Origin of the sequence: Planococcus halocryophilus (assembly GCF_022489025.1) — a bacterium.
In the GTDB taxonomy this organism is placed as follows: domain Bacteria; phylum Bacillota; class Bacilli; order Bacillales_A; family Planococcaceae; genus Planococcus; species Planococcus halocryophilus_A.
On record NZ_JAKVTG010000007.1, the window covers coordinates 1 to 57671 of the forward strand.

Annotated in this window: 53 protein-coding genes, 1 tRNA gene, 1 pseudogene and 2 riboswitches (1 of these 57 running past the window's edge); of the genes and pseudogenes, 45 read left to right on the top strand and 10 right to left on the bottom strand. The window is 39.9% G+C overall.

Annotated features, from left to right (window positions below; genetic code table 11):
* Nucleotides 1-63 precede the first annotated feature (63 nt).
* The 5 genes from MLE13_RS09805 (at nt 64) to tsaD (ending at nt 2891) form a co-directional block, all read left to right on the top strand.
* A tRNA-Asp gene (locus MLE13_RS09805) sits at nt 64-136 on the top strand.
* Between the two features lie 146 nt (nt 137-282).
* Nucleotides 283-735, top strand: coding sequence for a tRNA (adenosine(37)-N6)-threonylcarbamoyltransferase complex ATPase subunit type 1 TsaE (gene tsaE, locus MLE13_RS09810; protein ID WP_240749535.1), 453 nt, complete (start codon nt 283-285; stop codon nt 733-735).
* Entirely contained in the window at nt 732-1427 is a 696-nt protein-coding gene (tsaB, locus tag MLE13_RS09815; RefSeq protein WP_240749536.1) for a tRNA (adenosine(37)-N6)-threonylcarbamoyltransferase complex dimerization subunit type 1 TsaB, read from the top strand. Before tsaE ends, tsaB begins: the two co-directional genes overlap by 4 nt.
* Entirely contained in the window at nt 1424-1879 is a 456-nt protein-coding gene (gene rimI, locus MLE13_RS09820) for a ribosomal protein S18-alanine N-acetyltransferase (RefSeq protein WP_240749537.1), read from the top strand. The genes tsaB and rimI overlap by 4 nt, the downstream gene beginning before the upstream one ends.
* On the top strand, nt 1872-2891 hold the full coding sequence (gene tsaD / locus MLE13_RS09825; RefSeq protein ID WP_240749538.1) for a tRNA (adenosine(37)-N6)-threonylcarbamoyltransferase complex transferase subunit TsaD: 1020 nt from the start codon (nt 1872-1874) through the stop codon (nt 2889-2891). Before rimI ends, tsaD begins: the two co-directional genes overlap by 8 nt.
* Nucleotides 2892-3269: 378 nt before the next feature.
* Here tsaD and MLE13_RS09830 read toward each other — a convergent pair whose 3' ends face one another.
* Entirely contained in the window at nt 3270-5204 is a 1935-nt protein-coding gene (locus tag MLE13_RS09830; RefSeq protein WP_240749539.1) for an ABC-F family ATP-binding cassette domain-containing protein, read from the bottom strand.
* Between the two features lie 132 nt (nt 5205-5336).
* Between MLE13_RS09830 and MLE13_RS09835 the strand changes: the two genes are divergently transcribed.
* The 3 genes from MLE13_RS09835 (at nt 5337) to tatC (ending at nt 7037) form a co-directional block, all read left to right on the top strand.
* Nucleotides 5337-5969, top strand: coding sequence for a redox-sensing transcriptional repressor Rex (locus MLE13_RS09835; protein WP_240749540.1), 633 nt, complete (start codon nt 5337-5339; stop codon nt 5967-5969).
* 90 nt (nt 5970-6059) lie between these two features.
* The gene (locus tag MLE13_RS09840; RefSeq protein ID WP_240749541.1) at nt 6060-6254 is read left to right on the top strand and encodes a twin-arginine translocase TatA/TatE family subunit; all 195 of its coding nucleotides are present in this window, start codon (nt 6060-6062) and stop codon (nt 6252-6254) included.
* A gap of 12 nt (nt 6255-6266) precedes the next feature.
* Complete coding sequence (tatC, locus tag MLE13_RS09845) at nt 6267-7037, top strand: twin-arginine translocase subunit TatC (RefSeq protein ID WP_240749542.1); 771 nt, start codon at nt 6267-6269, stop codon at nt 7035-7037.
* Between the two features lie 17 nt (nt 7038-7054).
* On the opposite strand, the gene MLE13_RS09850 is transcribed toward tatC, so the two are convergent.
* Nucleotides 7055-7867 carry a CPBP family intramembrane glutamic endopeptidase gene (locus MLE13_RS09850; protein WP_240749543.1) on the bottom strand — a complete coding sequence of 271 codons (813 nt, stop codon included), beginning with the start codon at nt 7865-7867 and terminating at the stop codon, nt 7055-7057.
* 192 nt (nt 7868-8059) lie between these two features.
* On the opposite strand from MLE13_RS09850, the gene groES reads away from it, so the two are divergent.
* From groES to MLE13_RS09870, 5 genes are all read left to right on the top strand, one after another.
* Entirely contained in the window at nt 8060-8344 is a 285-nt protein-coding gene (gene groES, locus MLE13_RS09855; protein ID WP_008429894.1) for a co-chaperone GroES, read from the top strand.
* A 31-nt stretch (nt 8345-8375) separates the two neighbouring features.
* The gene (gene groL, locus MLE13_RS09860; RefSeq protein WP_240749544.1) at nt 8376-10007 is read left to right on the top strand and encodes a chaperonin GroEL; all 1632 of its coding nucleotides are present in this window, start codon (nt 8376-8378) and stop codon (nt 10005-10007) included.
* A gap of 96 nt (nt 10008-10103) precedes the next feature.
* Entirely contained in the window at nt 10104-11015 is a 912-nt protein-coding gene (locus tag MLE13_RS09865; RefSeq protein WP_240749545.1) for a tyrosine-type recombinase/integrase, read from the top strand.
* A gap of 901 nt (nt 11016-11916) precedes the next feature.
* Nucleotides 11917-12198 carry a hypothetical protein gene (locus MLE13_RS18060; protein WP_430905210.1) on the top strand — a complete coding sequence of 94 codons (282 nt, stop codon included), beginning with the start codon at nt 11917-11919 and terminating at the stop codon, nt 12196-12198.
* A gap of 338 nt (nt 12199-12536) precedes the next feature.
* Nucleotides 12537-13301, top strand: coding sequence for a hypothetical protein (locus MLE13_RS09870; RefSeq protein ID WP_240749546.1), 765 nt, complete (start codon nt 12537-12539; stop codon nt 13299-13301).
* Nucleotides 13302-13529: 228 nt separating this feature from the next.
* Here the strand turns inward: MLE13_RS09870 and MLE13_RS09875 are convergent, their stop codons facing one another.
* Both MLE13_RS09875 and MLE13_RS09880 read right to left on the bottom strand, forming a co-directional pair.
* Complete coding sequence (locus MLE13_RS09875; protein WP_240749547.1) at nt 13530-13724, bottom strand: hypothetical protein; 195 nt, start codon at nt 13722-13724, stop codon at nt 13530-13532.
* Between the two features lies 1 nt (nt 13725).
* On the bottom strand, nt 13726-14097 hold the full coding sequence (locus MLE13_RS09880; RefSeq protein WP_240749548.1) for a DUF1413 domain-containing protein: 372 nt from the start codon (nt 14095-14097) through the stop codon (nt 13726-13728).
* 367 nt (nt 14098-14464) lie between these two features.
* Between MLE13_RS09880 and MLE13_RS09885 the strand changes: the two genes are divergently transcribed.
* From MLE13_RS09885 to MLE13_RS09895, 3 genes are all read left to right on the top strand, one after another.
* Nucleotides 14465-14803, top strand: coding sequence for a hypothetical protein (locus tag MLE13_RS09885; protein WP_240749549.1), 339 nt, complete (start codon nt 14465-14467; stop codon nt 14801-14803).
* A 137-nt stretch (nt 14804-14940) separates the two neighbouring features.
* Nucleotides 14941-15537, top strand: a complete 597-nt coding sequence (locus MLE13_RS09890; RefSeq protein ID WP_240749550.1) for a recombinase family protein — start codon at nt 14941-14943, stop codon at nt 15535-15537.
* Nucleotides 15538-16579: 1042 nt separating this feature from the next.
* Nucleotides 16580-17521, top strand: a complete 942-nt coding sequence (locus tag MLE13_RS09895) for a hypothetical protein (protein WP_240749551.1) — start codon at nt 16580-16582, stop codon at nt 17519-17521.
* A 40-nt stretch (nt 17522-17561) separates the two neighbouring features.
* Here the strand turns inward: MLE13_RS09895 and MLE13_RS09900 are convergent, their stop codons facing one another.
* Nucleotides 17562-18899 carry a DNA cytosine methyltransferase gene (locus MLE13_RS09900; RefSeq protein ID WP_240749552.1) on the bottom strand — a complete coding sequence of 446 codons (1338 nt, stop codon included), beginning with the start codon at nt 18897-18899 and terminating at the stop codon, nt 17562-17564.
* 283 nt (nt 18900-19182) lie between these two features.
* Between MLE13_RS09900 and MLE13_RS09905 the strand changes: the two genes are divergently transcribed.
* Both MLE13_RS09905 and MLE13_RS09910 read left to right on the top strand, forming a co-directional pair.
* On the top strand, nt 19183-19944 hold the full coding sequence (locus tag MLE13_RS09905) for an HNH endonuclease (RefSeq protein WP_240749553.1): 762 nt from the start codon (nt 19183-19185) through the stop codon (nt 19942-19944).
* Nucleotides 19945-20138: 194 nt separating this feature from the next.
* A pseudogene (locus MLE13_RS09910) lies at nt 20139-20279 on the top strand (hypothetical protein); the annotation flags it as partial.
* A 111-nt stretch (nt 20280-20390) separates the two neighbouring features.
* On the opposite strand, the gene MLE13_RS09915 reads toward MLE13_RS09910, so the two are convergent.
* Nucleotides 20391-21710: an LLM class flavin-dependent oxidoreductase gene (locus MLE13_RS09915; protein ID WP_240749668.1), complete on the bottom strand. Its 1320-nt coding sequence runs from the start codon at nt 21708-21710 to the stop codon at nt 20391-20393.
* 221 nt (nt 21711-21931) lie between these two features.
* On the opposite strand from MLE13_RS09915, the gene MLE13_RS09920 reads away from it, so the two are divergent.
* Nucleotides 21932-22366, top strand: a complete 435-nt coding sequence (locus tag MLE13_RS09920) for a DUF6526 family protein (RefSeq protein WP_240749554.1) — start codon at nt 21932-21934, stop codon at nt 22364-22366.
* 62 nt (nt 22367-22428) lie between these two features.
* On the opposite strand, the gene MLE13_RS09925 is transcribed toward MLE13_RS09920, so the two are convergent.
* Nucleotides 22429-23844, bottom strand: coding sequence for a DHA2 family efflux MFS transporter permease subunit (locus tag MLE13_RS09925; RefSeq protein ID WP_240749555.1), 1416 nt, complete (start codon nt 23842-23844; stop codon nt 22429-22431).
* 464 nt (nt 23845-24308) lie between these two features.
* Between MLE13_RS09925 and MLE13_RS09930 the strand changes: the two genes are divergently transcribed.
* Together MLE13_RS09930 and MLE13_RS09935 are read left to right on the top strand one after the other, a co-directional pair.
* A complete protein-coding gene (locus MLE13_RS09930; protein WP_240749556.1) occupies nt 24309-25886 on the top strand; it encodes a BCCT family transporter in 1578 nt (525 codons plus the stop codon).
* 238 nt (nt 25887-26124) lie between these two features.
* On the top strand, nt 26125-26970 hold the full coding sequence (locus tag MLE13_RS09935; RefSeq protein ID WP_240749557.1) for a DegV family protein: 846 nt from the start codon (nt 26125-26127) through the stop codon (nt 26968-26970).
* Between the two features lie 59 nt (nt 26971-27029).
* Here MLE13_RS09935 and MLE13_RS09940 read toward each other — a convergent pair whose 3' ends face one another.
* Nucleotides 27030-27377 (bottom strand): thiol reductase thioredoxin, encoded by a 348-nt coding sequence (locus MLE13_RS09940; protein ID WP_240749558.1) that lies wholly within the window; start codon nt 27375-27377, stop codon nt 27030-27032.
* Between the two features lie 231 nt (nt 27378-27608).
* On the opposite strand from MLE13_RS09940, the gene MLE13_RS09945 reads away from it, so the two are divergent.
* From MLE13_RS09945 to MLE13_RS09955, 3 genes are all read left to right on the top strand, one after another.
* Entirely contained in the window at nt 27609-28568 is a 960-nt protein-coding gene (locus MLE13_RS09945) for a sensor domain-containing diguanylate cyclase (protein WP_240749559.1), read from the top strand.
* Between the two features lie 281 nt (nt 28569-28849).
* A complete protein-coding gene (locus MLE13_RS09950; protein WP_240749560.1) occupies nt 28850-29845 on the top strand; it encodes a tRNA dihydrouridine synthase in 996 nt (331 codons plus the stop codon).
* Nucleotides 29846-30001: 156 nt separating this feature from the next.
* The gene (locus tag MLE13_RS09955) at nt 30002-30436 is read left to right on the top strand and encodes a MarR family winged helix-turn-helix transcriptional regulator (RefSeq protein ID WP_240749561.1); all 435 of its coding nucleotides are present in this window, start codon (nt 30002-30004) and stop codon (nt 30434-30436) included.
* Between the two features lie 70 nt (nt 30437-30506).
* Here MLE13_RS09955 and MLE13_RS09960 read toward each other — a convergent pair whose 3' ends face one another.
* Nucleotides 30507-31016 (bottom strand): CarD family transcriptional regulator, encoded by a 510-nt coding sequence (locus tag MLE13_RS09960; RefSeq protein WP_240749562.1) that lies wholly within the window; start codon nt 31014-31016, stop codon nt 30507-30509.
* 190 nt (nt 31017-31206) lie between these two features.
* Between MLE13_RS09960 and MLE13_RS09965 the strand changes: the two genes are divergently transcribed.
* From MLE13_RS09965 to xylF, 9 genes are all read left to right on the top strand, one after another.
* On the top strand, nt 31207-31419 hold the full coding sequence (locus MLE13_RS09965; RefSeq protein WP_240749563.1) for a hypothetical protein: 213 nt from the start codon (nt 31207-31209) through the stop codon (nt 31417-31419).
* Between the two features lie 115 nt (nt 31420-31534).
* Nucleotides 31535-32056 (top strand): DUF1456 family protein, encoded by a 522-nt coding sequence (locus MLE13_RS09970; RefSeq protein ID WP_240749564.1) that lies wholly within the window; start codon nt 31535-31537, stop codon nt 32054-32056.
* A 182-nt stretch (nt 32057-32238) separates the two neighbouring features.
* Nucleotides 32239-33360, top strand: a complete 1122-nt coding sequence (locus MLE13_RS09975; protein ID WP_240749565.1) for a sugar ABC transporter substrate-binding protein — start codon at nt 32239-32241, stop codon at nt 33358-33360.
* Between the two features lie 90 nt (nt 33361-33450).
* Nucleotides 33451-34971 (top strand): sugar ABC transporter ATP-binding protein, encoded by a 1521-nt coding sequence (locus MLE13_RS09980; RefSeq protein ID WP_240749566.1) that lies wholly within the window; start codon nt 33451-33453, stop codon nt 34969-34971.
* Nucleotides 34972-34983: 12 nt separating this feature from the next.
* Complete coding sequence (locus MLE13_RS09985; RefSeq protein ID WP_240749567.1) at nt 34984-36159, top strand: sugar ABC transporter permease; 1176 nt, start codon at nt 34984-34986, stop codon at nt 36157-36159.
* A gap of 137 nt (nt 36160-36296) precedes the next feature.
* A complete protein-coding gene (locus MLE13_RS09990) occupies nt 36297-37277 on the top strand; it encodes a sugar ABC transporter substrate-binding protein (protein ID WP_240749568.1) in 981 nt (326 codons plus the stop codon).
* Nucleotides 37274-38722: a sensor histidine kinase gene (locus MLE13_RS09995; protein ID WP_240749569.1), complete on the top strand. Its 1449-nt coding sequence runs from the start codon at nt 37274-37276 to the stop codon at nt 38720-38722. Before MLE13_RS09990 ends, MLE13_RS09995 begins: the two co-directional genes overlap by 4 nt.
* Nucleotides 38715-40265, top strand: coding sequence for a response regulator (locus MLE13_RS10000; RefSeq protein WP_240749570.1), 1551 nt, complete (start codon nt 38715-38717; stop codon nt 40263-40265). Before MLE13_RS09995 ends, MLE13_RS10000 begins: the two co-directional genes overlap by 8 nt.
* Nucleotides 40262-41329, top strand: coding sequence for a D-xylose ABC transporter substrate-binding protein (xylF, locus tag MLE13_RS10005; RefSeq protein WP_240749571.1), 1068 nt, complete (start codon nt 40262-40264; stop codon nt 41327-41329). The genes MLE13_RS10000 and xylF overlap by 4 nt, the downstream gene beginning before the upstream one ends.
* A 39-nt stretch (nt 41330-41368) precedes the next feature.
* On the opposite strand, the gene MLE13_RS10010 is transcribed toward xylF, so the two are convergent.
* Nucleotides 41369-42004, bottom strand: a complete 636-nt coding sequence (locus MLE13_RS10010) for an NAD(P)-binding protein (RefSeq protein ID WP_240749572.1) — start codon at nt 42002-42004, stop codon at nt 41369-41371.
* Nucleotides 42005-42263: 259 nt separating this feature from the next.
* Nucleotides 42264-42370: riboswitch (SAM riboswitch) on the top strand.
* A 134-nt stretch (nt 42371-42504) separates the two neighbouring features.
* Between MLE13_RS10010 and sat the strand changes: the two genes are divergently transcribed.
* From sat to metH, 12 genes are all read left to right on the top strand, one after another.
* Complete coding sequence (sat, locus tag MLE13_RS10015; protein ID WP_240749573.1) at nt 42505-43668, top strand: sulfate adenylyltransferase; 1164 nt, start codon at nt 42505-42507, stop codon at nt 43666-43668.
* 17 nt (nt 43669-43685) lie between these two features.
* Nucleotides 43686-45464, top strand: a complete 1779-nt coding sequence (locus tag MLE13_RS10020; protein WP_240749574.1) for an SLC13 family permease — start codon at nt 43686-43688, stop codon at nt 45462-45464.
* Nucleotides 45465-45476: 12 nt separating this feature from the next.
* Entirely contained in the window at nt 45477-46079 is a 603-nt protein-coding gene (gene cysC / locus MLE13_RS10025) for an adenylyl-sulfate kinase (RefSeq protein ID WP_240749575.1), read from the top strand.
* A 28-nt stretch (nt 46080-46107) separates the two neighbouring features.
* Nucleotides 46108-46821 carry a phosphoadenylyl-sulfate reductase gene (locus tag MLE13_RS10030; RefSeq protein WP_240749576.1) on the top strand — a complete coding sequence of 238 codons (714 nt, stop codon included), beginning with the start codon at nt 46108-46110 and terminating at the stop codon, nt 46819-46821.
* A gap of 86 nt (nt 46822-46907) precedes the next feature.
* Complete coding sequence (gene cobA, locus MLE13_RS10035) at nt 46908-47684, top strand: uroporphyrinogen-III C-methyltransferase (protein WP_065527232.1); 777 nt, start codon at nt 46908-46910, stop codon at nt 47682-47684.
* A gap of 13 nt (nt 47685-47697) precedes the next feature.
* Complete coding sequence (locus MLE13_RS10040; RefSeq protein ID WP_240749577.1) at nt 47698-48450, top strand: sirohydrochlorin chelatase; 753 nt, start codon at nt 47698-47700, stop codon at nt 48448-48450.
* A gap of 22 nt (nt 48451-48472) precedes the next feature.
* Nucleotides 48473-49285 (top strand): uroporphyrinogen-III synthase, encoded by an 813-nt coding sequence (locus tag MLE13_RS10045; protein ID WP_240749578.1) that lies wholly within the window; start codon nt 48473-48475, stop codon nt 49283-49285.
* Nucleotides 49286-49354: 69 nt separating this feature from the next.
* Nucleotides 49355-51190, top strand: coding sequence for an assimilatory sulfite reductase (NADPH) flavoprotein subunit (locus MLE13_RS10050; protein ID WP_240749579.1), 1836 nt, complete (start codon nt 49355-49357; stop codon nt 51188-51190).
* 70 nt (nt 51191-51260) lie between these two features.
* Nucleotides 51261-52976: an assimilatory sulfite reductase (NADPH) hemoprotein subunit gene (gene cysI / locus MLE13_RS10055; protein ID WP_240749580.1), complete on the top strand. Its 1716-nt coding sequence runs from the start codon at nt 51261-51263 to the stop codon at nt 52974-52976.
* Between the two features lie 543 nt (nt 52977-53519).
* Nucleotides 53520-54107 (top strand): hypothetical protein, encoded by a 588-nt coding sequence (locus MLE13_RS10060; protein ID WP_240749581.1) that lies wholly within the window; start codon nt 53520-53522, stop codon nt 54105-54107.
* A gap of 178 nt (nt 54108-54285) precedes the next feature.
* Nucleotides 54286-54390, top strand: a riboswitch (SAM riboswitch).
* A gap of 73 nt (nt 54391-54463) precedes the next feature.
* Nucleotides 54464-56323 carry a bifunctional homocysteine S-methyltransferase/methylenetetrahydrofolate reductase gene (locus MLE13_RS10065; RefSeq protein WP_240749582.1) on the top strand — a complete coding sequence of 620 codons (1860 nt, stop codon included), beginning with the start codon at nt 54464-54466 and terminating at the stop codon, nt 56321-56323.
* A protein-coding gene (gene metH, locus MLE13_RS10070) for a methionine synthase (RefSeq protein WP_240749583.1) crosses the window boundary here: on the top strand, nt 56304-57671 show its beginning. The gene runs 2070 nt beyond the window's last position; the window shows 1368 of its 3438 coding nt (coding positions 1-1368); its start codon is at nt 56304-56306; its stop codon lies beyond the right edge, outside the window. The genes MLE13_RS10065 and metH overlap by 20 nt, the downstream gene beginning before the upstream one ends.

The window sequence follows — 57671 nt, forward strand, 5'->3', positions numbered from 1 at the left end:
TGATGGTAGTTGGGGGTTTCCCCCTGTGAGAGTAAGACGTCGCTGGTCTGTTTTATTTTTTTTGGTCCCGTGGTGTAGCGGTTAACATGCCTGCCTGTCACGCAGGAGATCGCCGGTTCGATCCCGGTCGGGACCGTAATTTTGATGATGAACACAGCGATCATGCTGTGTTCATTTTTTTTGTTGAAAAGACATTAACTCTTATGGGAAAAACGATATATTTTGATTTACGACAGCTATTTCGCTAAACTATGTAAAGACTCAATAGAGGTGACATGATCAATGACATATACAAAAAAGCTGAATTCGCCAGAAGAAACCGAAAGTTTTGCAATTGATCTTGCAGAACGATTAGAACCCGGAGATCTGCTAACGCTTGAAGGAGATTTGGGTGCTGGAAAAACTACTTTCACAAAAGGCCTAGCTAAGGGTCTTGGGATTCAACGTATGGTAAACAGTCCAACTTTTACAATCTTAAAACAATACTCAGGGCGTTTAGACTTAAATCATTTTGACGTCTATCGTCTTGAAAACAGCGACGAAGATATCGGCTTTGATGAATTTTTCAATAGCGAAGCGGTATCAGTTGTAGAATGGGCAAGATTCGTTGAAGAATATTTGCCAAAAGAACGCTTGGAAATCACCATCAACCGACAGTCTGAACAGGGACGAAAGATGACCTTAAATCCAATAGGCATACGGTATGAAAATCTTTGTAAGGAGCTAAACTTATGATCTATCTTGGAATTGATACCTCAAATTCTCCTTTGTCTCTCGCGTTAATCGAAGATGGAAGAGTTTTAATAGAAGAAACATCTAATTTAAAAATCAACCACTCGTTAACAGCTATGCCTGCAATTGAAGAAATGATGAAAAAGGCAAAAATCACACCTGCTGAATTGACGCATATTGCAGTAGCTGAAGGACCGGGTTCTTACACGGGTGTACGTATTGGCTTAACCATTGCAAAAACATTGGCTTGGTCATTAAAAATCCCTCTTCATCTTGTTTCTAGTTTAAAGGTGCTTGCAGCAAATGAGCAGGGGTTTGAAGGACTAGTTTGTCCCATAATGGATGCTCGCCGTGGGACAGCTTTTATCGGCTTGTATGAAGGCATTGGCTTAGCATCCGTTCTTGCTGATCAGCATAGCGACGTAAAAGAATTCTTGCTCAAAATTAAAGAACTCAATCGACCTGTGCTGTTTACCGGAGTAGATGTTAAATTGCACGAAGAACTTATTACAGAAGTGCTTGGTGTACAGGCACAATGGAGCGGAGTTTCAAACAGGTTGCCACGCGCATCAAATCTAATTATGTTGGCTCAAAAATCTGAGGAAAGCGCAGTTCACCATGCGGTTCCTGAGTATCGTCGCATCACAGAAGCAGAAGCGAATTACAATAAAGCTCAAGAAGGCAAAAGTTTATGAGTGAAATAGTGAATTATAGAAAAATGACTGTCGAAGACATAGATGTGGTTTATGAAATTGAAAAATTGTCTTTTACATTGCCTTGGACTAAAGATGCTTTTTATAATGAAATGAATATTAATGAGCATGCGTATTATGTGATTGCTGAAACGGATGAAGGCATTGTCGGGTATTGTGGAATGTGGCTCGTAATGGATGAAGCACATGTTACCAATATCGCTATTCACCCTGACCATCGTGGCAAAAAACTAGGCGGCGGTTTGATGGAAGCGGCAATTGAGACAGCGAAAGCACAAGGTGCCGTGTTAATGACATTAGAAGCACGAGTCAGCAATACAGTAGCTCAAAATCTTTACCGGAAATTAGGATTTAAAAATGGTGGCATTCGTAAGCGATATTATACGGATAATTACGAAGATGCCATAGTTATGTGGGTGAGATTCGATGAATAAAGACATTTATATATTGGGAATTGAAACAAGTTGTGATGAAACAGCGGCTTCTGTTGTTAAAAATGGAACGGAGATCATTTCAAATGTTGTAGCTTCTCAAATCGAGAGCCATAAACGTTTTGGCGGTGTTGTACCTGAGATCGCTTCAAGACATCATGTTGAACAAATCACTTTGGTCATTGAAGAAGCATTGCGATTGGCCCAACTAGAACCGCATCAATTAACTGCAGTTGCGGTAACAGAAGGACCCGGATTAGTGGGTGCTTTATTGATCGGTGTCAACGCTGCTAAAGCTTTTGCTTTTGCTCATCAACTACCTATAGTAGGAGTTCATCATATTGCAGGTCATATATATGCCAACCGTTTAGAACAGGAAATGGAGTTTCCGCTTCTTGCTTTAGTTATTTCAGGTGGCCATACAGAGCTGATTTATATGAAAGAACATGGTGACTTTACCGTTATTGGAGAAACACGTGACGATGCAGCTGGAGAAGCTTATGATAAAGTGGCACGAACATTAAATCTACCTTATCCTGGTGGACCTCATATTGATCGTTTGGCGCATGCTAGTGAAGAAGCCATCACGTTTCCAAGGATTTGGCTCGAAGAAGGATCTTATGATTTCAGTTTTAGTGGATTAAAATCGTCGGTTTTAAATTATATGCACAATGCAGCGCAGCGCGGAGAGACTGTAGCACCTGAACATGTAGCAGCTGGTTTCCAAAATAGTGTAGTAGAAGTGGTAACGGGTAAAACTGTTCGTGCTGCTAAAGAATATAACGTTCGTCAAGTGATTGCAGCAGGTGGCGTTGCAGCGAATAAAGGATTGAGAAAATCATTGGAATCTGCATTTCAAGAAAAAGAAATTCCTTTCTATATTCCTTCATTGCCATTATGTACGGATAATGCAGCTATGATTGCAGCAGCAGGAACAGTTATGTACGAAAAAGGAATTTTTGGTACAATGGCGATGAATGGGCGACCAGGCATGCCATTAACATCATGGATTTAATAAAAGCAAGTAATTTCATCATTTCAGAGAACTGGAATGTGTGAAATTACTTGCTTTTTTTTACCATAAAATTCAGACTTTTATACGTATGATGATAATTGTTCTGTCAATAGAGAACATTTGTACTTATGCACAATTTGTTAATAAACTGTTTGTAACTAGAGGATAAAGGGTGGGTATTCTACATATTGTGTACCTCTAAGTGGAAAACTATGTGGATAACATTTAAGTTGCCTGTGGATAATGTGTAAAAGTCTGTTGACAGTTGATAAGACAATATCGAGTATGTGGAGAAATCTGTGGAAATAAATATTTCATAAATAGCTATTGACCTATATATAGTAACAAAAAAACCGGCTATGCTATAGCCGGTTTTAATTAAATATTTTCAATTTTTTCCTGAATTTCAAGCCAATGCGTCATAACTTCTTCATGAGACGATTTAAGTTTTTCTAACTCATTTTGAAGTGGCAGCACCCGTTCATGATCTTGGAAGATTTCAGGTTTGCATAGTTGTTCTTCGATATCAGTAATTTGTAAATCTAATTTTTCCATCGTTTGTTCAATTTCTTCAGATTGTCGAACCAATTGGCGTTCGAGTTTTTTCGCTTCTTTGTCTATCTGCGAAGTGGAGGCAGCAACTGGCGCTTTTACTTCAGTGACCGAACCGGCTTCATCCAGTGCTTTTAGTTCAGCGATTTCGAGTTTTTTCTCGACATAATAATCGTAGTCACCCAAGTATTCGGTCGTGCCATCTTGCGTAAGTTCGCTAACTTTTGTGGCAATGCGGTTCATAAAGTAACGGTCATGCGAAACGAAAAGCAATGTGCCCGGATAATCCAATAATGCATTTTCCAATACTTCTTTACTGTCGAGGTCTAAGTGATTGGTTGGCTCATCGAGTAACAGCACATTAGCTTTTTGCATCATTAACTTCGCAAGTGCCACACGCGCTTTTTCGCCACCCGATAAAGTAGAGACAGGTTTTAGCACATCGTCACCGGTAAATAGAAAGCGTCCTAATATGCCACGTATGTCTTTTTCGTTGATCAGAGGATAGTCATCCCATAATTCGTTTAATACCAGCTTATTACCTTTTAAATTAGCTTGTTCTTGGTCGTAATAGCCAAATTGAATCCCGGTGCCATAATGAATATCACCCTCGAGTGGTTTCAGCTCTTTCATGATGGTTTTTAGCAAAGTGGATTTTCCGACACCGTTCGGTCCAACGAGCGCTAAACTTTCTTGCCGATATAGTTTTAATGAAATGTCTTTTGATACAGGTTCGGTGCCATATCCAATAGCTAACGATTGAACATTTAACACGTCGTTACCGCTTTGTTTGCCAATTGTGAAACCAAAGCTTGCTGACTTTTCACTGCCATCGGGGGCTTCCATCCAATCGGTTTTCTGCAAGACTTTCCGGCGGCTTTGTGCCATTTTCGTTGTGGAAGCTCGGGCTAAGTTGCGCTGGACATAATCTTCAAGCTTGGCTTTTTCCCCTTGTTGTTTTTCAAATTGCTTTTGGTCAAGTTCGTATTGCTTCGCTTTTTCATCCAAGTATCTGCTGTAGTTCCCACTGTATTTTTTAACGCGGTGACGAGATACTTCATAGACAAGCGTTACCACTTGGTCGAGGAAATATCGGTCATGGGAAACAATGAGCAAAGCACCCGGATAATTCTTCAAGAAGTTTTCCAGCCAGCTTAAAGTTTCGATGTCCAAATGGTTGGTCGGCTCATCGAGAATTAAGAGCTCAGGTTTGCTAAGCAAATGTTTGGCCAACATGAGCCGTGTTTTTTGCCCACCCGATAAAGACGTCACTTTTTTGTCGTAATCGTCCGGGTAAAATTTCATGCCGTGAAGAATCGCGCGTGTATCCGATTCGTATTGATAACCGCCTGCATCTTTAAAGTCATGTTGCAAAGAATCGTATTCTTTCATCACTTTGTCGTTTTCTTCAGGGTTGTTATAGATGTCGGGATTGGCCATTTGAGCTTCTAGATGACGAAGTTTCGCTTCTTGTTCACGGAAATGATGGAAAATTTTCATCATTTCATCCCAAACAGTCGCGTCTGATTCTAAATTGGATTGTTGTTCTAAATAGCCAATTGTCAAATCTTTCGGCATGCTAATATCGCCGCTATCGTAAGACATCTCTCCAGCTATGATTTTCAATAAGGTCGATTTTCCTGCGCCGTTGCGGCCTACTAATGCCACTCGGTCGCGGTGTTGTACTTCTAATTTGACGCCTGAGAGAATCTCTTCCGCGCCAAATGATTTATGGACTTGGTTTACTTGTAAAACAATCATGTAGGTCACCTCTATTCTCTTTAAGTGTAGCTGATAGAGCGGTTGTTCGCAATTGCACAAGCCTTTACATATCAAGGCTCCTACTGTAAGATGAAAGCGATTTGACAACACCTCAGGAGGATGCGAAAGCGTATGTTACACGAGACATCTAAAATTCCCCAAGCCACAACTAAAAGGCTGCCGCTATATTATCGCTTTCTTCAAAACTTCGCGAACGCCGGACAAAAACGGATTTCCTCGCAGGAGTTAAGTGAAGCGATGAAAATTGATTCTGCTACGATTCGCCGTGATTTTTCTCATCTAGGCGCTCTTGGTAAAAAAGGCTACGGCTATGACGTTCAAGAATTACTGCTGTTTTTCCGCAAAACATTAGACCAAGACGAAGCGACCAATGTCGCATTGATCGGCGTTGGTGGACTAGGCAGTGCATTCTTAAAGTATAATTTCCACCGCAACCATAATACGAAAATTATCGTCGCATTTGATTCTAATAGTCCGTTAGAAGGCGAGAAGATCAGCGAAATTGATACGTATCACCCGGATATGATTGAGGAAAAGATTAAAGAATATGGTGTGGAACTGGTTATTTTAACGGTGCCTTCCCGGTCAGCTCAAGAAGTGACAGATCGTTTAGCGAAAACCGATATTAAAGGAATCTTAAATTTCACCCCGGTTCGAATTTCGGTGCCTGATCATATTCGCGTCCAGACCATCGATTTGTCAGTAGAGCTTCAAACTTTGATCTACCAAATCAAGCAACAATGACTTAAAACCTTCACATTTCAACAGCCTTTGGAAATAGCCAAACCCGCTAGAATGATGTAAAATAGAGCCATAATACAGGAGGTGCAACGTATGCCAGGTCCAATGAGTATCATCATTATCGGTGTTGTTGCTTTACTTGTTTTCGGTCCGAAAAAATTACCGGAACTTGGAAAAGCATTCGGTTCGTCTTTACGTGAGTTCAAAAACGCTACAAAAGGACTTGTAGACGATGACGACGATAAAGTAGATTTGAAAAAGAAAGAAGAGCAAAAGGAAATACGATAGGATGTTTGTCTAATGCCAGAAAATGAGATGACATTAATTGAACATATAGGAGAACTCAGAAAACGGCTGACCATTCTAGTCGTTTTCTTTGTATTAGCGATTATTGTGAGTTTTTTCCTTGCACAACCGCTAATTCAGTATTTGCAGTATACCGAAGAAGCTAAAAATCTTACGTTAAATGCGTTTAAAATTACAGATCCGTTAAAGATTTTTATGCAAGTGACAATGATTTTAGCGTTAATCATGACTTCACCATTGATCATGTACCAATTCTGGGCGTTTATTAGCCCAGGACTTCTCGATAAAGAGCGGAGAGCTACATTAAGTTATATTCCGTTTTCTGTACTATTGTTTTTAGGTGGAATTGCTTTTGCCTATTTAATCTTGTTTCCATACGTTATCGGATTTATGTTGAACATATCCGATAATATGAATATCCAGGAAACAATCGGCATTAATGAATATTTTCAATTCTTGTTCCAAATTACGTTGCCGTTCGGCGTGATTTTCCAGCTGCCGGTAGTGATGTTGTTTTTAACAAGACTCGGAATTATTACACCAATGTTGATGACCAAGTATCGTAAGTTTTCGTATCTTGGGTTGGTTATTATTGCGGCGTTTATTACACCGCCCGACATCGTTTCACATATGATCGTCACGTTACCGCTTATTATTTTGTACGAATTTAGTGTCATGATTGCGAAAATCGGCTACCGCAAATTCTTAAAAGCAGAGCAGCAACAAGCAATTGAAGACCAACAAGAAAGCCTTCCACCGAATTGATTCGGGGAAGGCTTTTTTTACTGCAGATTTTCCAGTTGTTTTTGGAATTCCATGATTTTGTCCATATTCAGTTGAATAACCATCACGTAACTATTCAAAAGAATATGGGCGATGATGGGCGTGATGATGCTTTTTGTTTTTTGGTATAAAAACGCCAAGATCAATCCTGTTGTGAAATACAGCAACAGGTGCGTAAAGTCGAAATGAATCAATGCGAACGTCAAGGCACTCACCGCAGTGGCGAAAAAGAAATTGGTTGTCTGATTTAGAGAACCAAACAACACACGACGGAAAACCAGTTCTTCTAGAACTGGACCAAACAAGACGATTGATACAATCGCGAGTGGAACCACTTCAGCAATGCTCACTAATGAAGCGGTGTTTTCAGAACCAGGATCTATGCCAAGAAAATTCATTTCGATTAAAGCGGCAATCGATTGGCCGATAAGTAACAACAAAAAGCCGAGAAAGCCCCAAACAATCGACATAAGGAGAGACGACTTTTTACCTTTCCAAATATCAAAAAAGCGTTTGTCTCGGAACACGACAATAAGCGTTAAGATAAAGCCAATTCCCATAGTCAAAAAGATTAACCAGCCGGATGTAGCAATTCCCGCAGCTTGACGGTCCATACCTTGCCCTTGGAAATAACTCATGGTAGGGCTAATAAACAAAATCGGCGAAAGCTGTGCGACGATGAAAATTAACAATACATAAAGCGGGGTTTTTTTGCCTTTGGATTTGGGACGATAGGTGTTACTTTTTTTCGTTTTGGTTGATCGTTCATTTTTTAAGAAGTTGTCTATAAATTTTTTTTGTTTGTCGGGCATGATGTAATTCCTTTCACTTTTAAGCTCTCTCTTATTGTAGAGCTTTCAGAAGATAACCGCAAAGAAATCAAAATCATAATAGTTCCTACTTGCAAAAGACTGAAAACTTTATTAAACTTGTTAATGGGTTAGCACTCAGAGGTTGAGAGTGCTAATCGAGAACATTTAGATAATTTGAGGAGGGTGTTTCATTTGTTAAGACCACTAGGAGATCGTGTAATTATTGAGCTCATCGAAGCGGAAGAAAAAACATCAAGCGGTATCGTTTTACCGGGATCAGCACAAGAAAAACCGCAGGAGGGCCATGTGATCGCTGTAGGAAATGGACTTATTCGTGAAAACGGACAGCGCACAGCATTAGACGTGCAAGCTGGCGATCGCGTTATCTTCTCGAAATACGCAGGCTCTGAATTAAAATATGAAGGCAAAGAATATTTGATCTTACGTGAAAACGATATATTAGCAGTTTTAGGCTAAAATAAACCAACGACACAGGAGGAAGCTAAACATGGCAAAAGATATTAAGTTCAGCGAAGACGCACGTAGTTTAATGCTGAGAGGCGTAGATAAATTAGCAGACACAGTAAAAGTAACGCTTGGACCAAAAGGGCGTAACGTAGTGCTTGAGAAAAAATTCGGTTCGCCGTTAATCACCAATGATGGTGTGACGATCGCAAAAGAAATCGAACTTGAAAATGCTTTTGAAAACATGGGCGCAAAACTTGTTGCGGAAGTTGCTTCTAAAACAAACGACATCGCAGGTGACGGTACAACTACTGCAACCGTTCTTGCACAAGCTATGATCCGTGAAGGCTTGAAAAACGTTACAGCTGGCGCAAACCCAGTCGGCATTCGACACGGAATTGAACTAGCTGTTGAAAGTGCACTTAGCGAGTTAAAAGCGATTTCAAAACCAATCGAAGGCAAAGAATCCATTGCACAAGTTGCAGCGATTTCGTCTGGTGACGAAGAAGTCGGCAAACTGATTGCAGAAGCAATGGAGCGCGTTGGTAACGACGGCGTAATCACGCTAGAAGAATCACGTGGCTTTACAACAGAACTTGATGTTGTGGAAGGTATGCAGTTTGATCGCGGCTACCAATCACCATACATGGTAACTGATTCAGATAAAATGGAAGCTGTTTTAGAAAATCCATTTATTTTAGTAACTGACAAGAAAATTGGCAACATCCAAGAAATCTTACCAGTCCTTGAACAAGTGGTTCAACAAAGCAAACCGTTACTTATCGTTGCTGAAGACGTTGAAGGCGAAGCGTTAGCGACATTAGTAGTTAACAAATTGCGTGGCACGTTTAACGCAGTAGCTGTAAAGGCACCAGGCTTCGGTGATCGCCGCAAAGCAATGCTTGAGGATATTGCAGCATTAACAGGCGCAGAAGTGATTACAGAGGATCTAGGGCTTGAATTGAAAACAACAAACATTTCACAACTAGGTCGCGCATCTAAAGTTGTTGTAACGAAAGAAAGCACAACAATCGTAGAAGGCGCTGGCAACCAAGAGCACATCATTGCACGCGTTGGACAAATCCGCAGCCAATTAGAAGAGTCAACTTCTGAATTCGACAAAGAGAAACTACAAGAACGTCTAGCGAAATTAGCTGGCGGCGTGGCAGTTATCAAAGTCGGAGCGGCTACAGAAACAGAATTGAAAGAACGCAAACTTCGCATTGAAGATGCCTTGAACTCAACTCGTGCAGCTGTAGAAGAAGGAATTGTTGCCGGCGGTGGTACAGCATTAGTCAACGTCTACAACAAAGTAGCAGAACTTCTTGAATCACAAGAAGGCGACGTAGCAACAGGTATCAACATCGTACTTCGTGCGCTTGAAGAGCCAGTTCGTCAAATCGCAACAAACGCAGGACTTGAAGGGTCAATCATCGTTCACCGTCTGAAAACAGAAGAAGTCGGAATCGGCTATAACGCTGCGAACGGCGAATGGGTGAACATGGTAGAAGAAGGAATCGTTGATCCAACTAAAGTTACCCGTTCAGCATTACAAAACGCAGCATCTGTTGCGGCAATGTTCTTGACGACTGAAGCAGTTGTTGCAGACTTGCCAGAACCAGCAGGACAAGGCGGCGGCATGCCTGATATGGGCGGCATGGGCGGCATGATGTAGAAGAAAAGTTTCTCTAATTTGAGAAGCTGTCTAATTCATAATTTATTAGTATAGGAATAACCACTTCTCAGAAAATTGGAGAGGTGGTTATTTTTTATGCTTTTAAAATTTGCATATCAAGATTTTTTGGCAGACCGAAAGTTTAAAAATACAACACAAGTGAATATTGGGAACTATGAGAGGACATTAGGACTGTTTGTAGAGTATTGTCTTGAACTTGGTGTAATTAATGTTGAAGATGTGGGACATAGTCATGTACGGAGTTATCTAGTTGATTGTCAAAAAAAGGGCAATAAGGCAGGTACGATAAATACGAAAATCATGAGAATTCGCGCCTTCTATAATTATCTTATTGAAGAAAAGATGGTAAGTGAAAATATGGCTAGTAAAGTGAAGCTGCAAAAAGAAGATGTGAAGATTAATGTGTTTACAGATGAGCAAATACATCAAATGTTAGCTTACTATCGAAGTTTAAGACGTAGAGAGAAAAGTTATTTCAGTTACCGTGGTTACTTGTTAATAATATTGCTACTTGGAACAGGAACGAGAAGGAAGGAGGTAATAAACCTTAAGTGGTCAGATATTGATATGTTGAATGCAACGATGAGTGTACATGGTAAAAATCGTCAATATGAAACGATTTTTATGACTGGGAAACTCGTTAAAGAACTTTCAGTGTATAAGATTTTCTGTAAGAATTTCTTTGGTATAGAGCATGAGTATGTATTTTTAAATCGTGATAATACCCCAATGACAGATAACTCTATTATGTTGGTATTTAAGAATTTACAAACCCATATGAACTTTGCGGACGTTAGAGTTTCTCCTCACACTTTTAGACATACATTCTGCCACAGACTGGCTATGAGTGGCATGTCTGCGTTTGCGATACAGAAGATGATGCGACACAAAAATATAAATGTAACGATGAGGTACGTAGCAATGTGGGGGAATGAACTTAAAGAACAAAACGATAAACATAATCCATTGAATAAATTAGATATATGAATTAAAGAGCGGCGTGATGCTGCTCTTTTTTTTTATTAATAGACTCAAAATACTTACAAAATGATAAAAGAAAAAATCTGCTTGAATAATTATAATATGAGATGAATCACTACATTGTCCCTATCGATCGATTTAAAATGCTCTTGATTAATCGCTTAAACTCTTTAGTAGCTAGTTTTTTCATAACGGTTTGTATGGTCATCTCCAAAATTAAAGTCAGCGCATCGATCTACACCAAAAATGGGTAAAAAATACCGATACGAGACGTATGGTTTCTATAATGAATAAGTTGCTTTTACTAAGATTTTTCAGTTGTTAATTTTGATGTATTACAAAGAAAAATTTAAAGGTAGATGAAGATTTCGTAACAAAATACTAGGGTTAAACGAGACCAGTTTTTTTGAAAAAAGAGCAAAAAAAGTCCTTGACACGCTTTTTGGGGTCAAAATGTCAGAAACACCAGCTTTTTTCTGGGGAAACTAGGTCCGAAAAGTCAATTTTCCAATATGTATAATTAAGTACATAGGATTATTAAGGCGATACGTTAAATTCAAATAAACAAAATAGACAATGCTTTTCAGACCGTGACTTTTGTTTAATAGATTTCTTTTGAGTTGCTCTAATCAATCTCCAAATTCAATTATAGAAAGTGAGGAATGAGTAATATTAATAGCATAGTAATATCTATTAATTGCTTAAATTTATGAAAAAAATATGTAGCAAATGCAGTAAGAGAAAAAACGTTGAGGAGTTCAGTAAGGACCGAAATAAAGCCGATAATTTAACTAGTGCATGTAAGGAATGTAACAACTATCGAGAAAAGATGCGCAGAATAAACGGTGGAGATTTTACTAAAGAGCAGAAACAATTGGTATTCAAGAAGTACGGAAGGTTCTGTCAAATGTGTAATAACACTGAAAAATTGGAGGTCGACCATAGACTTCCACAAAGTATGTGTAAGCCTAACACAGCTAGTAGTGATGAAAATGCTTGGATACTGTGTAAAGGATGTAATATCAGTAAGGGAGCGCGGATTCTAATAGAGGTTATTAGAGAAGTTCCCAGAGATATTCTAGGACCAATGCTTTCTTTAGAATATGCCCAACCAATTGCACAGAAACGTTTTACTAAAGGTACTATAACAATTGGGAATAAACAGTATAGCGATGTGAGAATTAGTTAAACGTACATTTGTGGAGATGAAGAACTTAATACTACACCTTAATTTTAGGTGTAGTATAGCGCTTGTTATACTAAGTACACCTAAAATTAAGGTGGTTCCCTAAATAAAGGCACCTTAATTTTAGGTGTCCCCTCGATCTCATTAACACTAGAATTAATCAAAGGTAATTGAAGAAATTGCAGAGGGAATAGATAGAAGATTAATAGATAGAAGATATTAAGTAGATAGAAATGTACAGCAAAAGTCGGCAAAGCCTCCTTAGTTGCTGCTCAACAAAAAAATCTAAAAGTTTATCAATCAAATACAAAAACTAAGGAAATAAAAGGAGTTAAAAAAGTTTGGAAACTAAAACATTATCAACAAAAAAGTTAGAGGGTCAAGAATCATTTATCAAGATGTCAAAATCACTAATGGATACCAAAAAACTGGGGAAGAATGGCGAGCTAGGAGTCTATCATCTAGCAATAATTAAATCGTTGGCAAATAATTTTCAAGGTGTGGCATATACTGGTGTTACTCATATCATGAAATTTGTTGGTGTGAGTACAGAACAAAGCATGACGAAGGCGAGGGCAAAAGAATCTTTGCTCAATCTACAGGAGAGTGGGCATATCGAGATATTTAAGGATAGGGCAATGTTAAGTACTGTTACAGAAATCAAAAATGCTGAAAATTACTTTATTAAACCAACAGGGAAGGACGAGGAATATGGTTTTGCTAAAGTATTTTATGCAGATATTCAAAGAATTAATGAAATGAAAAGCGATTATAAGCCAAAAATATTTGCTACGTATTTAAATATGGTTGGTAACATTTTCTATAGTTTAAGCAATGTTCCAATGTCATATATGAAAATTGATACGGTTGTAAAAGGAACAGGAATTAATAGGAGATCGGTTGTAGAGTATCTAAAAGCATTGCATGAGTATGAAATTTTATATTTTGTACACTTTCATATAAATAATTCGATTTCGAAGAACTACTGCACAAGATGGATTCATAAAAAACATACAGCTGAATGGGCGGTAGCGGAAGCGGAATTTCAATATAGAACTACGAAAGAAAAATTTAAAGGTGGTGCAGAAGGCGTATCAGAAGAATAAGAAATATCTATATTTCAATCTTCTTTTCTGTGTAGTAAAGCAAATAATAGTAATAATTCAACTTACTTTGCAAAGTGGATTGAGTTAATATAACTCTGATTTTATTAACTCAATACTAATTAGATATTTCAGTACCAGAGTCTTTTTGTATAAAGTGGATATCAAAATGAAAAAGTATAACGTAGATATTTAAATCCGTTTGCTGCTTTCAAAAGGTTAATTGAATTGCTATTCTTCTACAGTTAAGTATTTGGTAATGTCGATTGTATCTTCTAAATCACAAAGTCTACTATTCATTGCACTTTCAACTGAGTCGGATAATTCAGTGTCTCTGAGTCCTATTTCATAAAGGGAGTCTTGAACGTCTTTATAAATAGCTGTAACCATTTCAGTAGGAAGTTGACTTATGTATTTTGTTTTCATATCATTTATCCCCTCTTTTATACCATTGTGCATTACCAGAATCTTTTTTAGTAGGTACAATAGAAAGCCAATTGTCTTTTTCTACTTTGTGCATAATCATCCGACCGAGATTTCTTCTAGCTGAGATATCTATATTCTTCCAGACATTCTGCTCGAAACAGTCACGTACTTTAAACTCTTTAGTATCCTTTTTTTGTGAAACTGCTTTCGCAAATTGCTTTAAAAGTTCATCGTAGTTAACAACGACGTCTGGCTGAGCATTAAATAATAAATAGCGTAGATAGTCTGGGACGCTAGCGTAGCCGTTTTCCACAGCTTGACTATACATATTTGCGTACTCATTTTCTGTAAGGTTTAACTTTACTAATTTCAATACAGCACCTCATTTCGTTTAGTTGTTGTTGTTACTGTACAACAACAACTTTTGGAAGTCAATTTAAAGGTGTGTAGGAAAATTTCAGAGTTAACTAAAGTATAAAGATGAATTTAATTAAGCTTAGATTTATAACATCGATGGATCGATTGAGAAGTTAAAACAGAATCAACATAATTACCTTTAGAATATAGGTTTAACTAAGTATTGTTAAGTGTTTTAAAATATAGTCGAATAGGTTTTAGAATTGACTAATTAGTAAATATATGTTATAATTAGTAGTATAAATTATTTGTTTTCCGAGCCAAAACTCCTTGGGGCATTCAAGAATTTAGCGTCTAAATTCAAGAAATTTGGAGTGGGTACAATGCTAAGTGCTTTAATTATGAATCCAGTATTCAGTGTAGAATGTAATATTGGAGATTTTACTATTGGATATGAGTATCAAATTGAGCAAGACAATGAGCAAGACAATGAGCAAGACAACGAGCAAGACAACGAGCAAGACAACGAGCAAGACAACGAGCAAGACAACGAGCAAGACAACGAGCAAGACAACGAGCAAGACAACGAGCAAGTAAACGAGCAAGTAAACGAGCAAGACAAAAATAATAAAGACGCTAAATTGTCTCGGAAAGCAAATAATTACAAACATAAAGAAAGAGTGCTAATCAATGCACTCTTTCTTTTTTTTTATAAAATTTAATACTAGATTTGAAATTAGTAGAAATAATATTTTTTGTATCATTTGAGTAAACCCAATTGATACAATTATGATTTGTTGCTATACTTGACTTCAGAGAGTGTCATTTACATGAATCATAAAAGAAATGAGGATTACTAATGAGATATGGATATGCTAGGGTATCATCAATGGGGCAGGAGTTAACGACACAAATAAACGCTCTAAGTGAAAATGGGTGTGAGAAGATATTCAAAGAAAAAGTAAGTGGAAGAGACAAGAAGAAAAGAATAGAGTTTGAAGTTCTTCTTTCCACAGTTTCCGAAGGAGATACTATAGTCGTCTCTAAGCTAGATCGATTTGCTAGGTCAACGAAAGATGCACTCAGCACTATTGAGCAGTTAAATGAAATGAATGTCAATCTCGTTGTATTAAACATGGGTGGCGATAGAGTAGATACATCTACTGCAATTGGCAAATTAATGATAACTGTACTTAGTGGTATAGCTGAGTTTGAGGCAGATATGATTAAGGAGCGGCAAATGGAAGGTATTGCGTTGGCAAAGCAAAGAGGTGTCTATAAAGGAAGACCTCATACATATACTGAGAAGCACAAAGGGTTGCAACACGCTTTGGAGTTATTCTACAATAGAGATACGAATAAGATGACTGTCAAGGAGATTGAGGAAATTACAAAGGTAAGTAAGGCTACTATATACAGAGAGGTGAGAAAGCAAAATGACAATATACTCTTATAAGTGCAGTTGTGGGCAACCGTATAATGTAAAAGGCGATGGCAACTATCCAATGAAAGATAAGTTTATAGCTACATGTACTTCTTGTGGTAATCAACTTACTCATAAATCTTCTTCAATTGATGTTGAATGGGAATTTGACCCCACATTTGACAGAAAGCATAATTAAATTAACAAAGACATCTACTGGAATTGTAGGTGTCTTTTTATGTACTATCAAATAAAGTTGAGTAAGTGATTACTTGTACCGCTTAACTATGGTTAAAGGACCGAAGATAGATGAGTTTCCAATTAACTTAAGAAGTCCTGATTCAAAATTCAAATAAGAACTCAATGAATGAACTTTCATGCAGTATTTGCGTTAACTAAACTAAAGAGTAGATTAATATTGTAACTTTAATCTGAGTATCTAAAAGTTTCGAAAGGTAGAATTCCTCTATCGGATGAAAAGTAAAGTATGTGAAAGTCGTAGAGAAGTATGATAGGTAGTTAATTGAATTAGAATGGAGAACTGCAGAAAGTGATAGGATCGTGGCTATCGATACGTGATAATTTGTAATCTTCTTGAATAAATAGGTTGTACGCGTTATAGCTTTTCAGTACTAATCAGTTTTGTACATAGCAGATTGCGATTGAAAAGTTTATTGGTAGTAAGCGTAGTTAGTTCAAAAAAATTCTGAATACACAACTCAGATGCAGTTAGAAGTATATTTAGAACGGTAACTTAGATAGGAACGTATTCTGAAACTGATATTTCAAAAAAAGCAAGGGCAGGACGTTCAGTTGCTGGTACTGATGGGCGGGGTGTATTATCACATTTTCTAGTACTCATTAGGGGCTAAGATATAGAGGTAGGTGTATCTACGTCAGAAAGATTATTTGCTTGGAAAAAACCGAATGAACTTTCTTAATTAATAGTAAAATCAAGTATTATACAAATTTGTTATTAGTAGAAAAATTGATATAATGTATCTATTGATTAAATCTAAAGACCTTATTAAAAATCTAGGTAATTAGTCGAAAATAATATATGAGGAGATTAAAAATGTCGCAGAATATCATTGAACATTTAAGACAAGAAGCAATTCAAGAAATATTTAAAATGAAGACTTTTGAAACTGCTTGGGCAGTTTGGCAAAAAGGTATCCAAGGGCAAATTAGTCCATTAAATGCTAATAACGTTTTGAATCTAGGAGATAATTTAGGAGATATATTTCGATCGACTGGAGTTGCGGGACGTAGGCAAGAAGACGTTTCTACAGGAGGCAATGTATGGGAGGCTCTGATATGCTGGTATTTGAATTTATGTCTAGTTGGTAGCCGTACAGTCGTCTTTAAACAAAAAAAAGCTCTCTTACCAACACCAGTAAGAGAGGCTTTAACAGTTAGCTATGGCACATTTCCTTCTAATACTGAATCAGACTTAATTGCAATAACATTCCCTGAAAAAAGTGATTACACGAGTATAGATAAACACAGTATTTCAATAAGAAATGATGTTGGAAACTTAATTCCAACATTATCAGGCAAGAAATACAACTTTCTCGAGATATCTAATGCTTTACTGAGTAGAGATTTTAATGATTTAGAAATCGGTGTTATACAGTGTAAAACAAATTGGAATGATAATGCTCAAGTACCTATGCTATGGGATATGATTTATTCTTCTAGTGGGTTCAGCAGACATTCAATTGTAGTAGGCACTTCTTTATATTCAATTAGGGATTTAAAGAAGTTTAGTTATTCTTTTGTAACAGTACCTACAGTAAAGATGAGCAAAATCAATCACACAAGTACTTGTGTGAGAAGAGTACAAAACCTTTCAGGAGGTAATTATTGGGGCTATCCTTCGAGAGCGTCGGTAGCTAACTCGATAAAAGATATATTTGGTAGAAACTTCTCTTCAGCTTCAACTACTAGTCTAGCTGCACGTCTTAGGGTAGAATTACCAAATTTAAGAACAACATACTCCTATTTTAATATTTAAGTTAATGAGTACGCAAAGAGAAAACCACCTTATTGCGTACTCAATTTTCTAATGCATTTCGTATTTCGATAGCGATGGCTCTCGCTAATAGTGGCGGGATAGCATTTCCTACTTGTGAATACTGAGGAACTTCTAAGCCTCGTCTCATACCACCAGTGGTTCTTTTACCAAGAAATTCAAAGCTATCATCAAAGGACTGTAACCGTGCCAATTCGCGAACACTTGGTATACGATTTTCAAAGGGAGATAAAAAATCATCTGGTAGGGTAACAACGGTAGGAGACACTCTGTGCCTATTATACCTAAACCTATTATTTTTCTTTGTAAGAATAGATTCAATTAATTGACTACTAACAGGCGGTGTCGCGAAACCTGATATTATTTGTTCCGTAGAAAAAATATTTTTAAGTGCAGATTTACTTTCTTCCAACAGATGTGGGTATTCAATAATTTCAAGACCATTATCTTTAATCCGTTTTTTTAACATTGGAGAACTTTCTCCCTCACGAAACAATGAGAACCTTTCAACGATAAGAGGTCCATGGTTTGATAGGTCGTGATTGTAAACATGCCCATTTGAACTAATGGTATTATTTGCGAGTGACATCGTTCTACCATTTATGGATTCTAATTGATACTGAGAGTGGCTTCTAAAGGTACCTTCTTTTATATTTGTATCAACAATAAGGTCACTAATTGCATCGAAAACATTCACTTTGTCTTCTTCATTTGGTGTGGTTGGCTCAGGATAAGCAGGGGCAGTTTGCCCATCTAAATATGCAATGAAAATAGCCCGTTTTCTTCTTTGTGGCACACCATAATTGGATGCATCTAAAATTTCTGGCTGCAGTGTACGGTAGCCTAATAGTGAAAACTCATTCATTAATATCTCGGGCATCAAACTTCTTTCAGGATATTCATGTCCAGTTAGCCCCACATAACCATCCATTTTAGTATCCATAAAACCTTCTACGTTTTCCATAACAACATATTTAGGATTAATATCGTTTACAACCCTTAGGTATTCTCTAAAGAGTCTGTTTCTAGGGTCGTCTTGATTACGCCTTCCCGCTCTGCTGAAGCCTTGGCAAGGTGGACCTCCAAAAATTACATCTATTTGTGGGACCACTCTACCGTTAAACATATCTATGCCTTGAATTGCCGATTGAATATTTTCAGAAGGTAATTCGTTAATATCGGCTCTCGAAAAATATGTATTAACTCCATGAACAAAGCCTAACTGTTCATGTCTATGGGTGTAGGTTTTTTCTACATCTATACTTAAATCAGATGAAAAAACGATGTGGAATCCAGCTTGGATTACACCTTCACTAAATCCACCTGCACCACAAAATAAGTCTATTGCTATTGGTGTCATCATTATCACTCCATAAATTAATTACATACTTTATATTAATATTATCTAACAAATAGCCAGAAAAGTCCAGGGTTTTCAAGAGTAATTATAACATGGATTCGTTAGAGATTTGATTGCGAAGATTTTAGGTGAAGATATTGTATCGATGGTAGTAATGCTTCACTCCTTTTCAGAATTAAAGTAGTTGAGTTGAAATGAGCAAAAAATATTTTTATGAAGTACGCGATGCAATTTTAAAAGTTCAAATAGTGTTCCTAAACATAATTGAGAGGATCGTGAAGAAATGAAGTTTAACTTTATTTCAAATGAAGAATATAGTCGGAAAGAAGTTAAGGCAATAATTAATCATCCTGAGCCAGATAGTGTAGGGGGGATTTGGGGGACTGGATATGCTCCATTTGAAGATGCATATTTTTTATTTGCGAACTTAGGAATGGCGGGCAGAACGGGTCATAACTATTCTAATGTTTTGACGCAAAATAGTTTGTACTGGTTCAGTAAAGGGACTAGTTCTATACATACACCTAGTATGGTGAAAATGATGAGCGGGGATAATGAAGTATATATTTTTACTAGAGAAGATAGCGGTAATGTGAAATTTAAGTTTCAAGGTCTTGGTTATGTGAAAGATTTCGAGGATGCTAAACCAGCCCATATCGTATGGGGATTAACAAGAAGTTTAAGTGACATTCCTAGAGGTTTCGAAAGTGAGAAGCGTAAAAGGTTTATTGAGGGAGCTAGAACTGAAGCTACAACAACACGTTACGAAAGAAATCCTTTAGCTAGAAAAGCATGCTTAGATTATTACGGTTACAACTGTTTAGTCTGTGAAATGGATTTTGAGCAGCAGTATGGTGAGATTGGTCAAAAATTTATTCATGTACATCATGAGATAGAGATTAGTGCGATTGGAGAAGAGTATGAAATCGATCCTATAAATGATTTGAAGCCTGTTTGTCCAAACTGCCATGCGATGTTACATAAAAGTAGACCTGCTTTTACTATTGAGGAATTAAAAGTGATTATGAGATTGCAAAAAAATTGAATGATACTTTGAAATAATCATTAATAGTAGTGAAGAATTTGATAATGGATGGTTGGAAATCATTGCTTTTAAAGTGCTGATATTTCAGCGGTATCATACTAGCTTCACAATAAGCTATAACAGGTTTATAATAGAAATAGTTAGAAAATATCGAGAAGTGGTATGCCTACTAAAAAAATATGAATTATCACTCTGTTACCCGTTCAGCATTACAAAACGCAGCATCTGTTGCGGCAATGTTCTTGACGACTGAAGCTGTTGTTGCAGACTTGCCAGAACCAGCAGGACAAGGCGGCGGCATGCCTGATATGGGCGGCATGGGCGGCATGATGTAATAAGTATCTTAACCCCGGTAACAGTAAGGGTTAAAGTGTTTATCATCCTAATAATCAAAATCTAACTCTAAAAGCCTCTCAAAAAATTCATTGAATTTTTGAGAGGCTTTTTTATGCTTTTATATTTATCTCTTTATCTTTGAATTTCGTATCAGTCACTTGTTTCTTATAAGGCAACTCCAAATGATCACGCAATGTCGTTCCTTCGTATTCATTCCGGAAAATCCCGCGTGCTTGCAGAATCGGCACCACCCGGTCGACAAACGCTTCGAGTTCGCTTGGCAAATTGGCAATAATCATAAAGCCGTCTGCTGCGTGTTGTTGGTACCACGATTCGATCAAATTAGCGACGTGTTCAGGTGTGCCCATAAAAGGTGTGCGAGGAGTTGCTTCGCGCAAAGCCACTTGACGTAAGCTTAAGTTTTCGAGACGTGCTTCTTTTTTAATGCGATCGGTATCGCTTTGGAAACTGTTTTTGCCGATGGTTCCGATATCCGGGAACGGTTCGTCTAGTGGGTACTGAGAAAAATCATGGTGTTCAAACAAACGACCCAAAAAAGCGAGAGCTTGTTCGGTAGTAACTAAACTCGCCAGTTCTTGGTATTTTCGTTCGGCATCTTCTGCAGTCTCGCCGATAATGGGGCTGATGCCTTGTAAGACTAGTAAGTCGCTAGGCTCACGACCGCTCAAACGGGCTTGTTCTTTAACGTTTTTATAATAATGCGTGGCTTCTTCTATTCTCGGCATAATGGCAAATACGGCATCTGCTTGTTGGGCAGAAAAAGCAATGCCATCTTTAGATGAACCAGCTTGGAAAATGACCGGCTGTCCTTGTGGTGAGCGGCCAATATTTAATGGTCCTTGGACAGAAAAGAATTCGCCTTGGTGGTTTAACGTATGCAATTTCGCTGGATCAAAAAATTGTCCGGACTCTTTATCGCGAACAAATGCATCATCTTCCCACGAATTCCATAAGCCTTTCATGACGTGAACAAACTCGGCAGCCATTCGGTAGCGTTCGGCGTGACTGGGGTGATCGTCGAGTTGTTTGCTGAAATTCAATGCCGTCTTTTCTAGTCCAGAAGTTACTACGTTCCATCCAGCGCGACCACCGCTCAACATGTCTAATGAAGCAAACTGTCTTGCAGCAGAAAACGGTTCGCTATAGGTGGTGGATAACGTGCTCACGAGTCCGATGTTCGACGTTACTGCAGCGAGTGCAGAAAGAATCGTTAACGGTTCAAAGCGATTTAAGTAATGGGGGTTTGATTTTTCGTTGATGTACAGAGCATCTGCAATAAAAACAAAATCAAATTTGCCGCGTTCTGAAGTTTGCGCTTGCTGTTTATAAAAATCGAAACTGACACTGGCACCCGCAGGCATAGCGGGATGTCGCCAATCCGAAATTTTTTCACCGGCTCCGTGAATCATGGTTCCAAGTTTTAGTTGCTTTCTCACATTGCATTGTCCTTTCGATAATCCTTTGTCTTAAATTATCGTATGTGTCACGTTATGTGTCAAGACAGGTGTCGTGTGGGAGGTTTTGAAACTGTGGAACTTAACCGAAACTTCATTGGGCTCATAAGCAATAAAATAGGAAAAAGTATTGCAGTATAGTATGATGCCCCTGTAGAGAGTTAAGGAGTGAAAAAATGAAAGAACAATCGTATGAAAAACATGTGCGTTACCCAAGGTTACAGCTTTTTTTCTGGGTACCGTTAAGCTTTGTGTTGCTTTTAACAACGGCTAGTTATGGAATTTATCAATTTGTGGAAAATGGATTTTCGATGCAATTATTTTTGATATTTGCAATTATTATCCTTGCGATTATTCCAGGAATGCTCGCGCGAATTTACGCACTTACGTTACAAGATCGTTTGATTTGTACGGAAGAACAATTGCGCTATTTTATGCTGACAGGAAATCGTCTAGATCCGCGCCTAACAAAGTCACAACTAATTGCCTTGCGTTTTGCGCCTGATGCGGAAGTAGTAGCGTTAGCTGAACGTGCAGTAGTTGAAGAGTTATCAGCAGATGCTATTAAAAAGACTATAAAACTATGGCGTGCCGATCATCAACGCGTTTAAATTGAATACGACTAAAAAAACTCACGCTATCTTTTACAGATAGCGTGAGTTTTTATGTGACTTTAGTTTTTCTTCGTGACGGGCTTTGGACTTTTAATAGCAAATGATATGAGGAATCCGATGGCTGCGACAAATCCAGCTACGATAAAGGCCACATTTACGCCTTGTATTGCGCCGGCTATTGAACTGCCACTTGCAGCTGTAACGGTAATCGTCACAAGTACCGCTGTTCCGATAGCACCCGAAATTTGGCGGAATGTATTATTCATCGCCGTACCGTGAGAAATGAGATGATCTGGTAGCTGATTTAACCCAAGCGTGGTCGATGGCATCATGACCATAGCGATACCGCCCATTCGAATTGCGTTCAACACAGCTAGATATAGAAACGTTGTGTCTTGCGAAAGATTTGCAAAGAAAAACGTTGTGACTGTCAAAATAGCAAAGCCAAGACGTAACAGCCACTTGGCTCCGTATTTATCAAATAATGCACCCGACACTGGGTTCATAATCCCCATAATAATCGCCCCTGGCAATAACATAAGTCCAGAATGGAAAGCGTTAAATCCAAGGAGATTTTGCATGAATAAAGGCAAAATCACAGTTGTGGCAATCATGGAAGAAAATACAATCATCCCGAGTGCTGTGGCGATCGAGAAAATACTGTATTTAAAAACACGAAATTCGAGAATGGGTTCTTTTAGTTTTAACTGTCTTGTAATAAACCAGAAAAGTGTCACTGCACCAATCACTAATGAAATGAGTACGTTCGGGCTGAGCCAACCTACATTACCTGCGATACTAAAGCCGTAAAGAAGTCCCCCAAATCCAAGTGTTGAAAGAGCGATTGATAAAAAGTCCATTTTTGGATTGGTTTGTTCGGTTACGTTTTTTAGTAAAAAATACGCTGAGATGATAATAACAATTGCAATTGGAAAAACAACATAAAAGACACTGCGCCACGGATAGTTGTCTACTAAATAACCCGATAAACTCGGTCCGATTGCAGGCGCAAAGGCGATGATTAGACCAAACATGCCCATCGCTTTTCCGCGTTGGGAAACAGGGAAAACTAAAAACAAAATGGTTTGTAAGAGTGGCATCATAATACCAGCCCCCGCACCTTGCAGCACACGTCCTCCTAATAAGAAGGTGAAGTTAGGAGAAACAGCAGCGAGCAATGTACCGGCTGCAAACATGCTCATTGCCGTTAGGAATAAACTACGTGTTGAAAACTTTCCGATTAAAAATGCTGTGATTGGAATCATAATCCCATTGACGAGCATAAAAATAGATTGTAGCCATTGAACCGTACTTTCGCTAATTTTGAGATCGTTCATGATCGGTGGTAAAGCGGTAGAAATAAGTGTTTGATTGAGAATGGTGATAAAAGCACCTGATAGCAATACAGCTAAAAGGGGAATGTTCTTTTTAAAATCGAATGATTGTGTGTTATTTAGCGTTTCTGAATGAACCATTAATGTATCAGCATCCTTTGTTGGAGTTGCAAATCTTTAAGGTGAAAATCAGATTTGATAGTTCTTAATGATAGAGGTTATTTGGTTAGAGCTCAATTTTGTTGTTTGTATAAAATCTCTATAATAGCTGTGTTGTGTTGGGCATTTGGATGAATGATTTTCCGGAAAATGGATGTGCACTGACTCAAATTCTTCAATTCATAATCAGTGAGTCGAAAGGGTTGGCAAATTGTGTGTAACTCCTATACAATTACATACTTATTGCCAAAAAGCTTTTGAGTATCGTGCTTCTCTTTTGCAACAGAAAAGGTAAAGACAATTGAACATACTGTTTAGAAGTAGATGTGCAGAGCACGCTGTCACACGGAGCAGCTATTGAGATTGAAATCATCATCGTGGAGAAATTTCTTCACTTTTTTAAAGTATGCGTTTATGCGCATGCTACTAATAGGAGGTTTTATTTTTTGAAGAAATATGAATCAAAGACAGATTGGCCCGTACTGTTCATCAGTGGTGGGTTACTTGTCGCTTTTGTACTTGCAGCATTTATCAATGTAGAGTTTGTGTCGAATAGTGTGAATCAATCATTTGCTTTTGCCGTGAAGTATTTCGGGGCATTTTGGCAAGTATTGTTATTGGGAACATTTTTCATTGCACTTTTTCTAGGATTTTCAAAATACGGCAAAGTTCGGCTAGGTGCGATGGACAAGCCGGAAGTTGGGTATTTTAAATGGATTGCTATGATTATGACAACCTTACTAGCAGCGGGAGGCGTATTTTGGGCAGCCGCTGAACCGATGTTCCATTTTCTTGATGTATCCCCTAATTTTACGGGTTCAGGTGTAGAGTCGGGTACTGAGAGTGCCATTGTTCCTGCTTTTGCCCAGTCTTATTTACATTGGGGCTTTCTTGCATGGTCAATTCTTGGGACGCTTGGAACGATCGTTTTAATGTATGCTCATTATCAAAAAGGCATGCCGCTAAAACCGCGTACGTTACTATACCCGTTGCTTGGTGAAAAAATCATGAAAAACAGTGTGTTGGGTACGATCATCGATGCATCTGCTGTGATTGCGGTCGCAGCTGGAACAATCGGACCTATTGGTTTTCTAGGCTTGCAAGCCGCGTACGGGATGGAAGCATTGTTCGGAGTGCCGAATAACTTGTTTACGCAAGTGTCGATTATCATCGCAGTAGTAGCGATTGCAACAATTTCAGCTATTACAGGTTTGCGTAAAGGAATACAATTTCTAAGTAATTTGAACATCATTATTACGCTCGTTTTAATGGTAGCCATTTTAGTATTAGGGCCAGGCGGATTTATCTTTGATACGTTTCTTGCAGCAACTGGAGTTCACCTTCAGGAATTTCTAGCAATGAGTACGTTCCGCGGGGATTCTGATTGGTTGGGTTATTGGACCGTCTTTTTCTGGGGCTGGTTCCTTGGATATGGACCTATGATGGCAATTTTCATTGCTACTATTACACGTGGACGCACGATTCGTGAGTTGATTTTTGCTGTTTCTATTATCGCGCCAACTGTTACGGCATTTTGGTTTACGGTTGTTGGCGGAACAGGGATGTTTTACGAACTTGCTCAGCCCGGGATTGTATCAGATGCATTAAACACATCGGGTATGCCAGCTGCGATGGTTGCCATTACACAACAATTGCCACTTAGTTCAGTTATAGCTCCACTGTTCTTACTCGTCACTATTTTATTTGTTGTCACAACAGCCGACTCGATGGCGTATACCATTTCGGTTGCCATCACAGGCGATGGTCATCCGCCAAAAATTATGCGTGTTTTTTGGTCAATTATTATGGGTGCTGTAGCAATTGTGCTGTTAATGATTAGCGAAGGTGGCATTCAAGCGATACAATCGTTTATCGTCGTTACCGCCATTCCGGTTTCGCTATTGTTACTGCCTACGTTTTGGGCAGCACCAAAAGCTGCAAAAATCATGTTTGAAGATCAGTTTGGCAAAAGCGCTAAATCGAAGAGTAGAGCAACCGGGACAAACCCATTAAAAGACATATAAATAGAAATGAATTTTTGCAACAAAGAATAAAACAATTACAACACAGCCAGCAGCTCAACGTGAGTATGCTGGCTTTTTTTAGTGGGAAAAGCGATATATGTTCAAAATATGGCACCGCTTTCAATATTTCAACTTAATATGACAATTGTCACTAGTACCGCATAGATTTGTCATGTAAGTTATCGTTAGGAGATAGCTGATTCCGATGTGAAAATTGCACCTAGAGGAGAATTTTTTTATGAAGAAAATAGCTTGGATTACGGATACAGCTGCGCAACTTGACGATAATTTTATCCAAAAACATGATGTCTATGTTCTGCCACTTAGTGTTGTTTTTTCAGATGGAGAATATAGAGAATCGATCGACCTGACACAAGAAGAATTTTACAATAAATTAAAACTAGCGAAAGTTTCACCGAAAACATCGCAACCGGCGATTGGAGAAATGTTGGCTCTATATGAAAGACTAGAAAAAGAAGACTATGATTTTGCAATTGCTGTCCACTTATCAAGTGGATTGTCAGGGACATTTGAAACGGCACAAGCGGCTTCTGAAATGACTAACTTCAATGTCTATCCAATTGATTCGAAAATCGGTTCTTTTCCAATGGTTAAAATGATTGAAGTAGGCAATGAACTTTTAGAGAACGGCAAAACAATAGAAGAAGTTGTCGCGACAATTACGGAAATGACAGGGAAATCGAAGTTGTCGTTCATTCCATCTAGCTTAAACCAATTGCACAAAAGCGGGCGTGTTTCTGGAACCCAAACGTTTTTAAGTAATTTGTTAAACATTAAAGTTGTGATTAGTTTTGTAGATGGTAAACCGGTAATGACCGAAAAAGTGCGTACAAACAAACGTGCAAAAGATCATGTGATGTCTCTATTGCGCGCAGATATGGCAGCTGGTGCTGTACCAGAAGTGGCTGTTATTCATTGCAACAATATTCCGGACTCAGAAGCATGGCAAAATGAGTTATTGCAAGAATTTCCGAGTTTAAAAGTAGAAGTGGCGGCTCTTAGTGTTTGCGTTGGTGTACATGCAGGAGATGGTACGACTGGCTTGAGCTGGGTCAGTTATTAATTAGAAGACGAAAAAGACCGCTGATCCCAGATCAGCGGTCTTTCAATTTCCATGAAAACTTATTTATTCATAAATGCTTTGATTTCTTCTTTATCCATAGAAGAATCACATTCCACATTTACTGTATTGCCATTTGTATAAATGAAACCAGGAACCGTTGGAATGTTAAATTCGTTACGTAGTGAAGTGATGCCCGTCATATCATCTGATTCTACACTGTTTACGTAGTAAACATGAGTAGCTGTTTCATCAGCCACTTGTTTTAGATTTTTTACGAACGTTTTACAAAAAGGACAAACCTCTTTACCTATGTAAAGAACGGCTTCAGAATCACCTTTAAGCAATTCTAGTGCTTTTGTAGAATCAATTTTTTCAAAACCTGCTATGTTATCTTGGTAAGTCGTCATATTCAATCAATCTCCTCTCTCTAATAACTTCATTGTACAGGAAGAGTGGAATGGACCAAAAAGTTATGCTTATATAGGTGAAAGAGAAAATGATTGATGCATATGTTAAACTTTAGGGGATACAGTAAAATTTGGTGTTGAGAATAAAGAGAAGCAAATACAAGCGTGATGAATTTATCTAATATTTGATGAAAGTATAAAAGTTGAAGATAATAATAATCGAGGTGCTATATGGTAACAATGTTTCAAGAATTAGAGACGTATAAAAATTTTGATGAATTGGCTAGTGATGTGCTAGATCTCGCGAAAGAAATCTTGCCTGACCAATTGATTTACATAAGTTCGATTAGTGGAACGCAGCAGCTTATTCTGAAGATTTCAAATGAGACCAAAACTATTGTCGCAACTGAAGGGATGATGTTAAGCCTCAATGACTCTCTTTGCAGAGATGTTGATTTTGAAAAGAAACAGCCTTTGATCTATGAGCGTGTTATGGAGGAAAGCAGTTTACATGATTTGAAAAATGGGCTCGAAAAAGCCAATATCAAATCTTATTTAGGTATTCCGATTTCCTTTGTGAATGGAGATAGATTTGGTACATTGTGTGCTGTAAATGATGAAGAAAACCATTTTGATAACAAGAGCATTAAATTGTTGCAGCGAATTGTTAGGATGTTTTCTTATTATTTGGATTTGGAGCGCATAGCTTATAGGGATTCATTGACGAACTTATATAATAGACACTACCTTTCTAAGTTTTTTGAAGACCATCAAGAAACGGAAGGGTGGATATTCTTTTTGGACTTGGATGGATTTAAGAAAGTAAATGATGTCCATGGTCATGACGCGGGTGATATGGTGTTGGAAGAAGTTGCGTTGAGACTTCAAAATTTTGTTAGTGAGCATCCGGATGCTTTGGCATTCAGGTTGGGAGGAGACGAATTCGTTATCCACTTTTCCCGCGTCTCTTGCATAGAGGAAATGAGTCAATTGGCGGAACAAGTACTAGGTAGCTTAACGACATGGGAGGCCAACTATCAACTGTCCACCAGTATTGGTATTGCTATGTATCCCAACAATCACACGGTAAATTTAAAGACGCTTCTTAAAAATGCGGACTATGCCCTAAACCAGGCAAAAGCTTCGGGGAAAAACACGTATAAGTTTTTTGAATTGCAAGATGCTACATAACTCTACAAGTAGGTGGATCAGGTTAGCTGCCAGTCTGAAAAACGTCAACTCATTTACTTAGAGTTGACGTTTTTTAGATAGATCAATTTTGTCTATAGAAGCAATTGTTTAAAGCAGGTCTCTTTCCACAAACACATGATTCGTGTAAACTGTATAAGGTTAAGAAAAAGAGACAAGCCTACAATTACATTTACTCGTTATGGATTTTTCGCATAGATACAACAAGAGTTATGAGTGATAGAAGAGTTGTCATCTCATCATGAAAGGATTGGAATTTGAATATGAAAGAGAATTTCTGGCGTGATTTACCACGACCGTTCTTTGTTTTAGCGCCAATGGAAGATGTGACGAATGTAGTGTTTCGCCATGTAGTGGCTGAAGCCGCAAGACCTGATGTGTTTTTTACTGAGTTTACGAATACCGAAAGTTATTGTCATCCGGAAGGGATTTTTAGTGTGCGCGGACGTTTGACGTTTACAGAAGACGAACAGCCAATGGTCGCTCATATATGGGGCAACAAGCCTGAGCATTTCCGAGAAATGAGTATCGGCATGGCTAAGCAAGGTTATAAAGGCGTCGACATCAATATGGGTTGTCCAGTACCGAATGTTGCAGCTAAAGGAAAAGGGAGCGGGTTGATTCGCTATCCTGATAATGCAGCAGAAATTATCCAAGCGGCTAAAGCAGGTGGTTTACCGGTTAGTGTGAAAACACGACTGGGCTACACGGATTTAGAAGAATGGAAAGGCTGGCTAACACATGTCTTTGAACAAGACATTGCGAACTTGTCGATCCATTTGCGGACGAAAAAAGAAATGAGTGCAGTGCCTGCGCATTGGGAACTCATTCCGGAGATCAAAAAACTTCGTGATGAAATAGCACCGAATACACTTCTGACGATCAATGGAGATATTCCAGATCGCCAAGTTGGATTAGAACTCGCTGAAAAATACGGCATCGATGGCGTCATGATTGGACGCGGAATTTTCCATAATCCATTTGCTTTTGAAGAAGAGCCGACCGAGCACAGCCCGAAAGAATTGTTTGATTTGTTGAGATTGCATTTAGATTTGCATGACAAATACTCTACCGACATCGAACCGATTGCATTTAAACCGCTTCGTCGTTTCTTTAAAATTTACGTGCGCGGTGTGCGTGGTGTGGGCGAATTGAGAAATCAATTGATGTATACCGAAACAACAGATCAAGTACGTGCGTTATTAGATGGATTTGAAGCGTTAAATGAAGCGGAGAGTTCAGTCGAAACAAATGCGTGAAGTTAGTTTTTTTGAAAGCCATCACCAATTAATAAAATTGGTGATGGCTTTTTAAGTAGAACTATGACTCCACAACACGTAAGTATTTTTACTAATTGACTTCACATAAGGGAATCGTTATATTAAATGGCGAAGCAGATGATAGGAGTGAACCGTTTGACACCAAGCGTGGAGTTGCAAAATTTGAATTTGATTGATTTATTGAGCGAACGTCATATAGCGGCACGAAGAATTGCAGAGCAGGCTTGGGATAAAGAAAGTGAAATCCAAATCTCGAATTCCGAGTGGACTATAATGGCTCACATCTACAAACAACAACCCACAATTGCATCCGTCACAAAGAACTTAGATATTACTCGTCAAGCAACTCACAAGTTTGTTAAAAATTTGGCTGCTAAAGGGTTAGTAGAAGTACAGAATGTGGAGAACAATAAAAAAGACAAATGCATTCGATTAACAGCTATAGGTGAAGTTTGTTATGAAAAACATGAAGTATTGAAGAAGCAGCTAGAAAGACAAATCGCTGATAAAATTGGTGCAGATCAGTTGAAAATCTTAAAAGATGTTTTAAAAGCTGATTGGGGAATCTAGTAATCACCTAAAAAAACGTTCCACCTTCTCAACAACTTGAGAAGGTGGAACGTTTTTTGAAAATAGAGGATTAACTAATTGATTGCGCTTGTTCATCCGTGATCAAGTCGTTAATCATTTTATTGATTTCTTCAAAACTCGTGTCCAGTGCATGTGCGAGTTCTTTAAAAAGAATGATTTGTGTATTGTTTAAAAGGTTATAGTCGTGTTCATATAAAGACTCTTTTTGAATTTGAGTATCAAACTTCTTACGCAATAATCCGTTGATAACACCTGCAATTTGCATGCGATCACCTGACTGGATTTTCTTAGGTTGTGCTTTAGGGTTTTGTGAAACCTCGGCTTCTTCTTCAGGTTGTTTAAAGACTTCAATAATTTCGAGTGCTTCTTCTTTTTGAAGGAGCTTTAGCATCACAACCTTGTCGTTGTCGACTGGGGTGCTAATCGTAACTAACGTATTCTCCAAAGGCTGCAATTGGTAATATTGCTTAGTGACATCCGAAACAGTCATGTCGTAAATGTCGTTAATTTTACACAGGCCGTGGGTGGAATAAATGATATGATCTCCAATGGCGAACATCTTTTTTCCTCCTCAAATGTAACTCATCTATTACTACTATAACACACATGGTTAAAATTGTAAACTTAGTTGACGATTTAGAAAGTCCAAAAATTCATGAAATGTATTGCTTAACCAAAGTTTAGAAATTAGTAAAAGAGGGAACAGGTATTTTGTTAGTTTTGCATTGTCAAAACGGAGGTAGAATGAAATGAAGAGTATAGAAGAAGCGAAACAGTTAATTCTTGCTGAGAAGCTTAAGCATTACAATGAACGATTAGCAGATATAGAACGAGATTTGGATTTTTTCTATGAGGAATCGATAGATGATAAAGAGTCATTAAAGATTATCAAAGATTTGAAGAAAAACCTAGAACGTTTAAAAATAATAAAAAATAGAGAAAAACAAGAGACAGTCGTTTGAGACTGTCTTTTTTACTTGTCTTCAAGAGACTGATGCACATGAGGATATATGCTATTATTAGAACAGGATTTAATGTAGATAACAATGAAAATTGAAAGCAACAGGAGGAATTTAGATGGACAATAATGATTTATTGATCCGATTGCGCTATGCGTTGGATATAAAAAATAAAGATATGGTCGACATTTTCAAATTGGGTGGCATTGATTTAAGTAAAGAAGAAGTATTGAAAGTATTGACGAAAACTCCTGAAAGTGATGAAGAAGATGACGACAGTATTTGGGTTGATCATGAAGATCACGAGGATTATATTAAGGCAGAAGATTTTCTTTTTGAATCATTTTTAAATGGCTTCATCATTTTTAAAAGAGGTCGTCAAGAACCTAAACCTGGACAACCAGAAGTTCCTTCATTGACCAATGAGCGTTCTAATAACTTGTTGCTGAAGAAAGTGAAAATCGCTTTGCAGCTAACTAGTGAAGATATGTTAGAAATTTGGGATTTGGCTGGAGTTACCGTAACCAAAGGTGAACTTGGGGCATTGCTTAGAAAAGTTGGCCATAAAAATTACAAGGAATGCGGCGATCGCTACGCGCGGAATTTCCTTAAAGGGTTGGCGATTAAGTACCGAAAATAAAAAAAGCACATCTACCGGTCAGCAGCATCGATCGGTAGATGTGCTTTTTTTTGTTGAATTCACTGATAAGTTAAAAAAGTACAGGTGATATTAAAAGAGTGCTAGTGATAGCGCTTTCATTATGTATTGCTGAAATTATACTAAAGGTGTACTTATTTTACTCAAAGGGAGAGGGATAGATAATGAGAAAGAATTTAAAGGGTGTACTGTTTTTAGTTATGCTTATGGTATTTGCACTAGTGACTGCAGGTTGCAGCGATGACAGTGAGGGAGGATCATCATCGTCTTCAGTTGATGTAGGAATTGTCTTACCTACGAAAGACGAACCGAGATGGGTTCAAGATGAGCAGCGCTTTAAAGATGCGTTGGCAGACTCTGATTATTCAACAGAAATTCTATTTAGCCAAGGATCTTCAGCAAAAGAAAAAGAAAATGTTGAATCCTTGTTGAACAAAGGCATTAAAGTATTGATCATCACACCCCATGATGGACCAGCAGCAGCAGCAGCTGTAGAAGCGGCAAAAAAAGAAGGCGTGACGATTATTGCTTATGACCGTTTGATCACAGATACAGACGCAGTAGATTATTATGTAACATTTGATAGTTTAGCGGTGGGTGCAGCACAGGCGCAGTATTTAGTCGATAACGTACAAGGCCAAGACATTCCACTTTATTTATACGCAGGGGCTTCTTCCGATAACAATGCATTCTTGTTCTTCGAAGGCGCATGGAAAGTACTTCAGCCAAAAATTGCGGATGGTACGTTTAAAGTAGCCAACTCTAGTGAGGCAGAAGCATTAAAAGATTCTGGCGACTTATCACGTGAGCAGTTGAGCAAAATCATTGGTCAAGTAACGACTAACTGGGATCCAAACGAATCTAAGAACAAAGCACAGACACACTTGACGTCTGTTGGAGATGACATGAAAGGCGATGTAGCGGTTCTTGCACCAAATGATGGCACAGCGCGTTCAATCGCAGACGTATTTGCTTCAGATAGCGCAGTATCTAGCTACTTGATCACTGGTCAAGATGCTGAAAAAGCATCAATTCAGTACATTATCGATGAAAAACAATCTATGACAGTGTTCAAAGATGTGCGTTCATTGGTAACAGATGCAATGGGAATGGCGATTGAAGTATTAGATGGTAACACTCCTGAAACGACTGGAACTTATGACAATGGATCAGTGGAAGTAAAAGCAAAACAGACACCTGTCATTGTTGTGGATCAGGAAAATGTTAAAGCAGAGCTAGTCGATTCTGGATATTACGAAGCAAGTGAATTTACAGGATTAGAGTAGCAGACACAGCGAAGCGGAAAAATAGTGATGGAGTTTCTATCACTGTTCTTCCGTTTCACTTGTATTTAAAGCGAGGAGGCAGGCAAAGGCATGAGCGGCTATATTTTGGAAATGAACAGCATCACAAAAGAATTTCCGGGCGTTAAGGCACTTTCCGATGTGAACATCAAAGTGGAAAAAGGAGAAATCCACTGCCTGATTGGTGAAAATGGAGCAGGAAAATCAACTTTGATGAAAGTGCTGAGTGGTGTTTATCCGTTTGGAACCTATCAAGGCGATATCATTTTTGAGGATGAGGTTCAGCAATTCAACGAAATCAATGACAGCGTAAAGGTTGGAATCGGGATTATTTATCAGGAGCTTGCCTTGTTTCCAGATTTAACGGTTTATGAAAACATTTTTGCCGGCAATGAAATTACAAAAGGTCCGTTTGTTGATTGGAATGAAACCATTGTCCAAGCAACTCGAATGCTGAAAAAAGTGAAACTAAACGTCACGCCTGAAACTTTGATCAAAGATTTGGGGATTGGCAAACAACAGCTCGTCGAAATCGCTAAAGCACTTAGTAAAGATGTCAAACTACTGATTCTCGATGAACCGACTGCTGCCTTAAACGAAAACGACAGCGAGAACTTATTGGAGTTATTGAAAGAATTAAAGAATCAAGGCATTAGTTGCATCATGATTTCGCATAAATTGAAAGAAGTCATTTCCATTGCGGACAAAGCAACGGTGCTGAGAGACGGCAAAACAATTTGCACGTTGGATGCGAAAAAAGGCGAGATTACGGAAAGCATTATCATCAAAAACATGGTTGGCCGTGAAATCGAGGATATTTACCCAAAACGGCTAGACAAAAAAGTCGGAGAAACGGTGCTCAAGCTGACAGATTGGTCGGCATATGATGTACAACTTGGACGGAAAGTCGCAAAAAATGTCAACTTGGAAGTGAAAAAAGGTGAAATTATCGGCATCGCAGGCTTGATGGGCTCGGGTCGGACGGAGCTTGCGCTTAGCATATTCGGTAATCCTAAAAACTACAAGCTGCAAGGTGAACTGGAAGTACACGGAGAAAAGAAAAGCTTCAAGCATACCAGTGACGCTATCAAAGCAGGAATCGCTTACGTTACAGAAGATCGCAAAGGCGATGGTTTGTTTTTGATACAAGACATCAAAAGTAATGTCTCAGCGGCTCATATGAAAGGCATTTCCAAAAAAGGCATCTTAAATTTGAACGAAGAAGTAAAAGTCGGCACAGATTATAAAAAATCTCTCAATATTAAAGCGAGTTCGCTCGAACAAGTTGTTGGCAAATTGAGCGGTGGCAATCAACAAAAAGTGTCCCTCGGCAAATGGCTGTTTACTGGACCAAAAATTTTGATTTTGGATGAACCCACAAGAGGTATTGATGTAGGCGCAAAATTTGAAATCTACACCATTATGAATGCATTGATCAAAGAAGGGCTCAGCATTATTATGATTTCATCAGAGCTTGGGGAAATTATGGGCATGAGTGACCGGGTTTATGTAATGGCTGAAGGTGCGATAAAAGGTGAACTGGCAATCGAAGAAACGACTCAAGAGACCATTATGGAGCTCGCGACCCAATAGGAGGCAGTAACAATGAATCTTTTTACGGAAGCTAAATCCATCGTAAAAGCAAATATCCGCGATTACGGTATGTACATCGCATTGATCGTTATCATGCTGACATTTACTATCCGAACAGATGGGCTGTTCATTTCTTCACGGAATATTAGCAATTTGTTAGACTCGGCAGGCTATATTGCCGTGCTGGCTGTGGGGATGACCTTAGTCATCGTCATTCGTCACATCGATTTATCGGTTGGCTTTGTTGCCGGCTTTTTAGGCGCCGTTGCAGCAATCTTTATGACACAGCTTGGCTTTTCAATGTGGATTACCATTCCAGTCATTCTGTTACTCGGCATTCTAGTTGGGTGTTTCAATGGATTTCTAATTGCTCAGTTGGGCATTCCTTCTTTTGTAGCGACGCTTGCCGGCATGCTCATTTTCCGGGGAGCATTGCTGAATGTGACTGAAGACACTGGAACTATCATCATCAATAACGATCAATTTAATGCAATCGGCAACGGATTTATTCCTTCACTGATGCTGGTTAATGGACTTCATCTTTTATCTTTATTGGTGGGTGTTGCTGCGATTATCCTGTATGTTTACAGTGAAATTTCTACGCGTAAAAACAAAATGATTTACGGCTTTGATGTGATGTCGAGTGGCGTTTTCCTGATGAAACTGGTGCTAGTTTCAGCGGTTATTGCCTACATTACTTGGATTTTGGCCGGATACAACGGATTTTCATGGACTATGGTCATCATGTTGATGGTAGTTGTTATTTATCATTTTTTGACCACAAAAACTGTTTTAGGACGTAATATTTATGCAGTGGGAAGCAATCCTGAAGCGGCTCATTTGAGTGGGATTAATGTGAAGCGAATTACTTATATCGTTTTTGGGTCTATGGGCATGCTTGCCGCTTTGTCGGGCTTGTTGTTTACGTCCCGTTTGCAATCGGCAACCACCACAGCCGGAACGTTGTTCGAACTTGACGCCATTGCGGCGGCTTATGTTGGCGGTGTTTCAGCAGCAGGTGGAGTAGGACGTGTCACAGGCGCCATTATCGGAGCTGTTGTAATGGCTTCTTTATCAAGTGGTATGAACCTTTTAGGTACAGGGATTTCCTACCAATACATGATTCGTGGAGGTGTCTTGGCTGTGGCAGTTATTTTCGATGTCATGACCCGTAGACAGCGTGCTTGAGCCAATTTTTAACGGATAGAAAAACTGATGGCATCTCCTAACAGGAGGTGCTTTTTGTTCATTAGAGCTAGTATTGTGAATTTTCAGCCAAGTGGTAAGATGGGAAGAGTTCGCTACCCGAAAAGGAGTAAAATGCTGTGAGAAAAAAAGTAATTGTGGTTCTTTGTTCTCTTTGTGTGGTCCTTGGTTTTTTCACTCTATGGTCGGCAGAGGGAGCTTTTCGTTCCGATTGGCAATTGCCCGCCGCGATTCCTGCAGATGAAGAAAGCTACCGTCTAGTATTAATTACACAAGAACTGGAAACTCCTTTTTGGAACAAAGTTGGTACAGGTGCTATGACACAAGCAGCGCATGAGCAAGTGAATTTGGCTGTGTGGGGAAGTTATGGCAACAACCGTGAAGATTTTTTAAAACAAATTGAAATCGCACTTCATTCCAAAGTGGATGGAGTAATTGTCCAAGGTTTGGATACCGAAGAATTCAAGCAACTGACGAGGGAAAAAGCTGCGTTTTATGGCATTCCTGTAATTACCGTAGCCAATGACGTACCAGTTGAAGAAAGTTTACGAAAAACCTTCGTGGGGTCGGATCATTACCAAGCAGGTAAAATGTTGGCGGAGCAATTGATTAGGGACATGCCAGCAGGAGGACAGACAGTATTAATGGGTGACATCGAGCAAGAATACAGCCAGCAGCAGCGACTGCAAGGCGTCACCGAAAGTTTGGCGAAGCACGACGAAATCTCAACCGTATACGTGGAAAGCGGAAAATCGGATGAAGATATTATTACAGCCACTCAACATGCACTTAATCAAAACCCAGGTGTGCAGGCATTTATTGCCTTGAATGCTAATCATGTCGGACCCATGATGAAAGAAATCAGCCGACGTGCAGAGCTCGAGCCATATCACCTTTATTCATTTGATGATGGAGCCGAGACGGCTTCGCTTCTAGAGCAGGGAAAATTGGATGCCATGATTCAACAGTCTCCTGAACTAATGGGGGAGAAAAGCGTGGAGCTCATGATGCAATGGTTACGAAATGAAGTAGTGCCACTGGACTCTGATGGATATATTACCGATATTCGGATTGTGAAAGGAGCGGTAGCGCAACCATGAATACAATTCAGAAAAAAATCTGGATGCTGGCACTCGTGGTACTGGCAATGATGATTGCCATCTGGCTGACGCTGACTTTTTACAACCAAAAAATGCAGACCCAATACAATGACATTCTGCAAAGGTACTTGCAGATGAATGAAGTTACCAGCGATAGCCAGCAAATGGTGACTGATTTGAATAATTATTTGTTGATGCCGTCTCAAGATACGCATAGTCAACTTGAAAACAGCAGAGAACAGCTCCTTATAGTCCAGTCCACGGTCTATGAATTACGGAATGTAGAAAATGAATTTGTATTAACCAATTACAGCCACCTCATTAGTAGTTTTGTAGAAACCGTAGATCGTTCAATTCGCTTTCAAGAACAAGAAGCCACAGAGGCATCTTTGAAAGAATTTACTGAAGCCACTAGAATTTCCATGTATATATCAGAAATGACGTTAACGATTATTGATACAGAACTAAAAACATACGAACGGTTTTACAGAGAAATTATTGACCAATCTGCAGAATTGAAAAAGCTAGGCGTCTGGTTATTGTTGTTAATTACAGCGGCACTTATATTGTTCACCTATTTTTTTTCAATGAGCATTACGAAACCGATTCATCAATTGACAAAAGCTGCAAATGAATTGGCCAAAGGTCGATTTGATCAGGCCATTCATGTAGACACCAATGACGAAATTTCGTTTTTGGCCGAAACTTTTGACCATATGCGAGGCAATATCAATGCAATGATTGTGGAAATTCAGCAAAAAGCCCAATTGGAAAGCGAGCTGCAAGACAGCAAATTATTGCTCCAGCAGAGCCAGTTACTCAATTTGCAAAGTCAAATAAATCCCCATTTTCTATTCAACACTTTGAACACATTATCCAAAAAAGCATACTTGGATGGTGCTGAAGAAACCAGTGACTTGATCGTCAGTGTGGCTAGTTTGCTGCGTTATAACTTAAAACGAATGGATCGTGCCGTAACTTTATCAGAAGAAGCATTTGTCTTGCGTCAATACATGGAAATTCAAAAAGCCCGATTTAGTGACCGACTGCAGTTTTTTACGGAACTGGATGCTGCTTGTATGAATTTGCAAATACCAGGACTGACACTGCAGCCACTGATTGAAAATGCAGTGATTCATGCAATCGAACCAGAAGAAGATGGCGGCCATATTTGGTTTCGCATTAAAGATGTAAATGCAGAAGTGTGGATAGAAATTGAAGACAACGGCAAAGGTATGAGCCAGGAGAAAAGGTTGCAGTTACTTGACGGGGCAATCATACCAGCTGAAGGCCACTCGACCGGTATCGGGTTTACCAATGTTGTAAAAAGACTGCAGCTCTTTTATGGGAAAGAAGATGTGGTGACCATTGAAAGTGAAATCGGTCAAGGGACTAAGATTATCTTGAAACTACCGAAAATCAGGGGGACGGCTAACCATGATTAAATTATTGATAGTAGATGATGAGCCGATTGAGCGAGATGGCATGCAGGCTATTTTACAGCACGCCTATCATGAATTTGATATCAAGCAGGCGAAAAATGGGAAAATGGCGATTGAATTGACGGAAAGCTGGAAACCGGACTGGATCTTCATGGATATCAAGATGCCTGGAATGACAGGGCTAGAGGCGATTGAGCAAATTCAGCACAACAACCGAGATATTCAATTTGTTATGGTCACGGCTTTTGACACTTTCGACTATGCTCGCCAGGCGATTAAATTGGGGGTTAAAGATTATTTGTTGAAGCCGAGCAAAGCAAGTGAAATCGTCGCAATTGTTGGCAAGCTTCTGGCACAGCAACAACAAAAAGAGCAAGTTTCAGCAACACAAAATCAACAACAAGCCGATTTTCAAAAAGCATTAGCTATTGTTGAAACAGATGTTGTTACGCAATTGCTATTTGATCATGTACATGATGTCCATATTGAACTGTTGGTGGATATGTTAGAGATTCCAGCGACTGATGAGAAATTTGTCATGACTATCATCGTGCCAGAAGGATTTGAAGTTTTGTACCCCCGGCTAAAAGAGTGCATTCGTTCGACTGAGAACGCGTGGATTGGTGCCTTATATGGCCACCAATTACCGATTATCGTGTTCCGAGACAAGAAAAAATCATTTCGTTCACAAGCCATTTCCTTGGTTAAAGCCATTTTGACCATTTCAACAAGTCAACAGCCGGGCTGGTTTATCGGGGTGGGGCCAGTATGTACATCCTTAGAAGACATACGAAACTCCTATCAAAAATCGCTTATTGCTACGATGGACTTGTCATTGCCATCTAGGTATCGGTTTTCATCCGATGTTCCAATACTTGAAAAAGCCGGAGACGCTGCTTTTGTTAAGAAGCAGGAGAAAAAGCTTTTTGATTTTATTCGTTTGGGACAATGGGATGCGATTGATCAGCTCGTGATGGACTTGATCCGCCGCTTCGAGCATGAAGGGGCCAATATCCTGTGGACCCAGCAACGAATACTTGAATTTTTATGGATTACGGCACGGATCATGGGTGAAGTGGGCATTGATGCCTCCATTTCTTATTACACGTTTCAAGCAAAAGATCATCGACAATTATACAGTGAAACACGGCAAGTTGTTGAACGGCTAAAGCATGTTTACATGGAACATTACGATCGCTTAGAAGTGGATAAAATCCACCAACTCAAACAATACATTATGGAACATTCGCATCAAGATCTTTCCTTAGATGCGCTAGCGCAGAGAGTAGAACTAAGCCCCATTTACCTCAGCAAAATGTTCAAAGAAAAACTGGGGATTAATTACATTGATTTCCTGACGTCGTGCCGAATTGACAAAGCAAAAAAACTATTAGGCGATCCACAGAAAAGTTTAAAGGAAATCTCATTTGAAATCGGCTATCACGAACCTAATTATTTCAGCAAAGTTTTTAAGAAAATGAATGATGTTTCTCCAAAGGAATACCGAAAAACGCTATTACATGGAAAGGAAGAAACAACGCGATGACTAAAAAAAATCGCTGGAGACTTATGGTGCTTTTATTCATCAGCTTATTCGTTGGCGCTTGTACACCTGCAGAACAGGCTGTAAAAAAAAATCCTGAAAAAACAGTCGTAGCAGCTAACGACGACACAGTCAAAATCGGTTTTTCCATGGATACGTTAAAAGAAGAGCGTTGGTTGAAGGATCAAGCATTATTTAAAGAGGCAGTAGAAGCATTAGGTGCGGAAGTGGAAATTGTGGCAGCTAATGGCGATGACGCACTCCAGATTACGCAGGCTGAGACCTTGATCCAGCAAGGCATTGACCTGCTGGTTATTGTGCCGCACAATGCTGAGGCAACAGCAGCAATTGTTCACAAAGCCCATAGCGCAGGCATCAAAGTTATTGCGTATGATCGTTTAGTAAAAAATGCGTCGATTGACTTGTATGTATCATTTGATAATGAACGTGTTGGCGAATTGCAGGCAGAAGCGATTTTGGAGCTGGTGCCAAAAGGAAACTATGTCTATATTGGAGGTGCCACGACCGACAACAATGTTCACTTGATTAAAAAAGGGGTTTTCAATGTGCTTCAACCAGCTATTGACCAAGGCGACATTAAAGTCGTCTATGATCAATGGACAGAGGACTGGTCACCAGAAAAGGCCTTTCTTAATATGACAGAGGCTCTTGCTGCAAACAACAACCAAATTGATGCTGTTATTGCTGCGAACGATGCAACGGCTGGGGGCGTTATTCAGGCATTAGCAGCACAGGGCTTAGCAGGGAAAATTCCGGTGGCCGGACAAGATGCCGAACTTGCTGCAGTACAGCGGATTGTTGGCAAAACACAAACGATGACAGTTTACAAACCGATTCAGACTTTGACCGAACAAGCAGCGTCTTTAGCTGTCAGAATGGCCAAAGGCGACACCATTACGACGGCTAGAGTTGTCAACAACGGTAAAGTCGATGTGCCATCGATCCTGTTAGCACCGATTCCGGTAACAATCGACAACCTGCAAGACACTGTTATTAAAGATGGCTTTCACACACAAGCAGATGTTTATGGAGAGGCAGCTAAATAATGAAACTAAAAGATATTAGTCATTCATGAAGGCTTCCTGTTAGTCTATATTTTGTTTCGTCTTGTCTACAAGCAGCTGTAATTCACGAAGTGTTTGCTGCTGAATAGCGTTCTGTAAAAAGGATTCATCTAAAAATGTGCGCAAATAAGCTTTTTTGTCAGGACTAGAAATCCTGGCTTTTTTTACGAGCAGCCGGGCAGCAAAAAGAAATTCGAGGTATTGGTCATAGCGGTCATCGAATTGATTAGACAATTCTTGGTTAATTTTTTTTGCGAGCATGGGGCTTGCCCCATTCGTTGACACGGCAATACTCAATTTTCCTCTTGTGAAATGAGCGGGAAAATGAATATTGCCGAACTCAGCTTCAGCAACAGCGTTCACTAAGCAATTTAGGGGAGCCGCTTTTCGTGCAGCTGCATTACTAACGGGATCATTCGTTGCAACAATCAGCATAAAAGCTTTTTCTACATCTTGATACTCAAAATTTCTCGGCTTCCAAGTGACTAGTTCTTGATCTGCCCATCGGCTTATTTCAGCAGTCGCAGTTGGGCTAATGACGGTCAATCTTGCCTCTTGATCAACCAGACGTTCAAGTCTACGTGTTGCTATATGTCCGCCTCCAATAACGACCACTTCTTTGTTTTTTATATCAATCATGATGGGAATTGTCGTCATCTTCTCCGCCTCCTTTATGCATTTAATACTAGCAAATTAATTCTAAGAATAGTTATAAAAATAAATAATTGGCTGATTTTTTAAAAAAATTGGAGCACTACAGTCCGGCATTATTCGCATAACCTTGCTGTTCGTGACTGATTTTTTGCGAATATAAAAATAAAAACTTTTAAAACATAGTTTGACACTCGGAATAGTATAATATATACTTTGTGAAATCAAACATTTCAGACAATTTGCGCTAACAATTGAATAGACGTTCTTATCAAGAGAGACGGAGGGATTGGCCCTGTGATGTCTCAGCAACCCTCCTTAAAGGAAACGGTGCTAACTCCAATAGGCTTGTTTTAGCCTAGAAGATAAGAAGATTGTTTGGCTTTTTAGGACCTTCTTCTTGTTAAAGAGGTCCTTTTCTTTTTGCCTGAATGTCTGGATAGTTTGGTCTCAGAGCGCTTTTTCAAGAACTAACACGTAGAAAAACTAACATTGGAGGTAATATCATGACAAGTAAAGCACACGGTGGAGATTTGGTAAATAGACAGCTAGTCGGCACTGCAAGGGAACAGGCGTTGAAAAAAGCAGCATCTCTTTCTTCAATATCAATTTCGGATTGGGCTATCTCAGATTTAGAGTTGATCGGTATTGGTGGCTTCAGCCCATTGACTGGCTTTCTTGGGCAAAAAGATTACAGCAGTGTTTTACAAACATCACGTCTAAGCAATGGCACGGTTTGGAGCGTACCGATAACGCTGTCCGTTACAGAAAAAGAAGCGGACCGCTATCAAATCGGCGATAACATAGCCTTAAAAGGCGAAGATGGAATTATTTATGGCACGCTCGAGTTAACCGAAAAGTACAGTTATGACAAAGTATTAGAAGCTGAAAAAATTTACGGTACTACAGAAAAAGCGCATGCAGGTGTAGAGAAATTATTTACACGCGGAAAGATTTACTTGGCAGGTCCGATTATATTGTTGAACCGCCCAGATCACAGCGAATTCGCAGAGTTTCATCTAGACCCTCTTGAAACGCGACAGTTGTTCAAAGACCTTGGCTGGAAAACAATTGTTGGTTTTCAAACACGTAACCCGGTGCATCGTGCGCATGAATATATTCAGAAAGCCGCATTGGAAGTAGTTGATGGATTGCTGCTAAATCCACTAGTTGGTGAAACCAAATCAGATGATATATCCGCCGCTGTGCGGATGGAAAGTTATCAAGTCATTTTGAAGCATTATTATCCGCAAGACCGAGCACGTTTAGCCATTTATCCTGCGGCTATGCGTTATGCCGGACCGAAAGAAGCCATTCTGCATGCCATTGTCCGGAAGAATTACGGATGTACGCACTTTATTGTCGGACGTGATCATGCAGGGGTCGGTGATTATTATGGCACATACGAAGCACAGGAATTTATCAGTCAATTTGAAGATGAATTGGGTATTCAAATTTTTAAATTCGAACATTCTTTTTACTGCAATGCTTGTGAAAATATGGCGACAGCCAAAACTTGCCCCCATGATGCAGAACACCATGTTCATTTAAGTGGGACGAAAGTTCGTGAATTGCTTCGCAACGGAGAAAAGCCACCGAAGCAATTTTCCCGTCCGGAAGTAGCCGATGTGCTGATCAAAGGCTTGCGGGAGACCGTAGTTAGTAACTAATTAGAGGGTGGTTGCCTATGTCAGTCCAAATGATTTTTGTGCTTATTGTCATTGTCGCCATGGTCAGTGCGTTACTTTTTGAAATTGCTCGCCCGGATATGATTGTGTTTTCGGCATTGGTGGTCTTGCTGCTATCTGGAATTTTAACGACAGAAGAAGCATTGCGCGGGTTTTCAAATCCAGGAATGTTGACGATTGCCTTGTTGTTTATCGTAGTCGGTACTGTGCAAAAGCATGGCCTAATCGATCAGATGATGATCAGTTGGCTGAATAAAGGAAAAAGCTTGAAGGGTTCCTTGTTTCGCATTTTTCTTCCGTTGCCTTTGATTTCTGCTTTTTTGAATAATACGCCCATTGTAGTGACGTTGACACCATTATTGAAAAAATGGGCTGAAGAACGCAACATTGCCCCTTCTAAAGTATTGATTCCTTTATCGTATGTAACTATTTTAGGTGGCACCATCACATTGATGGGAACTTCTACTAATTTAGTCGTTCACGGCATGTTGATCGATTATGGTCTTAAAGGATTTTCACTGTTCGAATTGGCCATTGTCGGAATTCCCATCACCATTGTGGGATTGATTTATTTATTCACGGTTGGCAATATGCTGTTACCTGAAAATAAGGGATTCAGTAAACAAGTTATAGAAGATTCACGAAACTACATTGCTGAAATGATGGTCGAGGAAATATTCCCACAGATCAATCAAACAGTAGAACAAGCTAGACTGCGAGAGTTGAAAGGGGTGTACTTGATCGAAATTATTCGTGGCCAGACACGGATTTCCTCGGTTAGTTCGAAAACCGTCATTCAAGCCGGAGATCGCTTGATTTTTACAGGACTTATTTCCACGATTACTGAACTGCAAAAAAGAAAAGGCTTGAAGTTAAAAACCGGCACCGATTTGCAATTGGGTGATTTGAAAAATGGCAATACGCAGCTTGCAGAAGCAGTTGTTTCACATGAATCAACACTGTTGTCGAAAACCATTAAACAAGCTCAATTTCGCTCACGTTTTGATGCAGGCGTTATGGCGGTGCATCGCAATAATGAACGCATTAAAAGCAAAGTCGGAGATATTATCTTACGGCCAGGTGATACGTTGTTGTTGCTTGCTGGAGCGGACTTTGTCGAGAAATACCAGCAATCCAATGATTTTTATGTGGTTTCCTCTATGAAAACACCAAAATCTTTGCAGGAAAGCCGTTTAGTCGGTTGGTTTTCCTTACTGGTGTTAGTGACCGCGATTGTCTGTGTCATTACAGGGTGGTTGACGATGTTCAAAGCGATGGCGTTAGCAGTACTTCTATTGCTAGTAACCAAATCAATTTCTATGGAAGATGCAAAGAATGATGTGCAGTTTAACGTGTTGCTGCTGATTGCTAGTGCATTCGGCGTCGGAGCAGCTATGACAAAAACGGGTTTAGCTCAGTGGATGGCAGATGGCTTATTGGCTGTCGGACAACCATTCGGCCTGTTGGCAATTTTGATTTTGATTTACTTATTGACTAGCGTTTTTACAGAGTTGATCACCAATAGTGCTGCAGCAGTCTTAATGATTCCAATTGGCATCGAAATGGCTAGCTATCTGCAACTAGATCCAATGGGTTTTGCGGTTATTATCACCATTGCCGCTTCTGCTAGCTTTATTACACCTATCGGCTACCAAACCAACTTAATCGTTTATGGACCGGGAGGCTACAAGTTTATGGACTACGTCAAAGTTGGGACGCCACTGAGCATGTTGGTGATGACGGTAACCATCACAATTGTTTACTATTACTGGTTTTAGGAGGAGAAAAAGATGAGCAAAGCAACCAATATTGTTTGGCATGAATCGACTGTCACAAAAGAAAATCGACAAAAATTAAATAATCACAAAAGCGGGGTGCTCTGGTTTACCGGATTATCGGGATCGGGAAAATCGACAGTTTCTGTCAGCCTTGAAAAAGAAATTCATGCGCTCGGAATACGCACCTATTTGCTCGATGGTGACAATGTCCGTCATGGATTAAACAAAAACTTAGGGTTCAGCCAACAAGATCGTACTGAAAATATTCGTCGAATCGGTGAAGTAGGCAAGTTGATGACGGATGCAGGTGTTTTGACTTTGACCGCTTTTATCTCACCGTATCAGGAAGACCGTGCTCAAGTTCGTGCATTACTTGAAAAAGATGAATTTATCGAAGTATATGTAAAATGCGGCGTAGAGACGTGCGAAAATCGAGATCCAAAAGGTCTTTATAAAAAAGCAAGAGCTGGTGAAATCAAAGGGTTTACCGGGATCGATGCCCCATATGAAGAACCGAGAAATCCGGACATTACCATTGAAACTGATAAGCAGACTATAGACGAATCAGTACAGATTATCATCGATTATTTGAAAAAAGCCGGATATCTGGGCTAATGAATTTTAACTAAAGGAGGAATGTGGGATGAGCCATGCATTACTGTATGAGCACTTTACAGAAGATCCGTTTAAAAACCTGGTGCCAAACGATGATTTAAAAGGTGCTGCTGATGTGTTGCGGTGGGCCTATGATTCTTATGGTGAGGACATTGTTTATGCTTGCAGCTTTGGGGCTGAGGGCATGGTGTTGATTGATTTAATTTCTAAAGTGAAAAGCGATGCAGAAGTAGTGTTCTTAGATACGGATGTTCACTTTGACCAAACATATAAATTGATTGATCGTGTTAAAGAGCGTTATCCAACATTGAATATTCGGATGAAAAACCCACTCATCACGTTACAGGAGCAAGCCAATCAGTTTGGCGATAAACTTTGGAACAGTCAGCCAGACAAATGCTGTGACATCCGTAAAGTCAAGCCGCTAGAACAAGCACTTTCTGGTGCTAAAGCATGGATTTCCGGCTTGCGAAGAGAGCAGTCGGCAAGCCGCAGCCAAACCGATTTTATCAACAAAGACAATCGCTTTAAGTCGGTTAAGGTTTGCCCACTGATTCACTGGACATGGGACGATGTTTGGCAGTATATCCATTTGAATAGCTTAGAATACAATGTTTTGCATGATGAGGGCTATCCGAGTATCGGCTGCAAACATTGTTCGTTCGCAGTTACCACTGAAGGAGACAGTCGTGATGGCAGGTGGCAAGGTTTTACAAAAACAGAATGTGGTCTACACACATAATTCTACCGGCAAAATATTATAAACTAACGATCAGAAAATGACGCACTCATCGTTTCTCTGATTAAAAAAAGGAGTCTAGGAAGCTTATGAAAAAAGTTTATTTAGTTGGTGCGGGTCCAGGCGACCTTGATTTAATCACAGTGAAAGGCTTGAAGGCGATTCAAAAAGCCGATGTCATTTTATACGATCGCTTAATCAACAACGAGTTGCTAGACGAGGCGAAAGAACAAGCGCAATTGATTTACTGTGGCAAGAAGCCCGATAACCATTCATTAAAACAAGACGAAATCAACGAGCTGCTGTGCCGCTTTGCACTCCAAGGAAAAACGGTAACCCGTCTTAAAGGGGGCGACCCATTTGTTTTTGGCAGAGGCGGGGAAGAAGCAGAAGCTCTGGTCAATCACAACATCCCATTTGAAATTGTTCCGGGCATTACAGCAGGAATCGCAGCACCTGCCTATGCAGGAATCCCAGTAACTCACCGTGATTATAGTTCATCGGTAGCTTTTATTTCAGGCGTTAGCAAAGTAGGCATAGATCAAGAAGCGTACTGGGAGCATGTGGTCAAAAGTATGGATACACTATGCATCTATATGGGTGTCAGCAAACTCCCTGAAATCTGCAGCCGATTGATGCGCCATGGCTTAAAAGCTACAACGCCAATCGCTTTAATTGAATGGGGGACGACCGAACGCCAGCGAACCGTCACGGGCACATTAGCAGACATCGTCCGACTGGCACAAGATTTCGAAAACCCGTCGATGATTGTGGTAGGAGAAGTGGTTCGTCTGAGAAGCAAATTGCAATGGTATGAGCAGTTAAAAGATGAAAAACAATTTCAGCTTGCCGCCTATGTAGGATAAAGGAGTTGAAGATATGCAGGCTGTATTATACGTAAGTCATGGAAGTCGTGTTAAAGAAACGCGTCAGGAAGCTCTGGCGTTTATGGAGCAAGTATACCGAAATGTAGATGTGGTTCTTCAAGAAACGTGTTTTTTGGAGTTGGCGAGTCCGGATATTGCTACAGGAATTGACAGGCTGGTTCAACAAGGTGCAACGAAGATCGCTGTTGTGCCGGTATTGCTGTTAAGTGCCGGGCATTATTACAAAGACATTCCAGACGAAGTGAAAAAAGCGATTATGCATTATCCAACGATTTATTTTACTTATGGCAAACCACTTGGTGTTCAAGAGCGCTTAGTCAAGATTTTAGTCGAGCGTTTAGAGGAAACAGGAGTAGCACGTTTGACAGAAGCGAGAATTCTACTAGTTGGAAGAGGGGGCAAGAGTTCTGAAATCACTCGTTCGATTGAAAAAATCGCCACGGAATTGGCTGTCAAAATCGACGTGGAAAACGTAGATGTCTGCTATTTAGCAGCGAATACACCAACATTTGATGAAGGACTACAAGCAGCTATCCGTTCTGGTAGCAAACAGATTTTTGTGCTCCCTTATTTGTGGTTTACAGGAAAGTTAGTGCAATCTATGGATCAGAAAATTAGCGAGTTATCTTCAGGAAACCCGCACATCCTGCTTTGTGGGTATTTAGGCAATCACCCTGCTATGGTGAATGCACTTACTGAACGTGTGCATGAAGCCATACAAAACGAACAGCAATTAGCGGAGTGAATAAAGGAAGGAGTGACTGCGCATGAATGGATTGGCCGGAAAGAAAATAGGAGTGGCAGCAGTTCGTGCAGCTAAAGAAATCAGCGTGTTGATTGAAAAACAGGCTGGTACGCCAGTCATTTTCCCAATTCAAGGACGTCAGCGGCTAAACGAAGCCATTAGCGCACAGAATATTACGGATTTTTTAGGTGAATCTTTTGACTGGGCCATCTTCACGACAGGGGTCGGTGCAAGGACATTAACGGATTGCGCAACCACTATGGGCCTTCACTCTCTTTATGTAGACAAGCTGAACAACACTAAGCTAGCAGTTCGTGGCAGTAAAACGATGAAGTGGGTCAAAGAAACGAAGTTAGCACCAATTTATGTTTCAGAAGATGGCACCATGAGTAACTTACTTGCAACTTTAGCACAAGATTTTAAAGATAAAAGCCCGCAACGAATTTTTTTACAAGCCTATGACTTAGATGATCACAAGTTAAAAAAGATTTTGGAAGAGGAGGGTCACTCTGTTTACTTGTCTCGGCCTTATGCTTACGAAAAACCAGATCCCTTGGTCGTGAACGGCTTAAAACAGTCAATTGTCGAACAGTCTTTAGACGCTATTGTTTTTACGAGTAAAACGCAGGTCAACAACATTTTTGGTGATCAACAACAGCAGCCAAACTTGATCAATGCTTTTAATGACCGTGTGTTAGCAGTAGCTGTCGGAAAAGTGACTGCCAGTGCACTAGAAAGCCAGGGTATCAAGCAAGTGCTGCAACCAAATCATCAAAAGATGGGTGCCATGATCGTAGCGATTGAGCATCATTACAGACAATTGACAGAGAAGTAAATAAGAGGGCTTTGCTAAAAATCTATTCACAAACTATAGAAAAATAAACCGATTTCGAGGTGAAATAATGTGCAGTTACAGACAATGAACAGTCCGTTTGACCAAGAACAAATAGAGCTTATCAATCGCTTGCTGCCTATGTTAACAAACAACCAAAAAATTTGGTTGAACGGCTATTTAGCTGGCACCCAGTCAGCTGCTTCAGTAGCTGTGGAAGAACAACCCGGCTTGGAATGGTATGCCGAGCAAGCCGAAGTTATAGCTACACGCAAAGTCACTATTTTGGTTGGCTCTCACACGGGCAACTGCCACACCGTTGCCAACGGCATTTCAAAAAAACTGCAAGAGAATGACTACCAAGTCACGCTTACACCAATGGACGAGTTTAAACCAAAAGACTTGAAAAAAGTTGAAGATTTGCTAGTCATTACGAGCACGCATGGCGATGGTCATCCGCCAGATAATGCGTTAAGTCTCTATGATTTCTTACACAGTAAGCGGGCACCGAAACTTGAGCATGTTCGTTTTTCAGTACTTTCTCTCGGAGACAGCTCCTATGAATTTTTCTGTCAGACCGGAAAAGATTTTGATCAACGTCTCGAAGAATTAGGTGCAAACCGCATCCATTCACGTATCGATGCAGATTTGGATTTTGAAGAATCGGCAGCAGAGTGGTTTGCGGGTGTATTCAGTATTTTAAACAAAGCAAAAGAAACCGATCGGCCAAGCACTTTAACAGATGTTGCTGCACAAAATACAGCCTCCATCAGTCAACCAATTTACTCGCGCAGCAATCCGTTCCATGCCGAAGTTTTGGAAAATATAAATTTAAATGGTCGTGGCTCGAACAAAGAAACACGTCATTTAGAGCTCAATCTCGAAGGCTCTGGTCTCCAGTATGAACCAGGGGATAGCTTAGGGGTGATTCCAGAAAATGAAGAACAGCTGGTGGATCAGTTACTTTTTGTAGCAGAGTGGAATCCGGATGAGGAACTTGTTATTAACAAACAAGGTGAGACGGCTTCATTGCGCGACGCATTGATTACGACCTTTGATATCACGAGTTTGTCGAAACCCTTGCTTAAAAAAGCAGCAGCTTTTGCAAACGGGAATGCGTTAGCAAATTTATTGGCTCCTGAAAACAACGAACAGTTACGGACTTATATACATGGCAGAGACTTGATTGATTTGACTCAAGATTATGGTCCATGGCAAGTGCCAGCTGCTGAATTTATAACCATACTGCGTAAAATACCTGTTCGATTGTATTCGATTGCCAGCAGTTTAAAAGCAAATCCAGAGGAAGTTCACCTGACTGTGGGTGCTTTGCGTTATGAAGCAAATGGACGCAAGAGATCGGGGGTTTGCTCGACACAATGCGCAGAACGTGCCGACGTTGGAGCAACTTTGCCGGTATTTATCCAAAGCAACAACAGTTTCCGGTTACCTCAAAATCCAGATACACCTATTCTCATGATAGGTGCCGGTACCGGTGTCGCTCCTTACCGTGCATTTATGGAAGAGCGGGAGGAACTCGATATTCCAGGAGAGGCGTGGTTGTTTTTTGGTGAACAGCATTTTGTTTCTGATTTTCTTTACCAGACTGAATGGCAGCAATGGTTAAAAGATGGGGTTCTGACGAAAATGGATGTTGCTTTTTCTCGTGACACAGCCGAGAAAGTTTATGTTCAGCACCGACTGTTGGAAAAAAGCAAAGAAGTGTATCAATGGCTAGAAGCGGGTGCCAATGTCTATGTTTGCGGTGATGAAAAATACATGGCGAAAGATGTTCATGCGACGCTTGTAACGATTCTTGAACAACAAGGCAATATGAACTCAGAACAAGCAGAAGCTTACTTAACTTCTATGCGCAGTAATAAGCGTTATTTGCGTGATGTTTACTAAGTACATCGGCTAGTTAACTTTGGATTTGTCTTTATGTGCATGAATTTTTCAATAACGAAAGGAGCTCCTTATGAAAATAAAAAAATTGACTGACATTGAAGGCACGCCAAGTGAAATGGAAGTCATTAAAAATCAAACCAATTATTTACGAGGCAACCTAGTAGAAAGTTTCGCAGAGCGTTTAACCGCTTCAATCCCCGATGATGATGGCAAGTTGCTGAAGTTTCATGGCAGCTATATGCAAGATGACCGAGATATTCGCAATGAGCGCAATCAGCAAAAATTAGAACCCGCTTATCAATTCATGATTCGTGTTCGTTTGCCTTCAGGCATTGCAACGTCTCACCAATGGCTGACAATGGATAAGCTAGCCAATACTCATGGCAATGGAACGTTGAAATTGACGACACGCCAAACTTTTCAAATGCACGGCATTTTAAAATGGAATATGAAAAGCACCATTCAGGAAATGAACCATGCGTTGATGGACACTATTGCTGCGTGCGGAGACGTCAATCGAAATGTCATGTCGACATCCAATCCGTATCAATCGGATGTTCACAGCGAAGTATACGAAATTTCGCGACGATTAAGCGAACATCTATTACCAAAAACAAGAGCCTATCATGAAATTTGGCTAGATGAAGAAAAAGTGATCGACAGTAATGAAGCTGAAGTGGTTGAGCCAATGTATGGTCATTTGTATTTGCCGCGAAAATTTAAAATCGGTTTTGCGATTCCGCCTGCTAATGACGTGGACATCTATTCGCAAGATCTAGGGTTTATTGCCATTTTAGAAAACGGCAACCTACAAGGCTTTAACGTTACAGTGGGCGGAGGTATGGGCATGACGCATGGTGATACCGCGACGTATCCGCAATTAGCACGCGTTATTGGATTTTGTCCACCAGAGAAAGTTAACGCAGTTGGAGAAAAAATCCTCACCATTCAACGAGATTATGGCAACCGTTCAGAGCGGAAAAACGCACGCTTTAAATATACCGTTGATAGATTAGGACTAGACTGGATTAAAGAAGAGCTCAACACACGTCTTGGCTGGGAGTTGGAAGCTGAGCGCCCATTCCACTTTGAACGCAATGGCGATCGTTATGGGTGGATCGAAAGTGATGGCAAGTGGCATTTAACGTTATTTATAGAAAACGGCCGCGTTAAAGATTTTGACGGTTATCCATTAATGACAGGACTTCGCGAAATTGCCCAGGTCCATACTGGTGAATTCCGTTTAACCGCCAACCAAAACTTAATCATCAGCAATGTTTTAGAAAAAAACAAAAAAAATATTGATGCACTGGTTGAGCAATACGGACTGACCGACGGGAAAGAAAATTCTGCATTGCGGAGAAACTCAATGGCTTGTGTAGCTCTACCAACTTGTGGACTGGCGATGGCTGAAGCAGAACGGTACTTGCCAGTATTGGTTGATAAAATCGAAGAAATACTCGAGCAAGCGGGTCTTCGAGATGAGGAAATCATCATTCGCATGTCGGGGTGTCCAAACAGCTGTTCACGTCCGGCATTAGGTGAAATCGGCTTTATCGGCAAAGCACCCGGCAAATACAATATGTATTTGGGAGCTGGTTTTGCAGGCGACCGGCTAAATAAACTATACCGTGAGAATATTGGAGAAGAAGAAATTTTAGCGACATTAAAGCCTATTTTCTTCCGGTATGGGAAAGAGCGATATGACAATGAGCATTTTGGCGATTTCGTCGTTCGTACGGGTTATGTAGCACCGGTCACATCGGGACTTCACTTTCACAGCTAGTCAATCGCATCAAGTAATTGCTAAAACTCATCGCAAAAAAAGACGGAGGAAATGAACTTTTTCTTCGACTTCTTTTTGTGGTTTATCAAACTCGTAAATTGGACGAGCGATGAATTTCTAGAGTGCTTGCTTATATACTTTTGCGGTCTTAAGAAAATAGAAAGCGTTAGTGTGGATCTATAGCAGAGCTTTTTGTGCCGAGCTGGTGGTTTAGTGCGAGCTTAAAAGGACTCGGAGCTGAGGGAACTTTGGATTCTGACTTATCGGATGGAGACTGGCTGTCGACATTTGTTTAAATTGGTTTTATCATCGTGACATTTGGAACGGCATTAATAGTTCAAATGTTCACCGGATCAGCATTCTTATTTTGTGAATGTTGAAATTTCGTACTTATGAAATAAAAGTAACTTCTAAGTAGTCTTTTTTTCACGGATAAAAAGAACTATCTCTTTTGTGTAAATATGATTATGATAGAAATAAGTAATCACAGATGGATGCAAAGGGGATAGCGAGATGAATTGGTTGCCGAGGAGAAAAAATAAGGTGACAGCTTTTTGGGAGTGGTTTGTTGTCAACGAGCAAGCATACCTCAAACTAGAAGGTACAGGTGCAGTTAAACTGTTTAGCCAATTGGAAAAGAAGTTGCAAAAAGTAAATAAACACTTAGCTTTTGAAGTGGGCGACATTCGAGAGAATGGTAAACGGGAATTCATCATTAGTGCAGATGGCATGGTTGAAGCTTTTGACGATGTGATCGAATTAGTTAAACACGCTCCTAAACTTAGTGCTTTTGACATTACTGCATTCCGGCAACAACAAGCTGAAGAAGTTACCGTTGAATATGGCGATATCGAATTGGGATGGGATGATCTTTTTTGCACATACGAAAAAGAAGAAACTAACGGTGAACTCAATTTGATTCTTTATATTAAAGGGTTTAACGAAGAAAATGAAGATGAGTTTGTTTCGGCTTCCTTTATTCTGTTGGATACAGTTATTGGAGAATACAATGTAGGGATGCACATTGGGGAGATCGAATTTACGAATTATGCGGGTCAAGCTAATGTTCGACCAGTAAAAGAGTTACAAAGCTTATTTATAGCTGATGGCTTAACACAAAGTGGAACATGAAAGACTGAAAGCCCTAACCGGAATTTGATTCTGGATAGGGCTTTATCTGTGGAGTGAGTGCCTTATAAAAATGTTTTTTTAGCATTTCACAGAAAGTTCACGGTTTTTCGACAGATTATCTTGACCTAACCTCTAGATACCTGTACTATACTAAGAATACTTATAACTGAATAGTGAATTCTTATCGAGAGAAGTTGAGGGACTGGCCCTACGACACTTCAGCAACCAGCCGAAAGGTAAGGTGCTAAATCCAGCAGGCAAAAAAATGCCTGACAGATGAAAAGGAACGAGTTTGATATCGTAAAGCCTTCTTTTTCATGAAGGCTTTTTTTGTTTATATTAAGGGGGGTATATAGATGGGTTTATTAGATGAGTTGAAGACGAAAATTTTGACAGCAGATGGTGCCATGGGAACTTTGCTGTATTCATACGGCATCGAGTATTGCAACGAAGAGCTGAATTTACAACGCCCCGAAATCGTTGAGAAAATCCATCTCGATTATATCAAAGCGGGAGCAGATATTATTCAAACCAATACGTACGGGGCGAACGCGCTGAAACTAGCTCGTTACGGTTTAGAATCGCAAGTCGCAGAGATTAACAAAGCCGCTATTGAAATCGCAAACCGAGCAGCAGCACCAGGTGGACAATTTGTGTTTGGAACGATTGGTGGCATTCGAGGTATCCGGAAAAGCGATGCCAGTTTGCAAGAAATCATTGCCATGGTTGACCAGCAAGCTACTCATTTACTAGAAGGAAATCCAGATGGATTATTGCTAGAAACTTATTACGATTTTGAAGAACTCGCAGCGACCGTTAAACATTTAAAGAGCATTACCAATACACCGCTGATTGCCCAAGTGTCAATGCATGACCCAGGGATTTTGCAAAATGGAATGTCGTTGAACGATGCGTTGCATCAATTAGAATCACTCGGTGCAGACATTGTTGGGGTCAATTGCCGATTAGGTCCTCACCATACCATTCAAGCATTTGAAGAAGTGACATTGCCTGAAAAAGCTTTTCTATCAGCTTATCCAAATGCCAGCTTGCTGGATGTGGAAGACGGACGAATTGTTTATGAATCAGAGGCCGATTATTTTGGCCGAGCAGCTTTATTGTTAAGAGAAGAAGGCGTTCGATTGATTGGTGGTTGTTGCGGAACGACGCCAAAACATATTGAAGCCGTGAAAAAGCATCTAGGTCAGCTAGCGCCGATTGTCCATAAAGAAGTAACCGAAAGAAAGCCAATCGTTATTCGAGAAGCCGAAGCATTAGAAGTAAAGCCACTTCACGAAAAAGCAAAAACCGAACGAACGATTATTGTAGAACTCGACACACCACGTCATTTAGATGTCACGAAATTTTTAGAAGGTTCGGTTGCGTTAAAAGCAGCGGGCGTCGATGCGGTAACAATGGCCGATAACTCACTGGCCTCACCGCGCATTAGCAATATGGCAATGGGTTCAATTTTAAAACATACAGAAGATATTCGTGCACTTGCTCACATTACGTGCCGCGACCGCAATTTGATTGGTTTGCAATCGCATTTGATGGGCCTCGATGCACTTGGCATACACGATATACTTGCCGTGACTGGAGATCCGACCAAAGTTGGTGATTTCCCTGGAGCGACAAGCGTTTATGACGTATCGAGTATGGAATTGATTCAATTGATCAAGAAGTTAAATGAAGGCATTTCATTTTCCGGGAAGTCGTTACGGAAAAAAGCCAACTTCTCGGTTGCCGCCGCCTTCAATCCAAATGTTCGTGTGCTTGACCGAGCAGTCGCGAGACTCGAAAAGAAAATTGAAAGTGGCGCGGATTATTTTATTTCGCAGCCGGTTTATACGAAAGAGAAAATTGCAGAAATTTACGAAGCGACCAAACATTTAGAAACGCCAATTTTTATTGGGGTAATGCCATTGACCAGTATTCGCAGTGCAGAATTCCTGCACAATGAAGTACCAGGCATTAAGCTGTCAGATGATGCATTAGCGCGCATGCGTGCATGCGGTGATGACAAAGACCTTGCAACTCAAGAAGGCATTCAAATTGCGAAAGAATTAATTGATACTGCAGCCGAATTGTTCCATGGTATCTACTTAATCACACCATTTGTTCGGTACGATATGACCGTAGAACTGATTCACTATATTCGTCAACTAGATCAACAGAAAGAGAGCGATCACAGCCATGTCCAAACATCTTATTGAACAACAACTGGAAAAAAGAATATTGATCATCGACGGAGCCATGGGAACAATGATTCAAAACGAAGATTTGTCTCCTGAAGATTTTGGCGGAGAAGAGTTTGATGGCTGCAATGAATACTTGAACATTGTTCGCCCAGATGTTATCAAAAATGTGCATATCGCTTATCTTGAAGCGGGCGCCGATATTCTTTGCACCAATACGTTTGGTGGCACGCCAATTGTCTTGGACGAATACGGAATCGGTGACCAAGCAGCTGACATTAATAGACGAGCAGTCGAAATTGCGAAAGAGGCGACTGCTGCTTTTTCTACACCTGAATGGCCACGTTTTGTGGCAGGTGCCATTGGACCGACAACGAAAACCTTGTCTGTAACAGGCGGTGCCACTTTTGATGAAATGCTGGAAAACTTTTATGTGCAAGCGAAAGCATTAGTTGAAGGCGGCGCCGATTTGATTTTATTGGAAACCAGTCAAGATATGTTAAACGTTAAAGCCGCAACTATCGGTATTAAACAAGCGTTTGAAGAAACCGGCATCGAATTGCCGATTATGGTGTCCGGCACAATCGAACCGATGGGAACGACGCTTGCCGGTCAAAGCATTGAAGCTTTTTACATTTCTATTGAACATGTCAAGCCCTTATCAGTTGGATTAAACTGTGCAACAGGTCCGGAGTTTATGACCGATCATATTCGTTCATTGTCAGAGCTGTCGGATGGCTATGTTAGTTGTTACCCGAATGCTGGCTTACCCGATGAAGACGGTCATTACCATGAAACGCCAGAATCGCTTGCAAAAAAATTGCGTGGCTTTGCGGATAAAGGGTGGTTGAACGTCGTAGGTGGTTGTTGTGGGACAACTCCAGCACATATAGCGGCAGTTCGAGAAGCAATGGATGGCTTGCCACCGAGAAAGCCAGATCCTGTCGAACATGGCCACGTGGTATCCGGGATTGAACCTTTGCAATACGATGAAACAATGCGTCCATTATTTATCGGAGAACGGACAAATGTTATCGGTTCTCGTAAATTCAAACGATTGATTATTGATGGTCAGTTTGAAGAAGCCGCTGAAATCGCTCGTGCGCAAGTGAAAAATGGAGCACATGTCATTGATATTTGTTTGGCAAACCCTGACCGTGATGAAGTTGAAGATATGACTCATTTCATGAAAGAAGTTGTGAAGAAAGTAAAAGTGCCATTAGTAATTGATTCCACGGATGAAGAAGTCATTGAAGTAGCATTGAAATTTTCGCAAGGCAAAGCCATTATCAACTCCATTAACTTAGAAGATGGAGAAGAACGCTTTGAGGCCGTAATGCCGCTTGTGAAAAAATACGGAGCTGCT

Excerpts from the sequence above, each read along its gene's own strand:
- tsaE (WP_240749535.1), top strand. The coding sequence starts at position 283 with ATGACATATACAAAAAAGCTGAATTCGCCAGAAGAAACCGAAAGTTTT.
- tsaB (WP_240749536.1), top strand. The coding sequence starts at position 732 with ATGATCTATCTTGGAATTGATACCTCAAATTCTCCTTTGTCTCTCGCG.
- rimI (WP_240749537.1), top strand. The coding sequence starts at position 1,424 with ATGAGTGAAATAGTGAATTATAGAAAAATGACTGTCGAAGACATAGAT.
- tsaD (WP_240749538.1), top strand. The coding sequence starts at position 1,872 with ATGAATAAAGACATTTATATATTGGGAATTGAAACAAGTTGTGATGAA.
- MLE13_RS09830 (WP_240749539.1), bottom strand. The coding sequence starts at position 5,204 with ATGATTGTTTTACAAGTAAACCAAGTCCATAAATCATTTGGCGCGGAA.
- MLE13_RS09835 (WP_240749540.1), top strand. The coding sequence starts at position 5,337 with ATGTTACACGAGACATCTAAAATTCCCCAAGCCACAACTAAAAGGCTG.
- MLE13_RS09840 (WP_240749541.1), top strand. The coding sequence starts at position 6,060 with ATGCCAGGTCCAATGAGTATCATCATTATCGGTGTTGTTGCTTTACTT.
- tatC (WP_240749542.1), top strand. The coding sequence starts at position 6,267 with ATGCCAGAAAATGAGATGACATTAATTGAACATATAGGAGAACTCAGA.
- MLE13_RS09850 (WP_240749543.1), bottom strand. The coding sequence starts at position 7,867 with ATGCCCGACAAACAAAAAAAATTTATAGACAACTTCTTAAAAAATGAA.
- groL (WP_240749544.1), top strand. The coding sequence starts at position 8,376 with ATGGCAAAAGATATTAAGTTCAGCGAAGACGCACGTAGTTTAATGCTG.
- MLE13_RS09865 (WP_240749545.1), top strand. The coding sequence starts at position 10,104 with ATGCTTTTAAAATTTGCATATCAAGATTTTTTGGCAGACCGAAAGTTT.
- MLE13_RS18060 (WP_430905210.1), top strand. The coding sequence starts at position 11,917 with ATGTGTAATAACACTGAAAAATTGGAGGTCGACCATAGACTTCCACAA.
- MLE13_RS09875 (WP_240749547.1), bottom strand. The coding sequence starts at position 13,724 with ATGAAAACAAAATACATAAGTCAACTTCCTACTGAAATGGTTACAGCT.
- MLE13_RS09885 (WP_240749549.1), top strand. The coding sequence starts at position 14,465 with ATGCTAAGTGCTTTAATTATGAATCCAGTATTCAGTGTAGAATGTAAT.
- MLE13_RS09890 (WP_240749550.1), top strand. The coding sequence starts at position 14,941 with ATGAGATATGGATATGCTAGGGTATCATCAATGGGGCAGGAGTTAACG.
- MLE13_RS09895 (WP_240749551.1), top strand. The coding sequence starts at position 16,580 with ATGTCGCAGAATATCATTGAACATTTAAGACAAGAAGCAATTCAAGAA.
- MLE13_RS09900 (WP_240749552.1), bottom strand. The coding sequence starts at position 18,899 with ATGACACCAATAGCAATAGACTTATTTTGTGGTGCAGGTGGATTTAGT.
- MLE13_RS09905 (WP_240749553.1), top strand. The coding sequence starts at position 19,183 with ATGAAGTTTAACTTTATTTCAAATGAAGAATATAGTCGGAAAGAAGTT.
- MLE13_RS09915 (WP_240749668.1), bottom strand. The coding sequence starts at position 21,710 with ATGATTCACGGAGCCGGTGAAAAAATTTCGGATTGGCGACATCCCGCT.
- MLE13_RS09920 (WP_240749554.1), top strand. The coding sequence starts at position 21,932 with ATGAAAGAACAATCGTATGAAAAACATGTGCGTTACCCAAGGTTACAG.
- MLE13_RS09925 (WP_240749555.1), bottom strand. The coding sequence starts at position 23,844 with ATGGTTCATTCAGAAACGCTAAATAACACACAATCATTCGATTTTAAA.
- MLE13_RS09935 (WP_240749557.1), top strand. The coding sequence starts at position 26,125 with ATGAAGAAAATAGCTTGGATTACGGATACAGCTGCGCAACTTGACGAT.
- MLE13_RS09940 (WP_240749558.1), bottom strand. The coding sequence starts at position 27,377 with ATGACGACTTACCAAGATAACATAGCAGGTTTTGAAAAAATTGATTCT.
- MLE13_RS09945 (WP_240749559.1), top strand. The coding sequence starts at position 27,609 with ATGGTAACAATGTTTCAAGAATTAGAGACGTATAAAAATTTTGATGAA.
- MLE13_RS09950 (WP_240749560.1), top strand. The coding sequence starts at position 28,850 with ATGAAAGAGAATTTCTGGCGTGATTTACCACGACCGTTCTTTGTTTTA.
- MLE13_RS09960 (WP_240749562.1), bottom strand. The coding sequence starts at position 31,016 with ATGTTCGCCATTGGAGATCATATCATTTATTCCACCCACGGCCTGTGT.
- MLE13_RS09965 (WP_240749563.1), top strand. The coding sequence starts at position 31,207 with ATGAAGAGTATAGAAGAAGCGAAACAGTTAATTCTTGCTGAGAAGCTT.
- MLE13_RS09970 (WP_240749564.1), top strand. The coding sequence starts at position 31,535 with ATGGACAATAATGATTTATTGATCCGATTGCGCTATGCGTTGGATATA.
- MLE13_RS09975 (WP_240749565.1), top strand. The coding sequence starts at position 32,239 with ATGAGAAAGAATTTAAAGGGTGTACTGTTTTTAGTTATGCTTATGGTA.
- MLE13_RS09980 (WP_240749566.1), top strand. The coding sequence starts at position 33,451 with ATGAGCGGCTATATTTTGGAAATGAACAGCATCACAAAAGAATTTCCG.
- MLE13_RS09985 (WP_240749567.1), top strand. The coding sequence starts at position 34,984 with ATGAATCTTTTTACGGAAGCTAAATCCATCGTAAAAGCAAATATCCGC.
- MLE13_RS09995 (WP_240749569.1), top strand. The coding sequence starts at position 37,274 with ATGAATACAATTCAGAAAAAAATCTGGATGCTGGCACTCGTGGTACTG.
- MLE13_RS10000 (WP_240749570.1), top strand. The coding sequence starts at position 38,715 with ATGATTAAATTATTGATAGTAGATGATGAGCCGATTGAGCGAGATGGC.
- xylF (WP_240749571.1), top strand. The coding sequence starts at position 40,262 with ATGACTAAAAAAAATCGCTGGAGACTTATGGTGCTTTTATTCATCAGC.
- MLE13_RS10010 (WP_240749572.1), bottom strand. The coding sequence starts at position 42,004 with ATGACGACAATTCCCATCATGATTGATATAAAAAACAAAGAAGTGGTC.
- sat (WP_240749573.1), top strand. The coding sequence starts at position 42,505 with ATGACAAGTAAAGCACACGGTGGAGATTTGGTAAATAGACAGCTAGTC.
- MLE13_RS10020 (WP_240749574.1), top strand. The coding sequence starts at position 43,686 with ATGTCAGTCCAAATGATTTTTGTGCTTATTGTCATTGTCGCCATGGTC.
- cysC (WP_240749575.1), top strand. The coding sequence starts at position 45,477 with ATGAGCAAAGCAACCAATATTGTTTGGCATGAATCGACTGTCACAAAA.
- MLE13_RS10030 (WP_240749576.1), top strand. The coding sequence starts at position 46,108 with ATGAGCCATGCATTACTGTATGAGCACTTTACAGAAGATCCGTTTAAA.
- cobA (WP_065527232.1), top strand. The coding sequence starts at position 46,908 with ATGAAAAAAGTTTATTTAGTTGGTGCGGGTCCAGGCGACCTTGATTTA.
- MLE13_RS10040 (WP_240749577.1), top strand. The coding sequence starts at position 47,698 with ATGCAGGCTGTATTATACGTAAGTCATGGAAGTCGTGTTAAAGAAACG.
- MLE13_RS10045 (WP_240749578.1), top strand. The coding sequence starts at position 48,473 with ATGAATGGATTGGCCGGAAAGAAAATAGGAGTGGCAGCAGTTCGTGCA.
- cysI (WP_240749580.1), top strand. The coding sequence starts at position 51,261 with ATGAAAATAAAAAAATTGACTGACATTGAAGGCACGCCAAGTGAAATG.
- MLE13_RS10065 (WP_240749582.1), top strand. The coding sequence starts at position 54,464 with ATGGGTTTATTAGATGAGTTGAAGACGAAAATTTTGACAGCAGATGGT.